Here is a 57,671-nt window from a genome sequence, read left to right on the forward strand (position 1 = left end):
GTGTCATCTTCGCTTTGGCTGCAATGTTTGCAGCAGCTTCAAGAAGAGCTACCAGCTACAGAATTCAGCATGTGGGTTCGTCCGCTACAAGCGGAGCTCAATGACAATACTCTCACTCTATTCGCGCCAAACCGCTTTGTGTTGGACTGGGTGCGTGATAAGTATCTGAACAATATTACTCGCTTACTGCAGGAATACTGTGGTGGCGACATTCCTAACTTACGCTTTGAAGTGGGGAGCCGACCTGTCTCTGCTCCAAAACCAGCGCCGACACGTACGCCTGCAGATGTGGCTGCGGAGTCATCTGCACCTGCGCAATTACAGGCGCGTAAGCCAGTACACAAAACCTGGGATGATGACGCTCAAGCGATTGCGGCGATCAATCACCGCTCAAACATGAATCCAAAACACAAGTTCGACAACTTTGTTGAAGGTAAGTCGAACCAACTGGGTTTGGCTGCGGCGCGTCAGGTATCGGATAACCCAGGTGCAGCTTACAACCCACTATTCTTATACGGCGGCACGGGCTTGGGTAAAACCCACTTATTGCATGCGGTGGGTAACGCGATTGTGGATAACAACCCGAACGCGAAAGTGGTCTACATGCACTCAGAACGTTTTGTGCAAGACATGGTGAAAGCGCTGCAAAACAATGCGATTGAAGAATTCAAACGCTACTACCGCAGCGTGGATGCGCTCCTTATCGATGACATTCAATTCTTTGCTAATAAAGAACGTTCGCAAGAAGAATTCTTCCATACCTTCAACGCACTATTGGAAGGCAACCAGCAGATCATCTTAACGTCTGACCGTTATCCTAAAGAAATTAATGGCGTTGAAGATCGTCTTAAATCTCGCTTTGGTTGGGGTCTTACTGTTGCGATCGAGCCGCCTGAGCTTGAAACGCGTGTGGCGATCTTGATGAAAAAAGCCGAAGATCACCAAATCCACCTTGCTGATGAAGTGGCATTCTTCATTGCCAAGCGTCTGCGTTCGAACGTTCGTGAGCTAGAAGGTGCACTGAACCGTGTTATCGCGAACGCGAACTTTACTGGTCGTCCAATTACGATTGATTTTGTTCGTGAAGCGCTGCGCGATCTGCTTGCTCTACAAGAGAAGCTGGTGACAATCGATAACATTCAAAAGACCGTGGCGGAATATTACAAGATTAAAGTGGCGGACTTGCTGTCTAAGCGTCGTTCTCGTTCTGTAGCGCGTCCTCGTCAGCTGGCCATGGCGTTAGCAAAAGAGCTAACCAACCACAGTTTGCCTGAAATTGGCGATGCGTTTGGGGGCCGTGACCATACGACCGTACTTCATGCGTGTCGCAAGATTGAGCAGCTGCGTGAAGAGAGCCACGATATTAAAGAAGATTACTCTAACTTGATTCGCACCCTGTCCTCGTAATCGGTTAGAATAACGGTATTCTAAGCAAATCATTTATTGAGCTGACAGCGTAAAGAGCCAAGCATGAAATTTACCATTGAACGTAGTCATTTAATCAAACCGCTACAGCAGGTTTCGGGCGCTTTAGGTGGCCGACCAACTCTGCCAATCCTAGGTAACCTACTTCTTAAAGTAGAAGAGAACGTATTGTCGATGACGGCAACCGATCTTGAAGTAGAGTTAGTAAGCAAAGTGACGCTAGAAGGTGATTTTGAAGCGGGCAGCATTACCGTTCCTTCGCGTAAGTTTCTCGATATCTGCCGTGGTTTACCGGACGATGCGATCATCACATTTGTTTTAGAAGGTGATCGCGTACAAGTTCGCTCTGGTCGCAGCCGTTTCTCATTGGCAACGCTTCCTGCGAACGATTTCCCTAATATTGAAGACTGGCAAAGTGAAGTGGAAGTATCACTGAGCCAAGCTGATTTACGTACGCTGATCGACAAAACTCAGTTCTCGATGGCGAATCAAGACGTTCGTTACTACCTCAACGGCATGTTGTTTGAAATTGACGGCACCACGCTACGCAGCGTGGCGACGGACGGCCACCGTATGGCGGTATCGCAAACTCAGCTAGGTGCAGACTTTGCGCAGAAGCAAATCATCGTGCCACGCAAAGGTGTGCAAGAATTAGTAAAGTTGATGGATGCGCCAGAGCAGCCCGTAGTTCTTCAGATCGGTAGCTCCAATGTTCGTGCTGAGGTGAATAACTTTACTTTTACCTCTAAGTTGGTTGATGGTCGTTTCCCTGACTACCGCCGCGTATTGCCTCAGAGCACCAATAAGACCCTAATAGCAAGTTGTGACGAGTTGCGCCAAGCCTTCTCTCGTGCTGCGATTCTTTCCAACGAAAAATTCCGTGGCGTGCGTGTGAATCTGGCTGATACTGAAATGCGCATAACCGCGAATAACCCAGAACAAGAAGAAGCGGAAGAGATGCTTGATGTGACCTTTGAAGGTGACGCCATCGAAATCGGCTTTAACGTAAGCTATGTGCTTGATGTTCTGAACACGTTGCGTTGTGAAAATGTACGTGTGTCGATGTCGGATGCTAACGCTAGCGCATTGATTGAAAATGCCGACGATGACAGTGCCATGTACGTGGTGATGCCAATTCGTCTATAAGCCAACTGAATGCCTCTTTCTCGTCTCATCATTCAGCAGTTTCGAAACATTAAAGCCTGTGATATTGAGTTATCAGCAGGCTTTAACTTTCTTATCGGGCCGAACGGCAGCGGTAAAACCAGTGTCTTAGAAGCGGTTTACCTGCTCGGGCATGGCCGCTCATTCAAGAGTTCTCTCACCGGACGAGTGATACAAAATGAGTGTGACGAACTGTTTGTTCATGGTCGTTTTTTGAACTCGGATCAATTTGAGCTACCTATCGGCATTAATAAGCAGCGTGATGGCTCAACAGAGGTTAAAATAGGCGGTCAATCTGGACAAAAATTAGCGCAGTTGGCACAAGTTCTGCCTCTGCAGTTGATACACCCAGAAGGGTTTGATTTACTGACAGATGGCCCTAAACATCGTCGTGCGTTTATTGATTGGGGCGTGTTTCATACCGAGCCCGCTTTTTATCAAGCATGGGGAAGGTTCAAGCGCCTTAACAAGCAGCGCAACGCGTTGTTGAAAACCGCCAATAGTTATCGTGAACTCAGTTATTGGGATCAGGAAATGGCAGGGTTGGCTGAAAACATCAGCCAATGGCGAGCAAGTTACATCGAGCAGATGAAAACCGTCGCAGAAACTATCTGTCAGACATTTTTGCCAGAATTTGAGATCCAATTGAAGTATTATCGTGGCTGGGATAAAGACACCCCATACCACGAGATACTAGAAAAGAATTTTGAGCGTGATCAGGCATTGGGATACACCTTTAGTGGCCCAAACAAAGCTGATTTGCGCATTAAAGTGAACGGAACGCCCGTTGAAGATGTTCTGTCACGCGGTCAATTAAAACTCATGGTGTGTGCATTGCGTGTCGCGCAAGGGCAACACCTGACAGAGATGACCGGTAAACAATGCATTTACCTAATTGATGACTTCGCGTCGGAATTAGATAGCCAACGTCGCAAGCGTCTTGCTGACTGCTTAAAAGAGACGGGCGCACAAGTATTTGTAAGCTCTATCACTGAAAGCCAAATCGCCGATATGTTGGACGATAACGGTAAATTGTTTCATGTGGAACATGGCAGGATAGAGTCAAACTAGAAGAGAGAAACTCATGTCTGAAAATTACGATTCATCGAGTATTAAGGTACTGAAGGGTCTGGATGCGGTACGTAAGCGTCCAGGAATGTACATCGGCGATACGGACGACGGCACCGGCCTTCACCACATGGTTTTCGAGGTGGTGGATAACTCAATTGATGAAGCGTTGGCAGGTCACTGTAAAGACATCGTTGTGACAATTCATGAGGATAACTCGGTTTCCGTTAGCGATGATGGTCGTGGCATTCCAACAGAAATCCACTCAGAGGAAAATGTCTCTGCAGCAGAAGTAATCATGACGGTTCTTCACGCGGGTGGTAAGTTCGACGATAACTCATACAAAGTATCGGGTGGTCTTCACGGGGTAGGTGTTTCAGTGGTAAACGCGCTATCTGAGAAAGTTGAGCTGACGATTCATCGTGGTGGCCATATCCATACGCAAACCTACCGCCATGGTGAGCCTCAAGCGCCACTAGCTGTTGTGGGTGATACGGATAAAACCGGTACGCAAATTCGTTTCTGGCCAAGTGCCGAGACCTTCTCTAACACTGAGTTCCACTATGACATTCTGGCGAAACGCCTGCGTGAACTGTCATTCCTGAACTCTGGTGTATCGATCAAATTGGTTGATGAGCGTGAAGCGGACAAACATGATCACTTCATGTATGAAGGTGGTATTCAAGCGTTCGTTGATCACCTAAACACCAACAAAACGCCAATCATCGAAAAAATCTTCCACTTTAACTCAGAGCGTGAAGACGGCATTTCAGTTGAAGTGGCGATGCAATGGAACGATGGTTTCCAAGAGAATATCTTCTGCTTTACCAACAATATCCCACAGCGTGATGGTGGTACTCACCTTGCTGGTTTCCGTGCTGCGCTAACACGTACATTGAACAGCTTCATGGATAAAGAAGGTTTCTCGAAGAAAGCGAAAACCGCGACTTCAGGCGACGATGCGCGTGAAGGTCTAACTGCGGTTGTTTCGGTGAAAGTGCCAGATCCTAAGTTCTCAAGCCAAACTAAAGACAAACTGGTTTCTTCTGAAGTGAAATCAGCTGTTGAGTCTGCAATGGGTGAAAAACTGTCTGAGTTCCTGATTGAGAACCCGACAGAAGCGAAGATGGTTTGTTCGAAAATCATCGATGCAGCACGTGCACGTGAAGCAGCGCGTAAAGCTCGTGAAATGACGCGCCGTAAAGGTGCACTAGACCTAGCTGGCCTTCCAGGTAAACTTGCAGACTGTCAGGAAAAAGATCCGGCACTCTCTGAACTATACATAGTGGAGGGTGATTCGGCAGGCGGCTCCGCAAAACAAGGCCGTAACCGTAAGAACCAAGCAATCCTACCGCTAAAAGGTAAGATTCTTAACGTAGAAAAAGCACGTTTCGACAAGATGCTGTCTTCGCAAGAAGTGGCCACTCTGATCACTGCACTTGGTTGTGGTATCGGTCGTGACGAGTACAACCCAGACAAGCTGCGTTACCACAACATCATCATCATGACCGATGCCGATGTCGATGGTTCGCACATCCGTACGCTACTATTGACCTTCTTCTATCGTCAAATGCCAGAGCTTATCGAGCGTGGTTACGTGTACATCGCTCAGCCACCACTTTACAAAGTGAAAAAAGGCAAACAAGAGCAGTACATCAAAGACGAAGAAGCGATGAACCAATACCAAGTATCATTGGCTCTGGATAATGCATCGCTACACGTAAACGCAGAAGCACCAGCATTGGCAGGTGAAGCACTAGAGAAGCTTGTTCAACAGTATAATGCGGGTATTAAACTGGCGGAACGTATGAGCCGTCGTTACCCAAGTGCTTTGGTAAACGAGTTGATCTACACTCCTCGTCTAACGCCTGAGCAATGCCATGACGCATCAGTTGTTGAAGCGTGGACGAAGCAGCTTATTGAGCAGCTGAATGCGAAAGAAGTGGGCGCTAGCCAATACAGCTACGAAGTTGAACAGCACGAAGAACTAGGCTTAAACTTGCCTAAGATCGTGGTTCGTACTCACGGCGTGACGCACGAACATGCAATTAGCATCGATTTCCTAAACTCGAAAGAGTACGGCAAATTGGCTGATCTATCAGAAGCACTGGATGGGCTTCTGGAAGAAGGCGCGTACATCAAACGTGGTGAGCGTACGATGTCAGTAGCAAGCTTTGCAGAAGCGCTTGATTGGTTGGTTAAAGAGTCAATGCGTGGTCTGAGTCGTCAGCGTTACAAAGGTCTAGGTGAGATGAACCCAGATCAGCTTTGGGAAACAACTATGGACCCAGAAACGCGTCGCATGATGCAAGTAACGATTGAGGATGCGGTAGGCGCAGACCAATTGTTCACAACACTGATGGGTGACCAAGTAGAACCTCGTCGTAACTTCATCGAAGAAAACGCGCTGAAAGTAGCGAACTTAGACGTGTAACGACAACTTGTCTTAATAGGAAAAAGCAGCGAGAAATCGCTGCTTTTTTTGTTTTAACCACCAGTGAAAAATCGCCATTTTCTGCCAAGACTTTGGTTTTTCTGGTGCTAACTGCCAATAACCTGATCAAGCTTGCCATTTTATTTCTGTTTTCTTTTTTTCTCGCCATTTTGTTCGCTTGGGCGCTTTTGCTTTCTTTTTTCTGCTCGCTATAGTGCTGAAGAGCTGATGAATAAGGAGGTTGAAAAAATGGTGATGACTTTCCTGAACTAAGCCGGAGGTGATGCACTTCCGGTTCAATGCACTGAATTTATTTGTAAGACAAGGCATTAAGAAGGAAATAATCATGTTTGAACGCTGGTTCTCGGCGTATTGTTTGGCGCTGCGAACTTGGTGGTTAACCAGTCGCTTTTTAACCTATCAATCACCACTAAGATTGTTGTCGCTCTTTGAAACTTACGAGCAACAAGCCCATTGCCGTAACCGAACTCGTATTGCGGTTGGGGACACGGTTCGCTTAGTGGATGTTGAGCGCGCCTATCAATATCGCATGACGTTAGTCAGCTCGCGCAAGGGGCAACCGATGACAGGTATGCTCGCGGTCGATTCTTATTTGGGGTCTCGATTGTTAGGTCGAGCTAAAAATGATGCGCTCGAAGTGGAAATTTTTAATCAGCGACGCTGCTTTGTGATTACTGAAATTGTTCATCAATCGCAGCCACCAGCGCAGAGAATGCTGTGTGGCTGTCTGTTGTGCCAATAAATAGAGGTGAAGTCATGAGTAAGAAAGACAAGAAACAACCACAGTTGAGTCTGAAAGAAAAGCGTAAGTTAAAACAGGAAAAAGCGGCAGAAAAGAGCGTTGTAAAAGCGCGTAAATCCTCCCGCAAGTAGAGTGCAGATTGAGCCCACCAGAAAGGTGGGCTTTTTAATACCGATTGCAAAGCGAGGGTAAACTGACCTTTCTGGGGAGATAGCGAGCGCACTTAAAATTTTTTATTTTTTCCCTTGAAAGTCATTTTTGACGACCTTATATCTAGTTGTGAAGAGGATGACTGGCTTGCTAGAGACTAGAAGACCATCCCTCTGGAATCGCTAAAACGAGATCGCTCAGAAGAGGATCTGGCGTTTTAGCACACAACTTAAACCTTTAGATTCAATATCATGTCTCCGAGCCAAACCAAGGCCAGTGGAATGATAAGAATCTCTTAGTTCGGCGTCGGTTTTTGCATAAACACGCCAGTAGGATGAAGTTCATCCGAACTAAGACTATTGCTTAATTAAGAGGATAGATTTATGCGTAACGTAGATTTCTCACCACTATACCGTAATGCAATTGGCTTTGATCGTCTGCTAAACCTGATGGAAGCGAATACAGCGAAAAATACTTCTGGCGGTTACCCTCCGTACAACATTGAGCAAAAAGACGAGCATAACTACCGTATTACTATGGCAGTTGCTGGCTTCTCTGAAGACCAACTCGATCTGACTCAAAACGAAAACATGTTGATTGTGAAGGGCGAACGCAAAGCAGAAGAAGGCAAAAATTACGTGTACCAAGGCATTGCTGAGCGCGACTTTGAACGTAAATTCCAGCTAGCGGATTATGTAAAAGTGACTGGCGCATCAATGGAAAACGGCTTATTACATATTGATTTGGTTCGTGAAATCCCAGAAGCAATGCAACCACGTAAAATTGCTATCGGTGGCAACAACCTGCTAGAAAGCAACTAATCAGCAAGTTATTTGCCTTATAGAGTGAGAAAGAGCGCCAGTTGGCGCTCTTTTTAATTTGTGTCTTTGATGTGGGAGTTTGCTTTACTGACCTTGTTGGTAAGCTTTTTCGACTTCTTCCGCGATAATCGCGATACCTTTCTGCATCATCTCATCGTCTTGAACGTAGTTCATGCGTAAGCACTGATGAGCGTGGTCCCATTCGTCTTTCTGGCCAATAAAGAAGTACTCACCCGGAACAATCAATACACCACGCGCTTTCAAGCGTTGGTACAACTCCATTGTCGTAATTGGCAACTCATCAAACCATAACCACAAGAAGATCGCCCCTTCAGGTTTGTGGATACGGAAGCGCTCATCGGTAATCGCCTGTTGTAGCAGTTCTACCGCGCGTTGTGATTTCTGCTTGTAGAACGGCTTAATCACCTCTGAACTCAGTTTTAGTAGATCGCCTTTAGCGATGATGTGGTTTGCCAATGCTGGGCCAACACTGCCCGGCGCTAAGCTGATGATACCATTCATATTGGTGAGTGCTTGGGTGATTTCTTCACTCGCAATCACAATCCCACATCGCACACCCGGCAAGCCAAGTTTGGATAGGCTCATGCACAAGATGGTGTTTTCATTCCAGAACGGTTCGACATCTTCAAAAATGATGTTCGGGAATGGCAAGCCGTACGCATTGTCGATGATCAGTGGGATGTTGTTCTCGCGCGCCAATTTGTCCAGTTTACGCACTTCTTCGTCAGTTAGTACGTTTCCTGTTGGGTTGGTTGGGCGAGATGCGCAGATTGCCGCAACAGAATCGTCGACGGTTAGCTGTTCAAAATCGACGTGGTATTTAAACAATCCGTTATCTAACAGCTCGATTTCTGGGTGGTAAGAGACAAAAATATCTTCATCAATGCCAGCATCACCATAGCCGATGTACTCAGGCGCGATAGGCAGTAGCACCTTCTTATGCGAACCGTCTGGCTGTTTACCTGCGAGTAAGTTGAACAAGTAGAAGAAGCCACTTTGGCTACCGTTAGTTAAGCTGATGTTCTTCTCTGAAATGTCCCAACCGTAAGTTTCACGGAATAATTGAGCCAGCGCTTTCACGAACGCGTCTTTACCCTGTGGCCCATCGTAGTTGGCTAGGGCGGCGACGAGCTCTCCATTGGCGAGCATTTCCTCACTGGCTTGGTGAAAGTAATCGAGCATGGCAGGAATGGCGGCTGGGTTGCCTCCACCGAGCATGATGGCACCTGGTGTGCGTAGACCATCATTCAAATCGTCCATTAACTGCGTGATACCTGAATACTGATTAAATTTTTCACCAAACTTTGAGAACTGCATGCTGACTGATACCTAATTCATTGTGATTGCTTATGTGTATTGAATGCTGATGAAACATCAGCTTATAGAGTAATACTTGACCTTACCCTAATGTTATTACGACGCAAAGTGTGAATTTACTCGAAGAAGAAAAAAGTGTGTCATCTGACCAGATGATGGGGATATGAGCAGTGAACAGAAAAGGGAAGCGAAATGCTTCCCTTGCTGGTGGAGTGAATCGGCTATTCGCCAGTGTAGACGATCAGCACTTTGTCGTCGTGGTATTGGCGCTCGAACGCGTAATACCCTTCTTGATTGCGAGTGATGTGTTTGCCTTGCGCAACCGCTGGGTGGCGTTGACGGAACTCGCCGAGTTTTTGCCAATGTTGCAGCAAGTCTTCACGTTCGCCATGAATCTTATCCCATGGCATATCAGAGCGAGTACCTTGAGTAGGATCGGAGCCAGTCATGCCAAAGTCACGAGCAATCTCATCGCCGTAGTAGATTTGGACTGCACCCGGAGCCAGCATTAGTGCATTGGCAGCGCGTGCTTGGTCATCGAAGCTGCGGCTGCGTGCCGACCAAAACAGTTGAGTATCGTGCGAAGACAGGTAACTCAACACGTTGAACTCAGGATCGGAGTTAATACGTTCCGCGTAGCGGCGATAATCGCTATCGAGTTGCGCAAAGCATTTCAGCGCTTTTGGTGCTACATCAGATTGGAACTCGAAGTTGATGATGGAATCGAAGCCGTTATCGAAATACGGGCTTTTCACCACGCTGTGCGCCCATACTTCACCCGTCATCCAGAAAGGTAGGTCATCCAAGGCTTTATCTGGGTTGTTTTGCTTCCACTGGGCAAGCGCTTGGGTGGTGCTGGCTTTCAGATCTGCCCACGCTTCCATTTCAACGTGTTTGGCCGTGTCAACGCGGAAGCCATCAATGCCGTAGTCGCGTACCCAGTCGGATAACCACGTAATCAGATGTTCACGTGGGGTTTGTAGCTCATCTTGCGCATTGGTGTCTTTATTGCGGAAGAAGTTTGGTAGTCCGGTTTTCTGAGTCGATTCGGTTTTGAGATCCGGTAGGTAGTTTAAAGACATGGTGATGTCGTTGTATCCCGGCGCATCGTACTCGCCGATGTCGGTACGAATCCAATCTTTGCCCCACCATTTATCCCACGCTTCGCTATCACCGTATTTGATGTAGTCGTTGAAGCTGTGCCAGCTTTGTCCTGATTTTGGCTGCCAGTCGGTCCATTTTTCACCAAGGAGTTCTTTGGCTTCTTGGTCATCAAGGTAAAGTTGACCAAAGCCGAATTCCTGCATGTCTGCTAATGTTGCGTAGCCAGTGTGGTTCATGACCACATCCCAAATCACGCGGATGCCTTTCTTGTGGGCAGTATCGACGAAGGTTCTGAGTTCATCTTCGGTACCCATGTTGGCATCAAGCTTGGTCCAATCTTGATGGTAGTAGCCGTGGTAGCCGTAGTGTTTAAAGTCACCTTTGTCACCGCCGCCAACCCAGCCATGGATTTGTTCCAGTGGTGAGGTTATCCAGATAGCATTCACACCAAGTGATTCGATGTAATCGAGTTTTTTCGTCAGACCCGCTAAGTCACCACCATGGAAGGTACCAATCTCGTATTTCCCGTCGTGGCTGCGACCGTAGCTATTGTCGTTGTCTGGGTTGCCATTGTAGAAGCGGTCAGTCATGACGAAGTACACCGTCGCGTTGTCCCAACTGAACGGTTTGTCGGCTTGCTGCTCAACCTCTTCTAGTAACAACAGACCTTGGCTCATTGGGCCCGGCTGCATGGTTACGCTGCCATTGGCGACTGTAGCTTGTTGTCCGGTTAAGGCATCACGAACGACAGTGCCATCACTGAAGGTTTGGGCAACGTTGATGGTTTTTGGCGTATCGGTTGCGACAGGGCAAGAGTAGGTAATATCTTGATCCTGTTTGGGTTTGAGCCTAACAGTTAGCTCGTTAGTGGTTGGGTTGAGCGTAAATTGATAGGTGTTGGCTTTGAAGATGCGCAGCGGCATTTGGACATCTGTGGCGCAATTATCCATTTTTAATGGACGATTGAATTTGATGCGGCTTTCTTCTGCCAAAGCAAAGCTACTTCCACAGCTTTGATTACTGTCGGCAATGGTAAAGGTGTAGCTGCCTTTTTCGAGTTTTTGCTCGGCGACAAGTAAGCCTTGTGAGTTTTCCTCAAAAACTGCGGTGTCATCACCAACGCTTAATACGATGGCATTTTCTGGAATCTGGCTGCAGGCGCTCAGTAGACCGATAGAGAGTGCGAGAATTGTTTTTTTCATTGTGTCCTTCCCCCGAATAAACAGTCCAGTTATAGCAAAACTGAGCCTCTACAATCCGAGCTCTGCACCAACAAGTTAAACGTGTCTCACCCTACAAATTTTTGCCTTGTTCACAAAATGAATAATAAGAACCGACGATCTCCATTTAAAGACAACAAAAAAGGGAAGCCGACGCTTCCCTTTACTTATCTCTTAATCACTTCTGAATCAGTAATGAATTACTTTTGAAGGACAGATATATCTGCGACCTGTAAGAACAGGTTACGCAGGTTGTTCAGCAATGTCAGACGGTTCTTCTTAAGTGCTTCGTCGTCTGCCATTACCATTACGTTATCGAAGAATGCATCTACTGGCTCACGTAGATCTGCTAGCTTGCTTAGGGCTTCTTGGTAGTTACCGGTCGCAAATGCAGGCTCTAGTGCTTCAGTCATGACTTCAACGCTTTCTGCTAGTGCTTTCTCTGCGTCTTCTTGTAGCAATGCTAGGTCAATTTCTTCTGCTAGTTCGCCGTCGAATTTCGCTAGGATGTTACCTACACGCTTGTTCGCTGCTGCTAGAGACTCAGCTGCTTCTAGTTCACGGAAGTGAGAAACCGCTTTAACTCGTTGGTCGAAGTCAGCTGGTTTCGTCGGGCGACGAGCTAGAACCGCTTGAATGATGTCTACGCTGAAGCCTTCGTCTTGGTACCAAGCACGGAAACGACCAAGCATGAATTCAATTACGTCTTGCTCAACGTTTTCGTTAGTTAAGCGGTCACCAAACAGTGATTTCGCTTTCGCAACGAGGTCAACAAGATCTAGGTTGTAACCGTATTCAACAATGATACGTAGTACACCTAGAGATGCGCGACGTAGTGCGAATGGGTCACTGCCTTTTGGCGCTTGACCAATACCGAAGATACCGACGATTGTGTCTAGCTTGTCTGCCATTGCAACTGCGGTTGAAACGCCGTTTGATGGCAGTTCATCACCTGCGAAACGAGGCATGTATTGCTCGTTCAGTGCGACTGCAACTTCTTCTGCTTCACCGTCGTGGCGCGCGTAGTGCATGCCCATGACACCTTGAGTATCCGTGAATTCGAATACCATAGAGGTCATTAGGTCACATTTTGCTAGTAGACCAGCACGCTTTGATTTCTCAACGTCAGCCCCGATTTGTTCTGCGATGTAGCCAGCAAGTTCAGTGATGCGGTCTGTTTTGCCTTTGATCGTACCCAGTTGCTTTTGGAAGATCGCTTGCTCTAGTTCAGGCAGACGGTCGATAAGCGGACGCTTACGGTCTGTGTTGAAGAAGAACTCTGCGTCGGCAAGACGAGGACGAACCACTTTCTCGTTACCTTCGATTACGTAACGAGGCTCTTTTGATTCGATGTTCGATACGAAGATGAAGTTCGGTAGTAGCTTCTTGTTTTCGTCGCCATTCTCATGTGAATAGACGGGGAAGTACTTCTGGTCACCTTTCATGGTGTAAACCAACGCTTCAGAAGGCACTTTTAGGAACTCTTCTTCAAACTTCGCGGTTAGTACTACTGGCCATTCAACCAGAGACGTTACTTCTTCTACTAGGTCATCTTCTAGGTCAGCGATACCGCCAACCGCTGCTGCCGCTTTTTGTGCGTCAGCTAGGATGATTGCTTTACGCGCTTCGTAATCTGCCATGACTTTACCGCGCTCTTCTAGGATTGCAGGGTATTGCTCAGCAGAATCGATAGTGAACTCTTGTTCACCCATGAAGCGGTGACCACGGATAGTGCGGTCAGAAGCAACACCAAGGATCTCGCCTTCGATTAGGTCGCTGCCCATTAGCATGGTTAGCGTCTTAACTGGACGGATGAACTGAGTTGTTTTGTTACCCCAGCGCATTGGTTTTGCGATAGGTAGGTTTGCTAGTGCTTTCGCTGCAAGTTCAACTACGATCTCAGACGTTGGCTGACCTTTCACTTCTTGTTTGAACAGTAGCCACTCACCTTTGTCTGTAACCATGCGCTCTGCTTGGTCAACCGTGATGCCACAACCGCGTGCCCAGCCTTGAGCCGCTTTGGTTGGGTTGCCTTCCGCGTCAAACGCTGCAGAAACCGCAGGGCCACGTTTTTCAACGATTTTGTCTGATTGGCTTTCTGCTAGTGCCGCGACTTTAAGTGCAAGACGACGAGGAGCCGCAAACCACTTCACGCCTTCGTGAGCAAGCTCAGCGCTTTTTAGTTCTGCTTCGAAGTTTGCTGCGAATGCTTCAGCTAGCGTACGAAGTTGCGTTGGTGGTAGCTCTTCTGTACCTAGCTCGATTAGAAATTCTTTTGCCATGTTACTCTACCCCTTACGCTTGTTCTTTCTTACACATTGGGAAGCCAAGAGCTTCACGCGATGCGTAGTATGCTTCTGCTACTGACTTAGTCAGATCGCGAATGCGCAGGATGTAACGCTGACGCTCAGTTACTGAGATCGCTTTACGCGCGTCTAGTAGGTTGAATGCGTGACCAGCTTTTAGAATGCGCTCGTAAGCAGGTAATGGCAGTGGCTTTTCAAGCTCAAGCAACTCTTTACACTCTTTCTCACACTGCTCGAAGAAACCAAATAGGAATTCAACGTCTGCGTGCTCGAAGTTGTAAGTCGATTGCTCTACTTCGTTTTGGTGGAAGATATCACCGTAAGTCACCTTGTTGCCGTCTGGCGCGATGTTCCAAACTAGGTCGTAAACCGAGTCTACTTCTTGGATGTACATTGCTAGACGCTCGATACCGTAAGTGATTTCGCCAGTGACTGGTTTACACTCAAGGCCGCCAACTTGTTGGAAGTAAGTAAACTGAGTCACTTCCATGCCGTTTAGCCAAACTTCCCAGCCTAGACCCCATGCGCCTAGTGTTGGGTTTTCCCAGTTGTCTTCTACGAAACGGATGTCGTGTACAAGAGGGTCAATACCAAGAACTTCAAGGGAGCCAAGGTACAACTCTTGAATATTGTCAGGCGATGGTTTTAGCGCTACTTGGAATTGGTAGTAGTGCTGAAGACGGTTAGGGTTTTCACCGTAACGGCCATCAGTAGGACGACGTGAAGGTTGTACGTAAGCTGTCGACATTGGCTCTGGGCCAAGCGCTCGTAGACAGGTCATTGGGTGAGAGGTACCCGCACCCACTTCCATATCTAGCGGTTGAACAATGGTACAACCATTTTGAGCCCAATAATCCTGCAGCGCGAGGATCATTCCCTGGAAGGTTTTGATATCGTATTTTTGCATAAGTCAGGTTCGCGCGATTCTCTTGTTACTCGTTAATTCGTCATCTATGCCGAGTTTTTCAACTCTAACAACGGCGATAAAGAGTAATTACGGTTGAATAAATTAACAATCTAGTATAACCAGATATTGAGCATGGGAGTAGAGCTAATCTTGATTAATTCGTGGGCGATTTTCTCCTTTAATGAATTTTTACCGCGTTATCTGCTGTATTTTTCTTAAAAGGGAGTTTTTGCCTGCTTTGGCTCTTGAGAAGCGCAACAAAGGTGGCTAGAATTGCGCCTGTCTTTGGGGAGTAGCTTACCTGATGAAGTTTCTGTTTCATCTGGTTCGTCCGTCAACATAATTGGTGCAAAATCACCATGGCGTTCGAGACTTGAAGCCTTTCAAGTTTAGCAAGACCTTAGACAAATCATCACGAACCGGGGTAGGGGCGTGAGGTTTGTCTTTGGTTAAATATAATAATCCCTGCCCCAATGAGCATGTCGTGAGCGTTTTAGCTATTTCAATTACTACTGTAGCGTTAGCAGAAATTGGCGATAAGACCCAATTGCTATCTCTATTACTCGCAAGTCGTTACCGCAAACCAATCCCAATTATTGCAGCAATCTTTTTGGCAACTATTGCCAACCACGCTTTGGCTGCATGGTTAGGTGTGGTTGTCGCTGACTATTTATCACCTGATATTTTAAAGTGGGTGCTGGTGGTCAGTTTTGTCGCGATGGCGGCTTGGGTGTTGATTCCTGATAAGTTGGATGATGACGAACAGATTTCAAACCGAGGTCCTTTCATTGCCAGCTTTATTGCTTTCTTTGTGGCTGAGATTGGTGATAAAACTCAGATCGCCACTTCTATCCTAGGCGCGCAATACGCGGATGCGCTGAGTTGGGTCATACTTGGCACGACCATTGGTATGTTGTTGGCTAACGTGCCTGTGGTGTTAATTGGTAAGCTTTCAGCAGACAAGATGCCCCTGGGGTTGATTCGTAAAGTCACCGCTATTTTGTTCGTGTTGTTGGCGATTGGTGCGGCCTTCTTTTAATGTTTTTAGGCGGATAACGCAGCCTGAAAATGGAAAATGTTATCCGCGAACAATCGTTAAAATGATGCAAATAATCAATAACTAGCGAATTAGTGGCGTAGCTCAAACTCTGACTTAAAATCGCTCCGTAGCGTGACGGATGACATATTAGTGTCATACTTGTCATGGTAGTTTAATGGTGTGAATGATAGCGAGAGGGCAAGTTTATGCTTACACGTTACATGGGGATGACCCCAAAGAGTCAGAGTTATTTATTCACCTTTGGTTTGGCGCTGTGCTTGTTAGCGATGGTACTGACTGATATGTGGTTGCCGATTGTGGCAGGATCGTTCGTTCTTACTGGATTAACAGTAGAGGCGTGGATTCGCGTAGCCCACATCATTCCTATGCATGAAGAGATGCGGGCAATGAAAAAACAACTCAACAAGCTCCAATCAGAAGTTCGCACACTCGAATACGATGAATAAACAAACGGCAGCCAATCGGCTGCCGTTTTTAATTCGACCAGATTACTCCAATCCTTTCTTGATCAGGTACTGATACGGAACTTGCTCCGTTTGTGCTGCAATTAATTGGTGATCCATAAAACGGCAGAAACTCGGAATGTCTCGAGTCGTGGATGGGTCATCTGCTTTGACCAGCAAAATCTCACCATCTTGCATGTTGCGAATTGTCTTCCTGACCATCATCACTGGCTCTGGGCAGCGCAGTCCTTCCGCCTCTAATGTCTTTGTTGCCAGTTCAGGATTAAAGCTCATAGTGTGATTCTCGTAACTAACTTAGCGGTGAATTCTACGTTCGTTGAAAAAATATTCAATAACCACTTGGCAAACGGAATTTTTTGTTTTACCTTAAATTAACAATTTGGTAACAACTGGCAAGGGAGAGGCAATGTTAACAGCGTTAGACAGACTTACGATTTACTCCGTACTTTGTTTTATCTCGTTTTGTGCTTTGGTACTCAGAACGCCAGCTGACACCTCTTTGATGCCTCTTGTAGGCATGGTTGCCACTATTATTGGGATTTGGATCGAGATGCGCAAATGGTCAGGTGCATCTGAGCAAGAAAATTAGCGCTTTTTGCTTCGATCAGAATACTTTAATAACGCTCACCTATTTTTACCGACACTTCATTCCGACACTATCCCCATTTTTCTTGGGCTTCCCCGCTGAAAGGCGGGATTTTTTTTGCCTGAAGAGTACAATTTACCCAAACACATACAAAATAAGTGGCTAATTCGTGGAACTGGAAGACATCTATCGCCGAGATTTAAATTTACTGGTTGCGTTGCGAGTACTGATAGAAGAAAACAGTGTCAGTAAGGCGGCAACACGTCTGAATTTGAGTCAATCGGCAATGAGTCGTGTGCTTGGTCGTCTGCGTGACTTATTGGGAGACCCGCTGTTTACTCGTCAGGGGCAGCATTTGATCCCAACTCAGAAAGCGTTAGAGATCGATGGCTCATTAGGCGAGCCATTAGAGTCTTTACGTCAGTTGTTATCTCCGGTTGAGTTTGACCCATTGCAATGCGTACAGACTTTCAACATCGTGACCACCGACTATGCCATGCAAACGATCTTACCGTTCGCTTTGCCGAGAATTTACCAAGAAGCGCCAAATGTGTCTTTTAACTTCTTACCACTGCAACACGACCGTTTATCAGATCAGCTCACTTATGAAGGTGCAGACTTAGCGATTTGTCGCCCGACAGGTCCGGTGGAGCCGCTACGCAGTGAAGTGTTGGGGCGAGTGGGGGTGCTGTGTATGCTTTCAAAACAGCATCCATTAGCGGATAAAGAAATGAGCTTGGATGATTATCTGAGTCATCCACATGCCATGATCGCCATCAGTGATGGTGTTAAGGCACTGATCGAACAAGCTTTGATGGAGAAACCTAAGCGTAAAATGGTTCTGCGGGCTTATCATTTAGAAGCCGCATTGGCGATCATGGATACCTTGCCAATTATCATCACAGTGCCAGCGGACTTGGCGTATCTGGTTGCCGAGCGTTATGACTTGGTGGTGAAACCATTACCATTCCAATTTACTCCATTTGAATACTCGATGATTTGGCATGCGCGTTGCGAGCATTCCCCTGCTCAAGAATGGTTAAGAACGATTGTGCGTGAAGAATGTAGCCGTCTAATAGCTAAGCGTATCGAAGATATGGGACTAAACTGCTAACAAAAAGAGCCAGCAATGCCGGCTCTTCGTCTGTTTACGCTGAGTCAGTGTTTATAGCTTGATAACCACACGACCTGTTACTTGACCGTTGGTGATGTCTTCTGCGTATTTTGGTGCTTCTGCTAGTTCTACTTCAGTACATGCTTGCTCGAAATAGCTGTCTGGTAGTAGTTCAACCAGTTTTTCCCATGCTGCGATGCGTTTCTCTGTTGGACACATTACTGAGTCCACACCTTGTAGACGAACGTTACGTAGGATGAACGGCATCACTGTAGTTGGTAGATCAAAACCACCTGCAAGACCACAAGCGGCGACTGCACTGTTGTAATCCATTTGCGCCAGTACTTTTGCTAGTACTTTGCTGCCGACGGTATCTACCGCACCTGCCCATACTTGCTTTTCAAGTGGACGTGCTGGTTCCTCAAATTCAGTACGGTCGATGATGCGGCTAGCACCTAGTTTTTCAAGTAGCGGGCCGTTTGTCTCTACACGTCCTGTCACTGCAGCAACTTTGTAGCCAAGCTGTGCTAGGAGCGTTACTGCAACCGAGCCTACGCCGCCACTTGCGCCCGTTACTAGGATTTCACCAGCTTCAGGTTTGATGCCTGCATCAAGCAGTGCTTGAACACATAGCATACCAGTGAAGCCAGCAGTACCAACCATCATTGCTTTCTTGCTGTCTAGACCTTTTGGTAGTGGCACGAGCCAATCCGCTTTTAGACGAGCACGTTGAGCCATGCCACCCCAATGGTTTTCACCCACGCCCCAGCCAGTTAAGACCACTTTGTCACCAGCTTGGTAACGCGAATCTTCAGAACTTACAACCGTACCCGCTAGATCAATGCCAGGTACCATCGGGAAGTTACGGATGATTTTACCTTTACCTGTGATCGCCAAACCATCTTTGTAATTCAACGATGAGTAATCGACTTCAACCAGAACGTCACCTTCCGGCAGTTGTGTTTCATCGATTTGCTCGATACTAGCGATAGTGCGTTTGTCTTCTTGGTTTAGAACTAGAGCATTAAACATAAGGTTCTCCGAAATTGCGTTAGCGTGACTCAGTTGCCACATACAGCAAGATATTAACTGTCTATAAGTCTATGTCTTCTCTATCTATGAATAAAATGAAAGTTACTCATTTTATGTATGCTTTGTATGCATATTTACTGTGTTTGGCGTAAAATAAAGGGCGACATCTGATGTCGCCCTTAAGTGTAATACTAAATTATTTTAGTATTTATTCATTTCATGCTGGTTGTTGAGTAGATCACTACGACCATCGTCGTTTTGAGCCTACTTCACTCAAAGCGTTAAGGCCTCTCAAATACGGTCGCTATACCCTGACCCAAACCGATACACATGGTGGCTAGACCGTATTTCGCGTCTTTCGCTTCCATTAGGTTGATCAACGTTGTTGAGATGCGTGAACCAGAACAGCCTAATGGATGACCTAATGCAATCGCACCACCGTTAAGGTTGACCTTCTCATCCATCACATCAAGCAGACCTAAGTCTTTAGCACACGGCAGAGACTGCGCTGCAAATGCTTCATTTAGCTCTACCACATCCATGTCTTCAATTGAAAGGCCAGCACGCTTGAGCGCTTTTTGCGTCGCCGGTACCGGACCGTAACCCATGATGGATGGATCGCAACCTGCGATCGCCATGCCCTTAATACGTGCGCGAATTTTCAAGCCAAGCTCATTGGCTTTCTCTTCGCTCATGATCAGCATCGCTGATGCGCCATCAGACAGCGCTGATGATGTACCGGCTGTTACTGTGCCGTTTGCTGGGTCAAACACAGGACGAAGCTGAGACAGACCTTCAACTGTTGTCTCTGGACGAATCACTTCATCATAGTCGAGAGTAAACAGTGTACCGTCAGCCGCATGGCCTTCAATTGGTAGGATTTCGTTTTTAAAGCGACCCTCTACGGTTGCTGCGTGCGCACGAGCGTGAGAGCGCGCGGCAAACTCGTCTTGTTGCTCACGACTAATGCCATGTAATTTACCAAGCATTTCAGCCGTTAAGCCCATCATGCCCGCAGCTTTTGCTACGTTCTTTGACATACCAGGGTGAAAGTCTACACCGTGGTTCATTGGCACATGCCCCATGTGCTCAACGCCACCAATTAGGCAGATTTCAGCATCGCCAGTCATGATCGCACGTGTACCGTCATGCAGCGCTTGCATGGATGAGCCACACAAACGGTTAACAGTTACAGCGCCAATTTCAATCGGCAGGCCCGCGAGTAGCGCGGCATTACGTGCAACGTTAAAGCCTTGCTCTAGTGTTTGCTGTACACAGCCCCAGTAGATGTCTTCAATCTCGCTTGGGTTCACTTGTGGGTTACGTGCAAGAATACCTTTCATTAGACGCGCAGATAGATCTTCTGCTCGTGTATGACGGAAAGCACCACCTTTAGAGCGACCCATTGGAGTACGTAGACAATCGACTACGACAACATTTCTTGTTTGATTAGTCATTTTAGAATCCCTCCTTAGATAGAACCTTGCTGTTGTGCACCGTAAAAGCTTTCACCTTTCGCCGCCATATCAATCAGCATTTGCGGTACTTGGTACATCGCACCTAGCTCGGCGTGTTGTTTTGCCATTTCAACGTATTCAGCAATACCCACGCTGTCTAGATAGCGGAATACGCCACCGCGGAATGGAGGGAAACCAAGACCATAAACCAATGCCATGTCTGCTTCCTGCGGAGTCGCGATGATGCCTTCTTGAAGGCACAGCACCACTTCGTTGATCATTGGAATCATCATACGTTGAATGATGGTCTCATCGTCAAAGTCATGCTTATCGGCACAAACGTCAGCAAGTACTGGTAAGATCGCTTCTGAGAAGGTTTTCTTCGGCTTACCTTTTTTATCTATGGTGTAGCTGTAGAAGCCATTACCATTTTTCTGACCATATTTGTCTGCTTCGAATAGTGCATCAATCGCATCACGACCTTGTTTACCCATACGCTCAGGGAAACCCTCTGCCATCACAGCTTGTGCGTGGTGCGCGGTATCAATGCCGACTACATCAAGCAAGTACGCCGGTCCCATCGGCCAGCCAAACTTACGCTCCATGACTTTGTCGATTTTCGTAAAGTCAGCACCATCACGAAGTAGCATGCTGAAGCCGCCAAAGTATGGGAACAATACGCGGTTAACGAAGAACCCCGGGCAGTCATTAACGACAATTGGTGATTTGCCCATTTTCGCAGCATACGCCACAACACGATTGATGGTTTCATCAGAGGTGTGCTCACCACGGATGATCTCAACAAGAGGCATACGATGCACTGGGTTGAAGAAGTGCATACCACAGAAGTTTTCTGGGCGTTTTAGTGATTTTGCCAATAGGTTGATAGGAATCGTCGAGGTGTTTGAGGTGATAACGGTGTCGTCACCGACATGGGACTCAACTTCACTCAAAACTGCTGCTTTTACTTTCGGGTTTTCAACGACAGCTTCAACAATCACATCAGAGTTTTCAATACCTGCGTAATGTAGGCTCGGTGTGATTGACGCTAAAATACCTGCCATCTTAAAGCCGTCAATGCGACCGCGAGATAAGCGTTTATTTAGCAGCTTAGATGCTTCAGTCATGCCTAGGTCGAGCGACGCTTGCGCGATGTCTTTCATTAAGACAGGCACACCTTTTAGCGCTGATTGGTAAGCAATGCCGCCACCCATGATTCCTGCACCTAACACGGCTGCACGTTGCGTGTCTTTACTTGCTGACTTCGCTGCTTTTTTCGCAATGCCTTTGATGTATTGATCATTAAGGAATAGGCCAACGAGTGATTTTGCTTCTTCCGATTTAGCCAATTTCACGAAGTGCTTACGTTCAATGTCTAACGCTTCATTACGTGCAAAGCGAGCACCTTCTTCAATCGTGATAACGGCTGTCATTGGGGCAGGGTAATGAGGACCTGCTTTTTGTGCCACCAGACCCTTCGCCATGGTGAAGCTCATCATTGATTCAAGCTTACTCAGCGTTAGCGGAGATGTTTTCTGTGCTCGGCGTGCTTGCCAGTCAAGTTTCTCGTTAATTGCAGAGTTCAGCGTTTGTAGTGCCGATTTGTATAAAGCATCAGTCTCTACAACAGCATCGAGTAAGCCAATTTTCAATGCTTCATCAGCTCGGCATGCTTTACCTTGGGTGATGATTTCCATTGCGCTGTCTGCGCCAATAACGCGAGGTAAGCGTACACAACCACCAAAGCCTGGCATGATTCCCAGTTTCGTTTCTGGTAGGCCGATGCTGGTGGTTTTGTCACCAATACGCATGTCTGTTGCTAGTACACATTCACAACCGCCACCAAGAGCGTGGCCTTTGATCACTGAGATGGTCGGAACGGGTAAGTCTTCTAATTTGTTAAAGATGCTATTAGCAAATTGCAGCCATTGGTCGAGATCGGCATCCGTTTTAGCAAACAGACCTAAAAACTCGGTAATGTCTGCGCCTACAATGAATGCGTCTTTATCTGAAGTGAGCAACAACCCCTTGAGGCCTTGATGGGCAATGAGCGCATCAAGAGCTTTATCTAGCGATTCCAATGTCGCTAGGTCGAGTTTGTTGACGGATTTTGGAGAGCAGAAGCTTAGCTCTGCAATACCATCTTGTATTTCCTTTACCTGTAGGGTTTCGGCTTGGTAAATCATTGTCTATCTCCATGACATACAATCGTGGATTGTCTGTATACCTATTTCAACGACGCCGTGTACCTCGGCAAATAGGTATCGAGGAAGTCGTTTTATTTTTGTTCTGGTTTGACCAGTAAAGTTAGTTTGGATCGTGGATTGTCTAATTTCAATACATTTTTTAAACAAGTGTTTAACATTGTGCGCTGTGGCAGATCTTATGCGACGGGTAAATCACACTCGTGATAGACTTCAGGCAAATAGACCTGAATCCATAATCCTATGAATGACAAGCCTTATCTGATTCCAGCAGAGCTCGCTCAATTTGAAGAAGAAATTAAAAAGAGCGTATTCATTACTTATTTGGCGCACACGCCAAGTATCGAAGCTGCAAAAGCATTTGTTGATCAAATCAAAGCTAAACACGCTGATGCTAGACATAACTGTTGGGGCTTTGTTGCTGGTCGCCCGGAAGATTCAATGAAATGGGGTTTTAGTGATGATGGGGAGCCATCCGGAACTGCAGGCAAACCGATCCTGGCGCAGCTGTCTGGATCTGGTGTGGGGGAGATCACGGCAGTGGTCACGCGATACTCTGGTGGAATCAAGTTAGGTACAGGCGGCTTGGTTAAAGCGTATGGGGGTGGAGTACAACAAGCGCTCAAGCTGCTTCAAACTATTGAGAAAAAAATAACCACAAAGCTCAGACTAACGTTAGACTATGGGTTTATGCCGATCGCACAGTCAATCATGCCGCAATTTGGTGCGATAGAAGTCGAGGCTGAATACAGCGATCAGGTCGTATTAGTGGTGGAAATTGAGCTTCGAGAAGTGAGCGCGTTTACCCAAGCAATCATCAATAAAAGCGGGGCAAAGGCAATTGTCACTCCGCTAGACGGACAATAATGAAAAACAGGAAGCAACAGGGACAGCTTCGCTAGTCAATTTATCCATGCAATTTCGTTCAATTATTCGAATCGTCGGGCTACTGCTCGCACTCTTTAGTGTCACTATGCTTGCGCCAGCACTCGTTGCGCTGATCTATCGAGATGGTGCAGGTGTGCCTTTTGTCACGACATTTTTTGTTCTGCTGTTTTGTGGGGCCGTTTGTTGGTACCCAAACCGCAGGTATAAGCACGAGCTTAAAGCTCGAGATGGCTTTCTTATTGTCGTCTTATTCTGGACAGTACTTGGCAGTGCAGGCTCGATCCCCTTTCTCATTGCTGACAACCCGAACGTCTCAGTCACAGATGCGTTTTTTGAATCGTTTTCTGCTCTCACTACGACCGGGGCGACCGTTATTGTTGGTTTGGATGAGTTACCTAAAGCGATTCTATTCTATCGACAGTTACTGCAGTGGTTCGGAGGTATGGGAATCATCGTATTAGCTGTGGCGATTTTGCCAGTACTTGGCATTGGTGGTATGCAGCTTTACCGCGCCGAGATCCCTGGTCCAGTCAAGGACACTAAAGTGACGCCGCGCATAGCAGAAACTGCTAAGGCGCTTTGGTACATCTATTTGAGCCTGACTATCGCCTGTGCATCGGCTTTTTGGTTAGCTGGTATGACGCCATTTGACGCCATCAGTCACAGCTTTTCCACCATTGCCATTGGTGGCTTTTCTACCCACGATGCCAGCATCGGATACTTTGATAGTTACGCGATTAACCTGATTACGGTGGTTTTTCTGCTTATATCTGCATGTAACTACACGCTGCACTTTGCTGCATTTGCATCAGGTGGCGTACATCCCAAGTATTACTGGAAAGATCCTGAGTTTCGCGCCTTCTTGTTTATTCAAGTGCTGCTATTTGTCATTTGCTTTCTATTATTACTGAAACATCACTCTTACACATCGACATACGATGCTTTCGATCAGGCACTTTTCCAAACCGTGTCAATTTCGACAACTGCGGGCTTTACGACGACAGGTTTTGCGGATTGGCCGCTCTTCTTACCTGTGCTGTTATTGTTCTCTTCCTTTATAGGTGGTTGTGCTGGTTCAACAGGCGGCGGCATGAAAGTGATCCGTATCTTGCTTCTTACCCTACAAGGTGCGCGTGAACTAAAACGTTTAGTCCATCCACGCGCGGTTTACACCATCAAAGTCGGTGGTAGTGCTCTGCCGCAACGTGTTGTCGATGCGGTTTGGGGTTTCTTCTCCGCATACGCATTGGTATTTGTGGTTTGTATGTTGGGCTTGATTGCTACAGGGATGGACGAGCTCAGTGCATTCTCTGCGGTGGCTGCAACTCTGAACAACCTCGGTCCAGGCCTGGGGGAAGTGGCGCTTCACTTTGGTGATGTTAACGACAAAGCAAAATGGGTATTGATAGTTTCTATGCTGTTTGGTCGTTTGGAAATCTTTACCTTACTTATTCTACTTACGCCGACGTTTTGGCGTAGCTAAGGGGAAATCGTGGCAAAAGCATTATTTCTATACTCTTCCCGCGAAGGGCAGACTAAAAAAATTCTCCACTATATAGATGAACAACTTCCAGACTTCGATTGTGAGCTGGTGGATTTACATAATGTCGAGACGATTGACTTCAGTCAATACGACAGAGTGTTGATAGGCGCCTCTATTCGTTATGGTCATCTTAATAAAAAGCTATACCAGTTTATTGAGCGAAATCTCAATAAATTGGAGCGAAATAAAGTGGCATTTTTCTGCGTAAACCTAACCGCTCGTAAAGAGGACCAAGGAAAGGATACACCTGAAGGTAGTGCTTACATTCGCAAGTTTCTAATTAAGTCGCCTTGGAAACCAACGCTAATCGGTGTTTTTGCTGGTGCACTTTATTACCCACGTTACAGCTGGTTCGACAGAACTATGATTAGGTTCATTATGTCGATGACAGGTGGCGAAACCGATACGACCAAAGAAGTGGAATACACCAATTGGGAAAAAGTGGCTCTTTTCGCAGATAAATTCAGAGAACTGTAGAAATAACGTGCTCTTTTGACCGCTTTTGATGCAAATTTATCCGAACGATAAAAAAATCAAAAAAAACGAGAAAAAGGGCTTGCCAATGTGATCGCAATCTCTATAATGCCACCTCGCTGACACGGCAACGCTTCGAAAGAAACGAAAGCCAAGTTAGCAAGCCAAATTAGCCAAGCGGAAACGCTTGAAAAAAGTTTGAAAAAAGTGATTGACACTAAACTTTAACTCGCTAAAATGGCCGTCCTGTTTTGAGCAAAGCTCAACAGGAAAAGCTCTTTAACAATATAGACCTATCAATCTGTGTGGGCACTCGTTGATGATAATCCAATTCGATACTTCGGTATCAAATTAGGTTTCAATGATACGAAGTGACCATTGAATCTTCGGATTCAGCACAGTCAATTCAAACATTACGTTATGTAATGTTCAGTATTCATTGAGCCGAACAAAATCTTAAATTGAAGAGTTTGATCATGGCTCAGATTGAACGCTGGCGGCAGGCCTAACACATGCAAGTCGAGCGGAAACGAGTTGTCTGAACCTTCGGGGAACGATAACGGCGTCGAGCGGCGGACGGGTGAGTAATGCCTAGGAAATTGCCCTGATGTGGGGGATAACCATTGGAAACGATGGCTAATACCGCATGATGCCTACGGGCCAAAGAGGGGGACCTTCGGGCCTCTCGCGTCAGGATATGCCTAGGTGGGATTAGCTAGTTGGTGAGGTAAGGGCTCACCAAGGCGACGATCCCTAGCTGGTCTGAGAGGATGATCAGCCACACTGGAACTGAGACACGGTCCAGACTCCTACGGGAGGCAGCAGTGGGGAATATTGCACAATGGGCGCAAGCCTGATGCAGCCATGCCGCGTGTATGAAGAAGGCCTTCGGGTTGTAAAGTACTTTCAGTCGTGAGGAAGGTGGTAGTGTTAATAGCACTATCATTTGACGTTAGCGACAGAAGAAGCACCGGCTAACTCCGTGCCAGCAGCCGCGGTAATACGGAGGGTGCGAGCGTTAATCGGAATTACTGGGCGTAAAGCGCATGCAGGTGGTTTGTTAAGTCAGATGTGAAAGCCCGGGGCTCAACCTCGGAATAGCATTTGAAACTGGCAGACTAGAGTACTGTAGAGGGGGGTAGAATTTCAGGTGTAGCGGTGAAATGCGTAGAGATCTGAAGGAATACCGGTGGCGAAGGCGGCCCCCTGGACAGATACTGACACTCAGATGCGAAAGCGTGGGGAGCAAACAGGATTAGATACCCTGGTAGTCCACGCCGTAAACGATGTCTACTTGGAGGTTGTGGCCTTGAGCCGTGGCTTTCGGAGCTAACGCGTTAAGTAGACCGCCTGGGGAGTACGGTCGCAAGATTAAAACTCAAATGAATTGACGGGGGCCCGCACAAGCGGTGGAGCATGTGGTTTAATTCGATGCAACGCGAAGAACCTTACCTACTCTTGACATCCAGAGAACTTTCCAGAGATGGATTGGTGCCTTCGGGAACTCTGAGACAGGTGCTGCATGGCTGTCGTCAGCTCGTGTTGTGAAATGTTGGGTTAAGTCCCGCAACGAGCGCAACCCTTATCCTTGTTTGCCAGCGAGTAATGTCGGGAACTCCAGGGAGACTGCCGGTGATAAACCGGAGGAAGGTGGGGACGACGTCAAGTCATCATGGCCCTTACGAGTAGGGCTACACACGTGCTACAATGGCGCATACAGAGGGCGGCCAACTTGCGAAAGTGAGCGAATCCCAAAAAGTGCGTCGTAGTCCGGATTGGAGTCTGCAACTCGACTCCATGAAGTCGGAATCGCTAGTAATCGTGGATCAGAATGCCACGGTGAATACGTTCCCGGGCCTTGTACACACCGCCCGTCACACCATGGGAGTGGGCTGCAAAAGAAGTAGGTAGTTTAACCTTCGGGGGGACGCTTACCACTTTGTGGTTCATGACTGGGGTGAAGTCGTAACAAGGTAGCGCTAGGGGAACCTGGCGCTGGATCACCTCCTTATACGATGATTATTGCGATGAGTGTTCACACAGATTGATACGGTTTATGAAGTTTAAGAGATAGAACATCCCCCAAGATGTTCAACTTAGTGTCCCGTTCGTCTAGAGGCCTAGGACACCGCCCTTTCACGGCGGTAACAGGGGTTCGACTCCCCTACGGGATACCATTGGGTCGTTAGCTCAGTTGGTAGAGCAGTTGACTTTTAATCAATTGGTCGCAGGTTCGAATCCTGCACGACCCACCATTTCCTTCCACGGAAATCAAAATAATGTGGGCGATTAGCTCAGTTGGGAGAGCACCTGCCTTACAAGCAGGGGGTCACTGGTTCGAGCCCGGTATCGCCCACCATTCTCTAAGTATTTTTGGAATAAAACGTCCAAACCAGAACAAGCAATTGATACTGGTTGGCATTTTTGACTCTGAAAGTCTTTAGAAAATGTAACTTCCTTGTGAAGAAACATAGCTCTTTAACAATTTGGAAAGCTGACAAAACAACAATTTATTGTTGTTTGTAAAGTTCTCAATGTTTATCGAAAGATAAACACCAAAAAACACATTCAAGTGTTCTTGGCTTTTTGTTTTCATTTTTTCTAAAAATGAAGGTAAAGAGATGAGTCCGGCAAAATCGAATGTCTCTCGCTCATTCAAATAATGAGAGACAACTTTGGTGATTTGATTATCAACTCGAAACTCCTTCGGGTTGTATGGTTAAGTGACTAAGCGTACACGGTGGATGCCTTGGCAGTCAGAGGCGATGAAGGACGTATTAACTTGCGATAAGCCCAGATTAGGTAGTAAAAACCACTTGAGTCTGGGATTTCCGAATGGGGAAACCCACTTGCATAAGCAAGTATCGTTATGTGAATACATAGCATAACGAGGCGAACCGGGGGAACTGAAACATCTAAGTACCCCGAGGAAAAGAAATCAACCGAGATTCCGAAAGTAGCGGCGAGCGAAATTGGACTAGCCCTTAAGCTTTATAGGCGTCAGGTGAACAAGCTGGAAAGCTTGGCGATACAGGGTGATAGCCCCGTAACTGACGACGCATATTCAGTGAAATCGAGTAGGGCGGGACACGTGATATCCTGTCTGAATATGGGGGGACCATCCTCCAAGGCTAAATACTACTGACTGACCGATAGTGAACCAGTACCGTGAGGGAAAGGCGAAAAGAACCCCTGTGAGGGGAGTGAAATAGAACCTGAAACCGTGTACGTACAAGCAGTAGGAGCAGGCTTTGTCCTGTGACTGCGTACCTTTTGTATAATGGGTCAGCGACTTATATTCAGTGGCAAGGTTAACCATCTAGGGGAGCCGTAGGGAAACCGAGTCTTAACTGGGCGTTCAGTCTCTGGATATAGACCCGAAACCAGGTGATCTAGCCATGGGCAGGTTGAAGGTTGAGTAACATCAACTGGAGGACCGAACCGACTAATGTTGAAAAATTAGCGGATGACTTGTGGCTAGGGGTGAAAGGCCAATCAAACCTGGAGATAGCTGGTTCTCCCCGAAAGCTATTTAGGTAGCGCCTCGGACGAATACTACTGGGGGTAGAGCACTGTTAAGGCTAGGGGGTCATCCCGACTTACCAACCCTTTGCAAACTCCGAATACCAGTAAGTACTATCCGGGAGACACACGGCGGGTGCTAACGTCCGTCGTGGAGAGGGAAACAACCCAGACCGCCAGCTAAGGTCCCAAATTACTACTAAGTGGGAAACGATGTGGGAAGGCTCAGACAGCCAGGATGTTGGCTTAGAAGCAGCCATCATTTAAAGAAAGCGTAATAGCTCACTGGTCGAGTCGGCCTGCGCGGAAGATGTAACGGGGCTAAGTAGTAAACCGAAGCTGCGGCAATACTCTTTGAGTATTGGGTAGGGGAGCGTTCTGTAAGCGGTTGAAGGTGTGTGGTAACGCATGCTGGACGTATCAGAAGTGCGAATGCTGACATGAGTAACGATAAAGGGGGTGAAAAACCTCCTCGCCGGAAGACCAAGGGTTCCTGTCCAACGTTAATCGGGGCAGGGTAAGTCGACCCCTAAGGCGAGGCCGAAAGGCGTAGTCGATGGGAAACGGGTTAATATTCCCGTACTTCTTACAATTGCGATGGGGGGACGGAGAAGGCTAGGTGGGCCTGGCGACGGTTGTCCAGGTTCAAGTGCGTAGGCTTGAGAGTTAGGTAAATCCGGCTCTCTTTAAGGCTGAGACACGACGTCGAGCATCTACGGATGTGAAGTCATTGATGCCATGCTTCCAGGAAAAGCCTCTAAGCTTCAGATTGTAAGGAATCGTACCCCAAACCGACACAGGTGGTCGGGTAGAGAATACCAAGGCGCTTGAGAGAACTCGGGTGAAGGAACTAGGCAAAATGGTACCGTAACTTCGGGAGAAGGTACGCTCTCGACGGTGAAGTCCCTCGCGGATGGAGCTATTGAGAGTCGCAGATACCAGGTGGCTGCAACTGTTTATTAAAAACACAGCACTGTGCAAAATCGCAAGATGACGTATACGGTGTGACGCCTGCCCGGTGCCGGAAGGTTAATTGATGGGGTTAGACTTCGGTCGAAGCTCTTGATCGAAGCCCCGGTAAACGGCGGCCGTAACTATAACGGTCCTAAGGTAGCGAAATTCCTTGTCGGGTAAGTTCCGACCTGCACGAATGGCGTAATGATGGCCACGCTGTCTCCACCCGAGACTCAGTGAAATTGAAATCGCTGTGAAGATGCAGTGTACCCGCGGCTAGACGGAAAGACCCCGTGAACCTTTACTACAGCTTGGCACTGAACATTGACCCTACATGTGTAGGATAGGTGGGAGGCTTTGAAGCGCAGTCGCTAGATTGCGTGGAGCCGTCCTTGAAATACCACCCTTGTAGTGTTGATGTTCTAACGTCGACCCCTCATCGGGGTTGCGGACAGTGCCTGGTGGGTAGTTTGACTGGGGCGGTCTCCTCCCAAAGCGTAACGGAGGAGCACGAAGGTGGGCTAATCACGGTTGGACATCGTGAGGTTAGTGCAATGGCATAAGCCCGCTTGACTGCGAGAATGACAATTCGAGCAGGTGCGAAAGCAGGTCATAGTGATCCGGTGGTTCTGAATGGAAGGGCCATCGCTCAACGGATAAAAGGTACTCCGGGGATAACAGGCTGATACCGCCCAAGAGTTCATATCGACGGCGGTGTTTGGCACCTCGATGTCGGCTCATCACATCCTGGGGCTGAAGTCGGTCCCAAGGGTATGGCTGTTCGCCATTTAAAGTGGTACGCGAGCTGGGTTTAGAACGTCGTGAGACAGTTCGGTCCCTATCTGCCGTGGGCGTTGGAGAATTGAAAGGGGCTGCTCCTAGTACGAGAGGACCGGAGTGGACGAACCTCTGGTGTTCGGGTTGTGTCGCCAGACGCATTGCCCGGTAGCTAAGTTCGGGATCGATAACCGCTGAAAGCATCTAAGCGGGAAGCGAGCCTTGAGATGAGTTCTCCCTGATACTTTAAGTATCCTAAAGGGTTGTCGTAGACTACGACGTTGATAGGCAGGGTGTGTAAGCGTTGTGAGGCGTTGAGCTAACCTGTACTAATTGCCCGTGAGGCTTAACCATACAACACCCAAGGGGTTTTGATGGACTCAATGAAAGAACATTGAATGTGTAAGAACGAGAATTAAGAAACAGCTTTCCGAATTAAAGAATTTGCTTGGCGACCATAGCGTTTTGGACCCACCTGATTTCCATGCCGAACTCAGAAGTGAAACGAAATAGCGCCGATGGTAGTGTGGGGCTTCCCCATGTGAGAGTAGGACATCGCCAGGCTTTAAATTTGAAAAAGCCCACTCGAAAGAGTGGGCTTTTTTACGTTTCTGGGTTCTGAAAATTACCTAAGCACTCAGAACTCAAACATCTATCGTTAAGGTGTAATGTATTTACTCTCTGCTACTTTCCAAAAAGCCTTCACTAATGGATTCTCTAACTGATTTTTGGTGCAGCAGACACCAAGTTCAAACGGCTTAATTGGTAACACTTTTAAGCGATTTATCTTCTCCCTCACCGGGCTATTGTTGATCACGACATCAGGTGCGATACCCACACCGCATCCCAGTGCAACCATACTTACGATGGCTTCATGCCCTGACGTTTGCGCGTAGATATTCGGCTTTATTTTCATTTGTTTGAGCCAAGTATTGGCTCTATCTCTTGCTGTCCCTGCTTCTGGGAGAATGAATGGAATGACTGACCAGTTTGGTCTTTCTTTTTGTAGCTCCTCCGCAAATGAACTCACGCCGACAGGAGCGATGACAGAAAGTGGTATTTCACTGATCGTTTCAAATGCGATTTTGCTTGGCATCTGCTCAGATTTGGCTGAGATGGCAATATCTGCTTCATCTGCTAAAATTTTGTCGATCGCTTGAGCTGGATCGCCGGTTGATAGCTTAAATTCGATAAAAGGATGCTGCAGACGAAAATCAGAGATTAACTCTGGCAGGTGGCTGTAGCTTGCAGTAACCGAACAAAAGAGACGGATTTCTCCTTTCAATTCGTCCTCTGCTCCCTTTAGGTGACTTTGGTACTGCTGCCATTCGCCAAGAATTTTTAAGGCGACAGGAACCAGTTTTTTGCCTTGGCTCGTTAAATCAACGCTGCGATTGTCCCGCAAAAATAATTGTTGGCCAGTTTCTTCCTCTAGCTTTTGTATTTGTCTGCTCAAGGCTGAAGGACTCACATGCATCGCTGCTGCGGTCTTAGCGAAACTTTTACTCTCACACAGATGAATAAAAAGTTGCAGGCTTTTGATATTCATTAAATCTTCATTTCCATGTTGCATAAATTGCAATAACTAATTGTGAATATATCACTTTAAGCAATTTAATGTCTGTTTTAGTATGAAGTTATTCGGTAAGGCAATTACCGACCTCAATGGAAGAATCTCAAAGGAGCACCCAGATGGCTAATTATTTCAATACCTTAAACTTGCGCGAGCAGTTGGACCAATTAGGTCGTTGTCGCTTTATGGATCGTAGTGAATTTGCTTCAGAAGCGGATTACTTAAAAGGCAAGAAAGTGGTCATCGTAGGTTGTGGTGCTCAAGGTCTTAACCAAGGTCTGAATATGCGTGACTCTGGTCTAGACGTTGCTTATGCGCTTCGCCAAGCAGCGATTGATGAGCAACGCCAGTCATTCAAAAACGCAAAAGACAACGGTTTTGAGGTAGGTAGCTACGAAACGCTAATTCCACAAGCTGACTTAGTAGTAAACCTTACTCCTGATAAGCAGCACACAAACGTTGTTGAGACGGTAATGCCGCTAATGAAAGAAGGCGCAGCGCTAGGTTACTCACATGGCTTCAACGTTGTTGAAGAGGGCATGCAAATCCGTAAAGACCTAACAGTAGTAATGGTTGCACCTAAGTGCCCGGGCACGGAAGTTCGTGAAGAGTACAAGCGTGGTTTCGGTGTTCCAACTCTTATCGCTGTTCACCCAGAGAACGACCCAAAAGGTGAAGGTTGGGATATCGCGAAAGCTTGGGCTGCAGCAACAGGTGGTCACCGTGCAGGCTGTCTAGAGTCTTCTTTTGTTGCTGAGGTGAAATCTGACCTAATGGGTGAGCAAACTATCCTTTGTGGCATGCTACAGGCAGGCTCTATCGTATGTTACGAGAAGATGATTGCTGATGGTATCGATCCTGGCTACGCAGGTAAGCTTCTTCAATACGGTTGGGAAACCATCACTGAAGCACTGAAGTTTGGTGGTATCACTCACATGATGGATCGCCTAACGAACCCTGCAAAAGTGAAAGCATTTGAGCTTTCTGAAGAGTTAAAAGAGCTGATGCGTCCGCTATACAACAAGCACATGGACGATATCATTACAGGTCACTTCTCTAGCACTATGATGGCTGACTGGGCAAACGACGATGCGAACCTACTAGGCTGGCGTGCAGAAACGGGTGAAACTGCTTTCGAAAACTACCCAGAAACTGACGTAGAAATCTCTGAGCAAGAGTACTTCGATAACGGTATCCTGATGGTTGCTATGGTTCGTGCGGGTGTTGAGCTAGCATTCGAAGCAATGACGGCATCTGGCATCATCGATGAGTCTGCTTACTACGAGTCTCTACACGAGCTGCCACTTATCGCAAACACTATCGCACGTAAGCGTTTATACGAGATGAACGTGGTTATCTCCGATACGGCTGAATATGGTAACTACCTATTTGCTAATGTAGCAACGCCGCTACTGCGTGAAAAATTCATGCCTTCTGTTAGTACAGACGTCATTGGTAAAGGTCTAGGTGAAACGTCTAACCAAGTCGATAACGCAACTCTTATCGCTGTGAATGAAACAATCCGCAACCACCCTGTAGAATACATCGGTGAAGAACTACGTGGTTATATGACAGATATGAAGCGCATCGCGGTTGGTGGCTAATTTTCTTTGCTTCAAAGTAGAGAAAATATTAAGTGAACTCTGGCCAGACTGGAGTCGATAAATACAAAAACACAACATCTAATCAAAAGGCTTGGTCGCCGTTGACCAAGCCTTTTTGTTTTTAGCCGATTTATCTGCGCGCCGATAAGAAAAACGCTCCTTTGTGAGGAGCGTTTTAACACTTATTTTTCTGCAAGCTTCTCTTCAAGCTCCGCCAATTTCTGTTCCATTTCTGTTAGCTTTTGACGTGTACGTAGTAAAACTTGAGTTTGAACATCAAACTCTTCACGACTTACAACATCTAGCTTGTTTAGTTGGCCTTGGATTACTTGACGAACTTTCTGATCAACATCAGAGCCCAACTCTTTTACAGGTTGAGGCATTGAGTCGTGAATCTGTTTAGCAATTTGCTCTAATTTCTTTGGGTCAAACATAGTGGCTAAAACTCCTTTTGATTTGTCCTCATTTTAAGTAAATGATACGTGAAAGTCGCCATTTAGATGGCAAAAAAGAGAGCGGCAATAAAAAAGGTCACCGAAGTGACCTTTTTGAATGCCTTAAAAGCTTATCTGTTATCCGCTAATTCACGGTGGGCTGCTTTCGCTTCATCAACTCGTGCCAACTTCTCCAAGTCTTTGTCTTCAACAAATACTGGCAGTGGTTTGTGTTTTTTCTGCTAGGTAGCTGTAAATCACAGGTAGTACGAATAGTGTGAACAATGTACCAATTGCTAGACCAGCAACGATTACGATACCGATACTGAAACGTTGCGCGGCACCTGCACCTGTTGCGTACATCAGCGGGATCAGACCTGCGATCATTGCTGCGGTTGTCATTAGGATAGGGCGAAGACGCACTTTCGCAGCCTCCATCACCGCATCAATACGAGACAGTTTATTATGTAACTGCTCTTCTTTGGCTACTTCACAGATCAAGATACCGTGCTTGGTGATTAGGCCGACCAGCGTGATCAAACCAACTTGCGAGTAGATGTTCATTGAGGCCGTACCCCACGCCAACGCGATCAAGGCACCACATATTGCTAGCGGTACAGATACCATGATGACAATAGGGTCGCGGAGTGATTCAAATTGAATCGCCAGAACGAGGAAGATGATCGCAAGTGCAAGACCAAAGGTTGCATACAAGGCACTACCTTCCGTTACAAACTGACGAGATTCGCCCATGTAATCGTGGTTATAGCCTGCAGGCAGTTTGGTTTGTGCGATGTCTTCAAACCAGTTAATTGCATCACCCATAGCAACGTTAGGCGATGGCACCGCACCTACCGTCGCGGAGTTTAACTGGTTGAAGTGTGGCAAAGAGCGAGGCTCTGCTATCACATCAATCGTAATCAAGCTGCTTAGTGGGACGGCTTTACCATCAACAGAACGCACATAGTAGTTCTTCATCGACTCTGGGTTTAGACGCCATTTACGTTCAACTTGAGGAATCACTTCATATGAGCGGCCGTTAAGGTCGATACGGTTAACGTAACCATCAGCCATCATGGTGCTGAGAGTGATACCAATATCTTGCATGGTCACACCGTAGGCACCCGCTTTGTCTTTATCGATCTTAATCTTCATGGTTGCTGAATCGTAGTTCAGGTCTAGATCGGAATAGACAAACATTGGACTACTTGCAACATCGGTCAGGATATCGCTAGCGATAGTAAACAAGCTTTCGAAGCTATTTGGTGTCGTAATTACAAACTGGACAGGTAGGCCTGAGCCCGCACCAGGCAGTTCTGGCATTTGGAACGCAGTGACAGACATACCTGGGACACTTGAAACTAGGCCTCCCACACGTTTTGTGATTTCAGATTGACTTGCTTCTCGTTCACTCCATGGCTTCAATGTTGCTAGACCAAACGCTTGGTTTGAGTTCGGCACACCGTTAAATACCTGAGCGTATTCTACTTCTGGCTGATCAGAGAGAATCTTATTCACGTCATCCATGGTGTTTTGGATGTAGTCCAAGTTCGCGTTTGATGGTGCGGTACCCATCAGAACAACTACACCTTTATCTTCGGATGGCGCCAGCTCACTAGGAATAAACTTAAACAGAATCGGTAAGCTCGCAAATACAATTATCGCAAATGCAATTACAACAGGACGGTGAGCCATGACTGCTGTAAGCATTTTCTCATAGCGATTGGTCATGCCATCAAGGATATGATGAACTTTTTGCTCAAACTTGCTCGGTTTTTCGTTCGCCTTCAGCATCTTTGAACACATCATAGGTGATAGCGTTAAAGCGATGATACCGGACACAAATACCGAACCTGCTAGCGTTAAAGCGAACTCTTTGAACAACGATCCTGTAATACCACCCATCAACGCGATTGGTGCGTATACTGCACCTAGCGTTAATGTCATAGCAATAACTGGCACTGCAATTTCACGAGTACCAATGATTGCTGCACGGAATGGTGATTCGCCCTCTTTGATATGACGATCCACGTTTTCTAGTACCACGATCGCGTCATCCACCACCAGACCGATGGCAAGTACCATCGCCAGTAGTGTCATTAAGTTCCAAGAGAAGCCCATTGCCTGCATAACCATCGCTACACCAATCAAAGAGAGTGGAATAGTGACGATAGGAATGATGACCGCACGGAACGAACCTAGGAACAGTGTGATCACTACAAGTACGATAATTGCCGCTTCAAGAATCGTTTTCACTACTTCGTGAATTGACTCGTTGATCGCAATGGTAGAGTCGTACATCACGTTCATTTTGATGTTACTTGGTAAGTTGCGCTCAAGTTGAGGTAATAATTCAAGCACATCAGCAGCGATGTTGATTGGGTTGGCACTTGGCGCGGCGTTGATTGCAGCAACCACTGCTTCTTGGCCGTTTGCACTTGCACGGTAAACGTCGTGACTCTTCTCAAGTGTTACCTTCGCGATATCACCTAAGCGAATAACGTCCCCTTCACCCGTTTTTACGACCAACGCTTCAAGCTCAGCAACGTTTGATACCTGAGTATCCGCGCTGCCGTTATAAAGCACGAACTCACCCGTCGCTTGACCCGTCGCAGATTGGTAGTTATTGGCGTTAAGAACGCTCATCACATCCGTTGCCGTTAGCTTTAATGCGCCCATTTTGGCTGGATCTAGCCATACGCGCAGCGCATATTTCATACCACCGTAAAGGTCAACTTTTGATACACCATTTACAGTGAATAGCTGTGGGTTGATTACACGCTCAAGGTAGTCGGTGATCTGGCTGGAAGACAACTCGTCACTGGTAAAACCAATATACAATACCGCGGTAGTAGAACCGGTCGACATGGTTACGGTCGGGTCTTCGGCTTCTTTTGGAAGCTGGGAACGTACCGAGTTAGTTTTCGCTAAGATGTCAGCCAATGCCGCGTTTGGGTCGGTATTCAACTTCATGTTGACAGTAATGGTTGATTTACCTAACACCGATTGCGAGGTCATATAATCAATATTATCGGCTTGCGCCACCGCTTGCTCCAAGGGCTGAGTAATAAAGCCCTGGATCAAGTTGGCACTTGCACCGTAGTAACTGGTGGTCACGGTGACCACTGTATTCGTCATTTCAGGGTATTCACGAACTTGCATTTTGAACACGGCTTGCAAACCAAGCAATGCAATCAAAAAACTGATCGATACCGCTAAAACTGGACGTTTTATAAAAACATCTGTAAAGCGCATGATGCCTCCAACTTAAAGCATTGGTGTTTCAGCAGGTGGGGTAGTTGCATCGCTTTCAACAATGCTTACTTTTGCGTGGTTACTTAAACGGACTTGACCCGATGTCACCACTACATCACCTGGCTTCACGCCTTCTAGAATGTGTGCGATATCTTTAGAGCGTTCGCCAACTTTTACCACATGCTGCTTAACGCGTTTCTCGCCATCTTCTTCCGTTACGATGTAAACATTGTCGCCGTATAGCGTAAACGTGATCGCAGTTTGAGGCAGAGTGACCTGATTTTCTAATTTAGGCAGAATGATGTTTGCACGAGCGAACATACCACTACGCAGTTTGCCATCACTGTTAGGGATATCTGCTTGAACCTGAATCAAGCCACTTTGTACGTTAACCGCAGGCTCAATCGCAGAAATTGAACCTTTGAAAGGCTGATCTGGGTAGGCATCCACGAAGATATCCACTTCTTGGTCGATATTGATACGTGAAATATCGGTTTGCGGCACGGTAAAGCGTAAGCGCATCACGCTGGTGTCTTCCAGGCGAACAATATCGGTACCCGCTTGTAGGTACTGACCTAGGTACACGTTACGAATACCTACTACACCATCAAATGGCGCTTTGATCTCGCGTCGGTCGATGGTCGCTTTCAAGCTTTCAATGTCCGCTTTTAAGGAGAAGTAGTTCGCTTCTGCTTCGTCATACGCTTCTTTAGAAATAGAGCCTTTTTTAAATAGCCCTTGGTAGCGTTTGTATTTCGCTTCTGCTGCTGGCAACTTGGCTTGCGAGCTCTTTAAATTCGCTTTCTCAACGTCAGAGTCAAGCAGTACTAATGGTTGACCTGCTTTGACTTGAGTGCCGGAATCAAATGCGATTTTGTCGATAACACCACTGGTTTCGTTTGCGACCGTCACACCTTGGTTTGGTTCGATAAAACCGATAGCCTCGATCACTGGTACCCAATCAACCGCTTGTACTTCCGTCACGGTTACTGGGAACTCAGGTTCAGGACGGTTTGCCATGTATTCAGCAATCTTTTGTTGCTTAAATAAATTGAAACCTATCACGCTGCCGAACAAGAGAACGGCGATAAGTAACATAAAGAAAGTCCACTTTTTCATTCTATTAAGAACTCCAAGTTAGTGTTTAATAATTGCATCCCAACTGGCTTCAATAGCAGCTTCTAATGCCGCCTTATCCAGTTGATAAAATCCCAAAGCGTGTTTCCTAGCAAGTGCAACACTTGCCTCAAAACTCAACCCAGAAAGCACTTCGTTATCGAGAGGCTTGAATACGCCCTCTTCTTTCCCCTGATTAAAAAGAAGATCTACTTGGGCAAACATTTGTCTTTCAAGTTCCCGAGCTTTGCTACTATTTGAACAGGGTAGAGACTCATATTGAACTCGATTGCTGAGCGCATTTAAATTCGAGCTCGCTAGATTCCAAATATTGAGCCACATGGTTCGATATCGCTGTTTTAAAGGCATCTCTTCACTCACGCCCAGTTGCACAGCCGTAGCGACGCGCTTTGCTACGTTAAGGCGTAACTCCTCCAAAAGATGTTCTTTATCTGAGAAATAACGATAAATCGTTCCTGCTGCGACACCTGCTTCATTGGCGAGCTTTTGCATGGAAAGCCCTTGAAAGCCCGATTCAGCAATGAGTTGCTCTGCAGCGACTAAGATTTGTTCTCGCTTATCTACAGCAGGGTTATCCTTCATAATCCTACCACCAGTGAATGAACGTTCATTCATTATAGCTCAAATACCCGCCTTTTATGCAACAGAATGTTGCGCTTGTTGGTGTGAAAATTACAAGAAATCAGCGTAGCTTTCACGAGGCCACCCCTTTATCATAGGCGCCACATTTATCACCCGCAGAGAATTTCTATGAAGCTGAACCCTAGTCAAGATGAAGCCGTGAAATACGTGTCTGGTCCATGCCTAGTGCTAGCTGGTGCTGGCTCGGGCAAAACTCGTGTTATTACCAATAAAATCGCTTATCTGGTTCAGCAATGTGGCTACAAAGCGCGTAATATTGCAGCGGTGACGTTTACCAACAAAGCGGCGCGTGAGATGAAAGAACGTGTCGGCCAAACGTTGGGGAAAGCCGAGTCTAAAGGTTTGATGGTATCAACGTTCCACACCTTGGGATTAAACATCATCAAACGCGAATACAAGCATTTAGGGTTGAAAGCGGGCTTTTCACTGTTTGATGACCAAGACCAACTGGCGCTACTCAAGGAACTTACCGAAAAGCAGCTTGATGGTGATAAAGATCTGCTACGTCAGCTTCTGAGTTGTATTTCCAATTGGAAAAACGACATGTTGACGCCAGAGCAAGCCAAAGCGCGTGCGCAAGGTGAGCAGCAACAATTGTTTGCGTTCTGCTTTGATATGTACCAAAAGCAAATGAAAGCCTATAACGCGCTCGATTTTGATGACCTAATTTTGATGCCCGTCTTACTCTTGCGCAATCATGAAGACGTTCGCCAACGTTGGCAGAATCGTATCCGCTATCTGTTGGTCGATGAGTACCAAGATACCAACACGAGTCAATATGAGTTGGTGAAATTAATCGTCGGTGAACGTGGGCGATTGACGGTCGTAGGAGATGATGACCAGTCCATTTATTCATGGCGTGGTGCGAAGCCTCAGAACCTAGTCTTGCTGGGTGAAGATTACCCGAATTTGCGATTGATTAAGTTGGAGCAAAACTACCGCTCAACGAGTCGAATCCTGCGTGCGGCCAACATTTTGATAGCCAATAACCCTCACGTCTATGAGAAGTCCTTATTTTCAGAAATTCCTGACGGTGAAAAACTCAAAGTGTTGTTGGCTAAAAATGAAGAGCACGAGGCTGAGCGTGTTACGGGGGAGTTGATTGCACACAAATTCTTGAATCGAACCGACTATCGTGATTACGCAATTTTGTACCGTGGTAACCACCAATCGCGCTTAATTGAAAAGTCTCTGATGCAACCGTGTGCCTTATAAAATTTCTGGCGGCACCTCGTTTTTTGCACGCGCAGAAATTAAAGACATCATGGCGTATTTGCGTGTTTTGGTTAATCCAGATGACGACAATGCATTCTTACGTATTGTGAATACACCACGACGTGAAATTGGCCCTGTAACTTTAGAAAAGCTAGGCAGTTATGCCAATATGCGTGGGAAGAGCCTGTTTGAGTCGAGTTTTGAAATGGGGCTCGAACAGCACTTAACGGGACGCGGCCTGGAAAATTTACGTCGTTTCACCCAATGGTTAGTGGCGATTGCTGACCAAGCTGAGCGTGGTGATACCGTCGAAGCGGTTCGCTCGCTAGTTCGCGATATCCATTATGAAGATTGGCTATATGAAACTTCAGCAAGCCCGAAAGCCGCTGAAATGCGAATGAAGAACGTTTCTGATCTTTACTCGTGGATAGTGGCGGACCTAGAAGGTGACAACTACGATCAAGAAGAGAAAACGTTAAAAAGAAGTCGTTCAACGTTTGACCTTGCGTGACATGATGGAACGTGGCGAAGAAGATGAAGACAGCGATGCAGTACAACTGATGACGCTGCACGCATCAAAAGGCCTTGAGTTCCCATATGTATACTTAATTGGGTCTGAAGAAGGTATTTTACCGCACCAAACCAGTATTGATGAAGACAACGTCGAAGAAGAGCGTCGTCTGATGTATGTTGGCATTACCCGTGCGCAGCGTGAACTGACTTTCACTATGTGCAAAGAGCGTCGACAGTTCGGCGAGTTGATCAAACCGACTCAAAGCCGCTTTTTGGATGAGCTGCCATTTGATGACGTTGAATGGGAAGTGAATAAAAAGCCAGTATCAGCAGAAGAGCGTATGGCGAAAGGTCAGGCACACATTGCCAATATTCGAGCAATGTTTAAGAAGTAGAGTATCCTTGTGTTCACTGACTAAAAACAAAAAGGCTTGCCAGTTGGCAAGCCTTTTTCGTTGATGTCTTTACTTATAGACCTTCAATCATGTGGTCGATTGCTGCGATGATTTCATCGTCAGAACAGTCCATACAGGTTCCTTTGGCAGGCATCGCATTGAAGCCTTCTAACGCGTGCTTCACTAACGTCTCTTTGCCTTGTGCAATACGCGGTGCCCAGTCATCGGCATTACCTGTTTTAGGTGCGCCGTTTACACCAGATGCGTGACAAGCAATACAAAAAGTACCATAAACTGTGGCGCCATCACGTGGACCGGTTGGTTCTTCTTTCACTGGCTCAGAACCCGCTAGATAAACATCACCGACAGGTTGGATGCGTTCTGCGATCGCATCGTATTCAGTTTGGCTGATGTCAGAAGCTAAAGCTGCCGTAGAAAACGTTAAGGCAGCGAACAAAACGCTAATCATTTGTCGAGACATATCCATTAAACCCACTTCACATTCCCGAGGTAAGTGACTTACCTATTTATATAGTTAGAGTATTAATGCCGAGCAGAGAAATCACTAAATTCCACTGAATGGCATAGAATGATTAGACAACTTGGTTGCAGCTGTTAAATCAATGTAAATAATGGGTGATTATATCCCGATAACTTGTTGCAATAAACAACAAGTTATCCATGACAGGGCGTGAATCACATCAAAAATTCAGTTTAAAGGAAGATAACTGTCGAAAAAGAGACCAAACGATAAAAAAAGTAAAAAAAGTACTAGACGGCATAGTGTGATATCCGTATTATTCCACTCCGCCGATAGGGCATGCGCCCGTAGCTCAGTTGGATAGAGCGTTGGCCTCCGGAGCCAAAGGTCGAAGGTTCGAATCCTTTCGGGCGTACCATTGCCTCGGAGGATACATCGGTAAAAATCAGTGGTGGCTATAGCTCAGTTGGTAGAGCCCCGGATTGTGATTCCGGTTGTCGCGAGTTCAAGTCTCGTTAGCCACCCCATTCTTTCTTTTTTAGATTGAATGCGGTAGCATTGCTCCCAATCTTGATTAAATCAAGATAAAACATCGTCGGTGAATAGCGCAGTTTGGTAGCGCATCTGGTTTGGGACCAGAGGGTCGGGGGTTCGAATCCCTCTTCACCGACCACTATTTAGTTTATGGCTGAGATAGCGGTAAACATGACAATTTGATGGTGGCTATAGCTCAGTTGGTAGAGCCCCGGATTGTGATTCCGGTTGTCGCGAGTTCAAGTCTCGTTAGCCACCCCATTCTTTATTTAAAGAATACATGCTCGGTGAATAGCGCAGTTTGGTAGCGCATCTGGTTTGGGACCAGAGGGTCGGGGGTTCGAATCCCTCTTCACCGACCACTATTAGAAAGCCTGCTTTTTAGCAGGCTTTCGTCGTTTTAGAGTTTATTACATCGCTTGGGCGACTATTAGTCGACAGTATTTCAAAGGATTTGAACCCAAGTGGGGTTCGCCTGAAGTTAGAATTCGGCTCTTCACCGACCGCTATTTAGAGCCCCAGTCGAAAGGCTGGGGCTTTTTTGCATCTACCCTCTTAAAAGCATCTGCATTCGATTTCAATTTCACCAAAAGTGTACAGCTCTAGGGGCTTTTGACCACCTATGATCCAAATGCTTTTCGAGCGGACAAAATAAACCCCAGAATGACGTCTGGGGTTTTGTGTTTTTCTAATCCACTACTTTTATTGGGCGAGTGTTTTAAGGATTTCTCTCAGCTCTACCGTTTCTTGGATTTCAAAATTTGGCGTTATATCTGTTGAGTTACTTGCGCCTGTCGCATTTACCCACACGCTCAAAATGCCCATATTGTTAGCGCCTGCTATATCTGCTGGTAAAGAGTCGCCAATGTGCAGGGCTTCTTCTGGTTTTACTTCGACCAAGTCGAGCGCTTTTTGGAAAATGCTCGCAGCGGGCTTCTCTTCAGGCTCTTCTCCCCCCACAATAATATGGTCCACCCAGTCGCTCATCTGTGTCGCGCTGAGTTTAGGGTGTTGAGAAAAAATCGGGCCGTTAGTGATCACGACGAGTTTATAATGCTGACGAAGATCGCTGAGCATTTCTTTTACACCAGGGAAGAAAGTGAACGCGCCCATACGTGCAGAGTCAAAGTAGTCTTGAGCTTGTTGAGCCTCTTCGGCATTAATGCTGACTCCGTGCTCCGCCAATATGTTTTGGATCAGGCCACAACGGAACGCGTTTTCATCAGGTAGCAGAGCCACAAGGTGAGGGAATTCCGCATTCAGCTTCTTGTACACACCCTGTAAGTAGCGCTGTAAAAAAGCTTGTGGTTCGGTAACTTGCGGGTAGGTCTTATGAATCCAAGTCGTAAACTTTTGTCCTGCAACTTTATCGGCTTGTGACGTCGCACATAAAGTCTCGTCCATATCAAAAAAAATCGCTTTAAGCACAGGGGCTCCTTTCATTTACAGCTTGGCTCTAACATTGATTATCTATTATCCCACTCTCAATTGTGTCGTAAAGGGTTAAAATCGACGTGCTTCACCTACACTGGGAGAGTGATGGTAACCGCATTTTCTTTTGTTTAGTCAACAAACCGCTTAAGCGGCGCATAATCGTCGTCGACAGAGGATTTGTGTGGTTTTGCTGTTGTGTTCACGTTTTAGCCTATCCTTTCTCTTTCTAAGTTTGGCTTTTTATATTTGCCGACTATTTTATTAATAGTTTTTTATGTTGAAAAATTGCTTTTCGCATACGATATTGTTTGTTAAATGTTAATAATTGCACATGAATAGTATGGTTAATGGTCCCGGTTGGCTCGTGCTTATTTTTAGAGCATTTTTCTAGTTTTATTGGTGCATGGCGCACAAAAATAGTGTGATATGAAAATGGTTAAATACTTGTTAATGCATTTTTATTCGCTCATTGTGCGTTTATTTAATGTTTTCTCGGCGGAATATACTTTAATTGTTGCTTTTTTGTGTGATTTTTGCCAAATTGTTTCCGCATTAAGATTTCAGAGTATTATTCTGAATTTGAACGGATTCATTCAGGTGATGAATGGTGCCTTTGGCGCGATTCGATACCACAGACAAGGCAGTAGAGGTCTGAAATGTCACTATTAGAAGTGAAAAACCTTCGTATTGAATACCCATCCCGACACGGCGTTCACGCTGCCGTGAAGTCACTTTCTTTTCATATTGAACGTGGTGAAATCGTGGGTGTTGTTGGCGAATCAGGTGCGGGTAAATCCACCGTTGGTAACGCCGTTATTGATTTGCTTAGCCCTCCAGGTCGCGTTGCTAGCGGCGATGTTTTCTTGGATGGAGAAAAAATTTCTGGTTTATCACCAGAAGCGATGCGTAAGGTTCGCGGATCGAAGATTGGTTTTATTTTCCAAGATCCAATGACCTCACTTAACCCACTTTTTACGGTTGAGCAGCAGCTGAAAGAGACGATCCACGCCAACATGAAAGTCTCTGATGAAGAGGCGTATCAGCGTGCACTTTCTCTGATGCAGCAAGTTGGCATCCCGCAGCCAGAAAACCGCTTGAAACAATACCCACACCAATTCTCTGGTGGTATGCGTCAGCGTGTCGTCATTGCGATTGCTTTGGCTGGTGAGCCAGATCTGATCATCGCCGATGAGCCAACAACGGCACTGGACGTATCAATCCAAGACCAAATCCTCAACTTGATCCGAGAATTGTGTATCAAGAATAATGTCGGCTGTATGCTGGTTACTCACGATATGGGTGTGGTCTCCAACGTCACTGACCGCGTCGCGGTAATGTATCGTGGTGACTTGGTGGAGTTTGGACCAACAGCCAAAGTGTTGGGCGATCCTGATCACTCCTATACTCGCAGCCTAATTTCAGCCGTTCCACGTTCAGACAGAAAGCTCGATCGCTTCCCTTTGGTCAGCTACATCGAAGAAGCGGCAGAAATGGAGCCACTCGACATCAAGAATCACTGGCTAGGACAAAGCCAGGATGAGCGCGAGTACACAGGCCCGCTTTTGGACGTGAAGAACGTTAATCTGCGCTTTGTCACCAAAGACTCTTTATTTGAAAGCCGTCGCGAATACGTGCAGGCATCCAATAATGTGAGCTTTGAAGTGCATGAAGGCGAAACCTTTGGTTTGGTGGGTGAGTCTGGCTCTGGTAAATCAACCATTGCGCGAGTTATTGCTGGTTTATACCAACCTAACTCTGGTCAGGTGAAGTTTGAGGGTATTGACCTGACAGCTTTAACCTCTGAGAAAGAACGCCGCCCAATGCGTCGTCAAATGCAGATGGTGTTCCAAAACCCGTATACCTCAATGAACCCTCGTATGAAGGTATTCGATATTATTGCTGAGCCAATCCGTTTTCATAAACTGACGAAAAACGAGTCGGAAACTCGCCAAATCGTGAATGACCTTCTCGATCATGTTGGTTTGGGTCGCATGGCTGGGCTTAAGTACCCTCATGAATTCTCCGGTGGTCAGCGTCAGCGTATTTCTATTGCGCGTGCGTTGGCGACTCGTCCTCGACTTTTGATTTGTGATGAACCGACATCGGCACTGGACGTATCGGTACAGGCACAAATTCTAAACTTGCTGAAAGATCTGCAAAGTGAGCTGAACTTGACTATGTTGTTTATCAGCCACGATTTACCTGTTATTCGCCAGATGTGTGACCGAGTAGGTGTGATGCAAATGGGTACACTTTTAGAAGTGGCACCAACAGAACAGTTATTTACGGCACCCCAACACGAATACAGCAAAAAATTGATTTCTCTGATGCCTGAATTTACAGGCTTGCGAGAAGAGATCGAGACGGCATAAACCAAGCACCTCGCTTGGCTAACCTTTAGTCATAACAAAGACGCAAACACAACAACAAGGGATCCGTATCCCCGCATGAAGGAGTTATGCAAATGAAAACCATGAAAAGCAAATTAGCAGTGGCGCTAATGGCGGCGGGCCTAAGCTTTAATGCACTGGCAGCAGATATCAAAGTTGGCTACGCAGCTGACCCAGTATCGCTTGACCCACATGAGCAGCTATCAGGTGGCACACTGCAAATGTCACACATGGTATTTGATCCGTTAGTTCGCTTTACTCAAAAAATGGATTTCGAACCTCGTCTAGCAGAGAGCTGGGAGCGCATTAACGACACTACCGTTCGTTTTAAATTGCGTGAAGGTGTGAAATTCCACTCTGGTAATACCCTAACGGCTGACGACGTTGTATGGACGTTTGAGCGTCTACAAAGTTCTCCTGATTTTAAAAACATTTTCGACCCGTACGAGAAAATCGTCAAAGTGGACGACAACACGTTCGATCTTGTAACCAAAGGTCCTTACCCACTAGTGCTGCAAACTGCAACGTACATTTTCCCTATGGACAGCAAGTTCTACACGGGTAAAACAGCAGACGGCAAAGACAAGTCTGAGCTAGTGAAGCACGGTAACTCATTTGCATCGACTAACGTATCTGGCACGGGTCCATTCATTGTGACTTCACGTGAACAGGGCGTAAAAGTGGAATTTGAACGCTTTAAAGATTACTGGGACAAAGAGTCGAAAGGTAACGTTGATAAGCTAACGCTTGTTCCAATCAAAGAAGACGCGACTCGTGTAGCTGCGCTACTTTCTGGCGGCGTTGACATGATTCACCCGGTAGCACCAAACGATCACAAACGTGTGAAAGACGCAGACGGCATCGATCTAGTAACGCTACCAGGTACTCGTATCATCACGTTCCAACTAAACCAAAACAGCAACGAAGCACTGAAAGATGTTCGCGTTCGTCAAGCGATTGTTCACGCAATCAACAACGAAGGCATCGTTAAGAAAATCATGAAAGGCTTCGCTACTGCAGCTGGTCAGCAGAGTCCAACTGGCTACGTTGGTCACGATGACAAGCTAGTACCTCGCTACGATCTGAAGAAAGCAAAACAACTGATGAAAGAAGCGGGTTATGAGAACGGCCTGACGCTAACTATGATTGCGCCAAACAACCGCTACGTAAACGATGCGAAAGTAGCGCAAGCGGCGGCGGCAATGTTGTCTAAGATTGGCATCAAGGTTGATCTGAAAAACTATGCCAAAAGCGCAATACTGGCCTGAGTTTGATAAGTGTGCGGCAGACATGCTGATGATTGGTTGGCACTCGGATACAGAGGACTCGGCAAACTTCAACGAGTTCCTAACCATGACTCGTAACGAAGAAACCGGTCGTGGTCAGTACAACTGTGGTCACTACTCAAACCCAGAAATGGACAAAGTGGTTGAAGCTGCAAACGTAGAGACGGACCCTGCGAAACGTGCAGCAATGCTGAAAGGTGTCGAAGCGACGCTATACAACGATGCTGCATTCGTACCGCTACACTGGCAAAGTGAAGCGTGGGGTGCGAAGTCTAACGTGAAAGCCGCAGACATCGTGAACCCAATGGTAATGCCTTACTTTGGCGACCTAGTTGTCGAGTAATCATACTTAGTCATGACAGAGAGGGGCGCCAGTCCTTCTCTGTTTTCGACACTTGGCTCGGTTTATTTCAGTCGGATTGAGCCAGTTTTACAGACTGAATTTTCTCTCTAAGTTTAGAGATCTATGGATAGTTAAGGGGCAAGGAATGTTTTCGTTTCTGGTCAAGCGCCTGTTTCAGGCACTGATAGTGATGTTTGTGATCAGTTTGGTGGCGTTTGCCATTCAGGACAACCTGGGTGATCCGCTGCGTGAGCTTGTAGGTCAGTCGGTTTCGGAGTCGGAGCGCCAAGCGCTACGTGACGAATTGGGCCTGAACGATCCCTTTATCACAAAGTACACGCGCTTTGTGGGTAATGCACTGCAAGGTGATTTGGGTACATCATACTTTTTCAAGCGACCTGCGGTTGAGGTGATCCTCGATAAGCTGGTGGCAACATTAGAGCTCGTGTTTGGCGCGACGCTCATCATTATCGTTTTCTCTATACCACTCGGGGTGTATTCCGCGATTCACCCGAAGAGTGTCTTTACCAAATTTGTTATGGCGATGAGTAGTGTCGGCATCTCGATTCCGGTGTTCCTAACCGCAATCATGCTTATGTACGTTTTCTCCATCGAACTTGGCTGGCTGCCTTCCTACGGGCGAGGTGAAACCGCTAACGTGCTCGGTTGGGAATCTGGCTTCTTTACCATCGATGGTATTAAGCACCTTATCCTGCCGTGTATTGCGCTAGCGTCTATCATGCTGCCGTTGTTCATCCGTCTGGTACGTTCAGAAATGCTGGAAGTACTGAGCTCGGAATACATTAAGTTCGCCAAAGCAAAAGGTTTGAACTTACAAAAAATTTACTACCAACATGCACTTAAGAACACCATGCTGCCAGTACTGACGGTAGGTGGCGTGCAGATTGGTACCATGGTGGCTTACACCATCCTAACCGAAACCGTATTCCAGTGGCCGGGTACAGGCTTTCTTTTCCTAGAAGCAATCAACCGTGTCGATACACCGTTGATCACAGCTTACGTTATCTTTGTTGGTCTGATTTTCGTGGTAACCAATACCATCGTTGATTTGCTGTACGGCATCATCAACCCAACTGTGAACTTAACTGGAAAAGGAGCTTAATCATGAGCCAATCAAATGTAACACCAGCTCCTGAAGCCGCTCCATCTGCATGGCAGCGTTTTAAAGAGTCGGACTTCTTGTATTACTTCAAGCGCGACAAAGTGGCGATGGCAAGTTTTACGGTCTTTATGATGTTCTTAGTGTTGGCATTAGCTGCGCCAATTCTAGCTCCGACTGACCCGTATGATCTGACGTCTATCGACATCATGGATTCAGAGCTACCACCGTCTTGGATGGAAGAGGGCGATGAGCGTTTTGTTCTTGGTACTGATGAGCAAGGCCGTGATATTTTATCGACCATTCTTTACGGTTCTCGTCTGTCTTTGACGATCGGCTTTTTAGCCGTCGGTCTTCAGTTGATTTTGGGTATCATCATTGGTTTGTCGGCGGGTTACTTCGGTGGTCGTATCGATAGCTTCTTGATGCGTTTTGCAGACGTACAGTTGTCATTTTCGACCATGATGGTCGCGATCATCGTGTCAGCTATCTTCAAAGCCAGCTTTGGCAGTGATTTTTACAGCCAATACGCGGTGGTGATGCTGGTGGTGATCATCGGTGTGGCTGAATGGCCGCAATACGCACGTACCATTCGTGCTTCAGTACTGGCTGAGAAGAAGAAAGAATACGTAGAAGCGGCGCGTGTGATGGGCTTTAAAGCTCCGCGAATCATGTTCCGTCACATCCTGCCGAACTGTCTATCACCAATCTTGGTTATCTCGACGGTACAGGTAGCGAATGCGATCATGTCGGAAGCGGCACTGTCATTCCTAGGTTTGGGTCTTCCTGTTGATCAGCCGTCACTAGGTGCGCTGATCAGCATCGGCTTTAACTACATCTTCTCAGGTGCGTGGTGGATTACTGCCTTCCCAGGCATCGTGTTGGTTACACTGGTTCTGGTTATCAACTTATTGGGTGACTGGTTACGAGATGTATTCAACCCGAAACTGTACAAAGGTTAAGAATTTTCCCGCCAAGCGTTGTAAATTCGCTTAATTCCTTCCTAAACTGAGAGCCGGATGCAAATTCCGGCTCTTTTTTTGCTAGTTATTCTTTGTTCACATTTTTTTTTGGCGCTTTGCCGCCATAATGACCTTACCCACTAATTTAGAGTGAAGTGTATGGAAATGAAGAAGGCACAACACCCATCTCGTATCTTCCGAGCAAGCCTAGCTTTCGGCTTGCTGCTGGTATGCGCCCAGTTTTCTAGCCCAGTATCGGCAGAGGAGTTCCTTTGCCAAGCTACTCAAGCCAGCGAGAAAGAAAACTGCCGATGCTTGAGAAAACGTGCCCAATTGGTAACGGAGTATGGGGAAAGAAAGTGCCGCAAGGAGGCAACTACCTCTACTGGATTCAATGCGGATTACTACCAAAGCCAATGTCACTCGCGAAAGCAAAGCCGCTTTACAGCAAGATTACGACCGACGTGTGGATGAAGCCGGAGTCCCAAGGTTATCGCTGTTTGATTGGGCCTTACAAAGATCTGTCTGATGCGAGGGGGGATTTGCGAGGAGTCAAAACCTTGTCGAATTACAAAGAGGCGTTCATCCGCGTGGTTGGAAAAGAGAATAAACAGTCTACGACACCATCTAAACCCGCTGTGCCGTCGAAATCAGCCGCATCTTCGGTTAAGCCAACACCGACGGTGACCCCGAAACCCGCGCCAGTTCCTGCCGTGCGAGCTGATACCGACGCCTTTACAGCGCCGGTAGAGAAGTCAAAGACCAAGGCAAAAAATAAGCGTGATAATTCTTCGTCCAAGCCTATTGCTAAGACCAAAGCGAAGCCGGTTGTGAGCGGGAATGATGACATTGAAGTTCGGTTGAGAACCTCCTTACAAGGCAAAACGTACGTGGTGCCGTACTTACTCGACCACCACAATCAGTTTTACATGGAATACGGCAAGCCGTGGAATCGTCTCAACTACGAAAACTCGCAAAAAGTATGTCAGCAACTGGGTATGAGCTTAGCCAGCCCTGCAGAATTCAAAGTGTTGAGGGCGTCTGGTGTGATGGAAAAAAATCAATGGCCACTGCAACTGCCGTATTGGGGCAAAGATAAGAAAGGTTTGTTCGCAGATCGTGAGCCAAACCAGCTCACCGGAACCTCATTATTGAACGTAGTGTGCGTGAAATAACGACTCAAATATTGCGGTCAAAAAGATAGAAGAAAGCCCCGAGTTCGGGGCTTTTTTGCGGTCTCAAATATTATCGCTATTTGAGTGGCGTTTCTTTGTGACAGTTAGAGCAGATATACACTTCTTTGATGCCGACCAAGCGTTCCCAAAGCGTTCTGCGTCTTCTACGCAAATGCACGCTATCACAGCAAGGGTTAACGATGGTTGCTTTAGTCATCATCGCCAGGCTCCAAAATCGGGAGCGAACTCGCGATGCTCGTCATGGCTTCTTTGTTGTGAGAGTACAGACCATATTCCGGCGCGGATTCATGACCGTTTTGCTCTTTACTCCAACGAATACCGATGTAGAAGTTACCAAAATCACGGTTGATGTAACGATGACGAGTTTTGTAATCTGACTCTGAGCCTGTTTCTTTTAGAATCAGCAGCTCACGGCCTTCATCACTCTGGATTTCCCAATTACCTGGAGTTTGGAATCCTGTTGGCATGAACGACGTGTAGTTGTAAGTATCAGCGTCGTACTCGTACGTACCTGACGAGTATTTCAGGACTTTGTCGTCGCCCGAGCCTTTACTTTCTACCATCAAGTCATGCTCTACCGTGCCGTGTTTGATGTGTTCTGCAACCGAAAGTGATTCTGCAAATGGTGTATTGCTTGAATCCATCCAGAACAGCTCATCATCTGAGATTTTAACGATCATCTGAGTGCCGTTATGCTCGGTTGTGTGCTGGTACAGCATTTCATACTCTTCGCCGTAGCTGTTGTATAGCTTGCCGTCTTTCAGCTCGACGTCTTCACAGTCTTTATTTTGGTATTCCGCGTAACCAGTTTTGTTGGTCCAGATCGGCAAGAATAGCGTAGGCATCGTGTTCCCATGTGTTTTCTAGGAAGTCGCTGATGCTCGCTTTGTACTCTTGATTCATCTCATCATGGTTTTGAGCCCCAGCAGAATAGTAGGCCTTCAGAGTCTTGCATCAACATGGCATAGCCGATTTCACCGTCTTTTTGAGCGAAGCTACCATTTTCCATTCTTGACCGTTGAAGTGCTCGTGAGTGAAGCCCAAAGTCGGTACTACTGGTGGTGGCGTTACGCCTTCGATAACCGTTGGCATGCTAAGCGCAATCTGTACCGCGGTATGGCCATCTGTTTGCGCTAATCGCAAGTGCTGCACCAGCTTCGCTCGCTTTTGTCGGTGTGCCTTTAATGGTGACAATCGCATTACCATCCTCAGATACTGTTAGACCTTCAATGTCCACATAGTCCGCTGAGTAGTCGGTGATATGACCGTCTTTATCTTGGAACAAGCTAGAAATATCGAGCGTTTGTTCAAATTCTTCACCTTGTTGTAGGTACCAACCATCAACGATGGACTGTAGATGCGCTTGTTCTGTTTCTACAACCATTGGTGGTAAGTTTGCCGATTCGATTTCGAACTTAAATACGGTGCTTACCGTACCTAAAACTTTACCTGAATAATCAATGTCTTGCGCCGTTAGGACGATCTCAAAATCACCAGCTTTTTCTACGATAGCAGTCGGATATAGAACAATCAGGTTGCCAGTTTGCGCAACTTCAATGCCTGTGCCTGCTAAGTTGTGCGTCAGTTTGGTTGTCACAAGGTTTTGGTCTTTGTCTGTGAAAAGACCTTCGATGTTTAGTTCAACGCCATCAAAGCCTGCGCCTTGTACGATTTTTGGTAATTTGCCAAGCTTATCTTTAGCAGCCTCTTCGACGGTTTCGTTTACGGTTAGCTTGTTATTGATTGCCGTTTCAGGTGCTAAGTTGTCGCTATTTGGGGTCGCGTCAGTGATGATTGGGCGTAGGCTTGCATCATTGATGTTTTCGCCGGATGCGATAAGACGATCGACTTCTTGGTTTGCCGCTTGAGCAAATTCAGTGGCCTTTTTCTCGTAGTTAGCTGGGTTTTGCGCTTTTGAGTCGGTCAGAATCTGAGCGGTTTTATGTAGTTCGGCGTTTTTTGTCGCACCTTCAACAAAATCACTGTACAGATCAATTGGTGCTTCTTCTGAGCCTCCTAGCGCTTGGTTTACCTTGGCTTTTGCGTCTTCTTCACTAATGGATGGATCTTTTGCCATTTCAATCGCAACAAGGTCTGTGATAGGTGAAATCACGTTTGACGATGTTGGTGCACGGAACACGATTTCGTGGGCCATGGCTTGGCCTGGATGATCCATATCAACCGTGTATTTGCCAGCGTACTCTTTAGCATCCAAAGCGATAAGCTGTTTCTGTTTTGCACCGTTTGGTGTAATGGTCTGCAGTGCTAGAGTGTTTTCTGGTTTTGCATCCAATTTAAGCTGACCTTTCTCATCGGTCAGACCAAGGAATGTTTCTTGAGTGTCCCATTGGCCGTTGTTGTTCGTATCTTCAAAAACAACTGCATGTTTGAAGTAGCCGTCAAAGCCAGTGATCACAACACCGTTGTTAGCACTGTTTGAACCACCATCTGAACCGCCACAGCCAGTAAGAGCGATAGCCACTGACGCTGCTAATAAACTCACCTTATTCATTATTCATTTGTCCTTGTTTCGTTTCCGAATGAGAAAGTCGCTTTTTTATTGTTTTTATCTTTCAATCTCACTAGTGAGATTGAAGAGAGTGGTGTCTTTTTAATGACTATTGAGCCTAGGTTCAAGACACGAAAAACCGCACAAAACCCGTAAAATTTATTTCTATTTTTTGTCTATGATGGAAAATTGATAATTTGATCACGGTTCCAGTTTTGTTTTTGGGATGATTGTTTTGTCAAAATAACCATCTGTAAAGAAAGGTTTATTGGGTGTTGCTAAGGACTGGGGCGTGATAAATCATGTTGATCTTAAATTCCTCAACGCGATCAGCAAATTGAGGGTGAGGTTTAAGCACATAACTGTAGACTTCGCCTGGAATGAATATGTCGTAATCTGTGTATTCAAGGTTGTAAAACATAAATGTCCGTTGCCAGTAATCATCTGGCCATTCAGCACAATGTATTGGACTTACGCCGTCAAAATCCATTGAGCTAGAGATAATATCGGCAAACTCGCCTCGCCCCGCTACGATAGAGCTGTGCCAGTAAAATAAATAATCATGACAAAATAGGTCATGTTGGTTTGATTTCATATTGAGATCAGAGTCCAGTTTGTGCACTGGTTCGTTACCCTGAACACTTCTATCAAATATGTAGTTGCTAGCAGTCCCGTTTATGTAACCTCCTCCTGAAATGGGAAAGAGGTAGTCAAACAACGTTCCTTGATATTCGTACTCACCAGTGTGGACATTGATGCGTTTTTCCATCGATTGCTTGTTTTTTTGCATGGTGTAGCTTTCGAATTGTTTGCCATCAAACACGGTGGTGAAATAGTTCTGAGTCTCTTTATGAACCTGGGATGCGTATACCTTTTTGGTGGTCCAAATTTGGCGTACGCCGTGGACATAAACAATCAACGAGTCATCACTGATTTTGTACTCACCCACCTTTTTTAAGTCTCCCTTTTCAGGACACTGGTGTTTGTTGTTTGAGGCGGCATAACGTACCTCGTCATCCTCAAACTGAAACGCTTCGCAATACACCACTTCATACGCGTACGCGGTACCGCCAAGGTTTTGCGTCGTCTCCAAGCGATAGACAATGCCGCCAATTAACGGGTGTTCCGTGTCATTGTGACCTGGAGTGACAACAGGCAACTCAAAACGTGTTGTGACCCACGCATGGTCGCTGTCGCCGTGGTAATCATCACGCGCCGCTACCGCCAGGTATGTGGTGGTTTTAATGTTCTCTGGTGCACCTAGCACCATCATTTGTCCTTGGTTTAGCACCCTTAATCCATTGGCGTTTTCGAGCCAAATCCGAGTGGTGAGGAGATCACCATCCGGGTCTTCAAACAGTTGGGTAAGATTGAGCGAATAGCTAATCGGAGAGTTTTGGTTGAGCTCCCAAGCATAAATAATGGTTTGTAGCTGTTGTTCCACCGTGAGGTTGATGATGGGTTTATTGTTCTCTGATGAGTCCTCTTTTGAGCGGCTGTCTTCATAACCCACAGACGAGTCGTAAAAAGAGCCGTCTTCTGTAGTATGAAATGGGTTCGTAACTGGCCCTGGTTGTCCTAAAATGGCAGAATTGAAGGCGTCATCACCGTCTTTTGTGTGGGCGTTCTCCAACGCAGAACCTGTCAACGCTTGCTTTACTTCAACTAAAGATGTGCGTTCATATTGCCGATGTGTTCGCTCGGTTGATTGGCTCGTGCTGTCTGATGAGTTCGCCGCAGATGCTAAGCTGGTTTCGTCTGACATGCAGTATACGCCGAGCAAACCAACGCAGATGGCGCCGATTATCCAAAACTTTTTGCTTATCATTACGCGTGCGCCATTCGTGATTGCAACCAACTGCGAGAGAATTTTAGGTCTTTCTCTATTAAGCTCGCGCTGCACTCGAGTAGTTCACTGATTTCTTGGTTTTTCATTCCCATTAAATACTTGAGTTTGAGTGCACTTGATTGGCGTGGGTAACGGCTACTGAAGTTATCCAGAGCTTTATCCATGATGATCAATTGTTCGAAGCGATCTTCTTCATCTCTCATCAACGTAATGTGTTGGCGCTTTTGCGCTTGGTGTGAGCGTGCGTTATCGATCAAGATTTGACGCATCACTTTGGCGGCCATCAAAAAGAAATCACGTTTTGTTTCAATTTCACTCATGTCGCAGTTGGACATCTTCAGGTAAGCATCATGAATTAATGCCGTGGTGCTGTTGACGCTATCGGCCAATACCTTGTTGTCGGTGCCGTACTTTTCCGCGTTTCGTTCACGCTCGTGTTGGGCGATCTTACGTAACTGCAAATACGCAAATTGGTAAAGCTCACTCTCAGCTTGTTTATCACCAGATTGCCATTGTTGAATGATTTGTGTCAGTGCTACTGCTGTTGCCATGGTTATACATCCTCGCTCACTTTGACAAATTCAGAAATGGTGTGGGTTTCAATGCGATCAGAGCCGTCTCGGTTGCGGAGAACATCTTGTTGATAACGATATAAAATGCCTTGTTCCCAAGTTGCGCCAGCGGGCAAATATTCCCAAGTGGTGTAATTGATTTCGGCAGGGGTCGTTGACCAACGTACCATGACATTCATTTGCGCAAGCTCGGCTTTGGGTTCGTCATTGTTGACCCACCACATGTCCGCATACTCTTGGGTGACATCTTGGGTGTATAGGCTTGCGTCGGTTGGACAGGTGTCTGCATTATGCGGCAGTCGCATGACTTGTTGGTGGCGCATCAATAGGCACGATTGTGTCATGGACTGCTGGTGGTATTGGGTCTGCTGCCATACCCCGAGGTAGTCGATGTCGTGTTCGTTCGTGTTGGGGTAGGTAAACCACAGCATTTCTGTACGATTGTGGTGGTGGATGTTTTTTTTACGCCCAAGGCCTTGTACTTTTTCCATCAGTAGCTCAGTACTTGGATCAAAGTTGAGTGCAACGGAGCGGTATTTCCAGTCGCCTTCATCATCAAAGTCTTCAAGAGAGAAGCCATTCAAATCATTGCGGGTGCATCCAGTGATTGAGCAACCGACGATATTAAACCAATCCGCAAATTTGCTTATCGGCTCGACAATGTCTTCCGTGATAGGGCGCTTCATCGAGAGGAAACAGCCTTGAAAATGGTCGCCAACGCTTGGGTGCTCAATCAATGAATCTTTGGTGATGGTGAATCGAGTTTCACCAAACGGAGGGCGATATTTAGGATGATGTTGATAACGTAAATCGTAAGCACAAGCGCGGCCTTGCCAATCTTTCTTTTTGATCACGATGTTTTTGAACGTCATGCCGCGAGGTTCGAAGATGATCTCATCAGAGGCAAAGTTTTTCTCAATGTACTGCTGGCTTTCGTTTAAGTGCTCAATTGCCTCATCGACAGACACCCAGTCGAGATTGAGGTGGCGTTTGGCGTCATCCAGATAATTGAGGTCAAGGCCCTTGAGCTGGTTTTGAAAGCGAGCATCAGACAACACGCGGTTGGCTAAGACAATTTCCTTACGATTCTCAGGCGTGCTGTCGAGAGAGAGCAGCAGGCGCGTCATATTGATGCTACGACTGGGTTTGGTTGTTGCCATCGTCGGTGTAAGCACTTCTTGGCTCGATAAGGTTGTCAGCAGATAACCCTTATCATCGTTGCCAAGGAAGAAGCTAATCACATCACCAGGTTGGTAGTGAAATGCCCCTTGTTGGGTAACGCCAGTGATATTGGAACTGGTTTTGTAATACAAGCCAGTCACCGGCGCATCGATAAAGTAGCCTTGCTTCAAGGATGAAGTGGGCGGGTGTGAAGTGGCAGCAGAAGAGTCTGCTGCTAACGTGGAGGTAGCCGTCAATGCAGACAGCCAAAATACCACTGAACGTGTATAC

Annotated in this window: 36 protein-coding genes, 8 tRNA genes, 3 rRNA genes and 5 pseudogenes (1 of these 52 running past the window's edge); 31 read left to right on the forward strand and 21 right to left on the reverse strand. The window is 46.6% G+C overall.

Going from position 1 to position 57,671, the window contains the following annotated elements; all coding sequences use genetic code 11:
• The 6 genes from dnaA to ACHFJ9_RS08075 all read left to right on the forward strand — a co-directional run bounded on the left by dnaA (position 1) and on the right by ACHFJ9_RS08075 (position 7,825).
• Positions 1 to 1,407 carry a chromosomal replication initiator protein DnaA gene (gene dnaA / locus ACHFJ9_RS08050; RefSeq protein WP_005378835.1) on the forward strand — a complete coding sequence of 469 codons (1,407 nt, stop codon included), beginning with the start codon at positions 1 to 3 and terminating at the stop codon, positions 1,405 to 1,407.
• A gap of 63 nt (positions 1,408 to 1,470) precedes the next feature.
• Positions 1,471 to 2,571, forward strand: a complete 1,101-nt coding sequence (gene dnaN / locus ACHFJ9_RS08055; protein WP_005394106.1) for a DNA polymerase III subunit beta — start codon at positions 1,471 to 1,473, stop codon at positions 2,569 to 2,571.
• A gap of 9 nt (positions 2,572 to 2,580) precedes the next feature.
• Complete coding sequence (gene recF, locus ACHFJ9_RS08060; RefSeq protein ID WP_005394107.1) at positions 2,581 to 3,660, forward strand: DNA replication/repair protein RecF; 1,080 nt, start codon at positions 2,581 to 2,583, stop codon at positions 3,658 to 3,660.
• 13 nt (positions 3,661 to 3,673) lie between these two features.
• On the forward strand, positions 3,674 to 6,091 hold the full coding sequence (gene gyrB / locus ACHFJ9_RS08065; RefSeq protein ID WP_074190063.1) for a DNA topoisomerase (ATP-hydrolyzing) subunit B: 2,418 nt from the start codon (positions 3,674 to 3,676) through the stop codon (positions 6,089 to 6,091).
• A gap of 346 nt (positions 6,092 to 6,437) precedes the next feature.
• Positions 6,438 to 6,854: a GreA/GreB family elongation factor gene (locus tag ACHFJ9_RS08070; protein ID WP_395356433.1), complete on the forward strand. Its 417-nt coding sequence runs from the start codon at positions 6,438 to 6,440 to the stop codon at positions 6,852 to 6,854.
• Between the two features lie 533 nt (positions 6,855 to 7,387).
• A complete protein-coding gene (locus ACHFJ9_RS08075) occupies positions 7,388 to 7,825 on the forward strand; it encodes an Hsp20 family protein (RefSeq protein WP_005458680.1) in 438 nt (145 codons plus the stop codon).
• A gap of 84 nt (positions 7,826 to 7,909) precedes the next feature.
• On the opposite strand, the gene ACHFJ9_RS08080 is transcribed toward ACHFJ9_RS08075, so the two are convergent.
• The 5 genes from ACHFJ9_RS08080 to ACHFJ9_RS08100 all read right to left on the reverse strand — a co-directional run bounded on the left by ACHFJ9_RS08080 (position 7,910) and on the right by ACHFJ9_RS08100 (position 15,022).
• Complete coding sequence (locus ACHFJ9_RS08080; protein WP_395356436.1) at positions 7,910 to 9,163, reverse strand: valine--pyruvate transaminase; 1,254 nt, start codon at positions 9,161 to 9,163, stop codon at positions 7,910 to 7,912.
• Positions 9,164 to 9,384: 221 nt separating this feature from the next.
• Positions 9,385 to 11,469: an alpha-amylase gene (locus ACHFJ9_RS08085; protein ID WP_395356438.1), complete on the reverse strand. Its 2,085-nt coding sequence runs from the start codon at positions 11,467 to 11,469 to the stop codon at positions 9,385 to 9,387.
• Positions 11,470 to 11,687: 218 nt separating this feature from the next.
• The gene (gene glyS, locus ACHFJ9_RS08090) at positions 11,688 to 13,769 is read right to left on the reverse strand and encodes a glycine--tRNA ligase subunit beta (protein WP_269042908.1); all 2,082 of its coding nucleotides are present in this window, start codon (positions 13,767 to 13,769) and stop codon (positions 11,688 to 11,690) included.
• A gap of 13 nt (positions 13,770 to 13,782) precedes the next feature.
• A complete protein-coding gene (gene glyQ, locus ACHFJ9_RS08095; protein ID WP_047010271.1) occupies positions 13,783 to 14,700 on the reverse strand; it encodes a glycine--tRNA ligase subunit alpha in 918 nt (305 codons plus the stop codon).
• Positions 14,701 to 14,878: 178 nt separating this feature from the next.
• Entirely contained in the window at positions 14,879 to 15,022 is a 144-nt protein-coding gene (locus ACHFJ9_RS08100; RefSeq protein ID WP_012841258.1) for a hypothetical protein, read from the reverse strand.
• 162 nt (positions 15,023 to 15,184) lie between these two features.
• Here ACHFJ9_RS08100 and ACHFJ9_RS08105 point away from each other — a divergent pair, with 162 nt between their 5' ends.
• Both ACHFJ9_RS08105 and ACHFJ9_RS08110 read left to right on the forward strand, forming a co-directional pair.
• Positions 15,185 to 15,739 (forward strand): TMEM165/GDT1 family protein, encoded by a 555-nt coding sequence (locus tag ACHFJ9_RS08105; protein ID WP_012841256.1) that lies wholly within the window; start codon positions 15,185 to 15,187, stop codon positions 15,737 to 15,739.
• Positions 15,740 to 15,945: 206 nt separating this feature from the next.
• The gene (locus tag ACHFJ9_RS08110; protein ID WP_031780377.1) at positions 15,946 to 16,206 is read left to right on the forward strand and encodes a hypothetical protein; all 261 of its coding nucleotides are present in this window, start codon (positions 15,946 to 15,948) and stop codon (positions 16,204 to 16,206) included.
• Positions 16,207 to 16,248: 42 nt separating this feature from the next.
• On the opposite strand, the gene tusA is transcribed toward ACHFJ9_RS08110, so the two are convergent.
• Positions 16,249 to 16,497 carry a sulfurtransferase TusA gene (gene tusA / locus ACHFJ9_RS08115; RefSeq protein WP_005394130.1) on the reverse strand — a complete coding sequence of 83 codons (249 nt, stop codon included), beginning with the start codon at positions 16,495 to 16,497 and terminating at the stop codon, positions 16,249 to 16,251.
• 133 nt (positions 16,498 to 16,630) lie between these two features.
• Between tusA and ACHFJ9_RS08120 the strand changes: the two genes are divergently transcribed.
• Together ACHFJ9_RS08120 and ACHFJ9_RS08125 are read left to right on the forward strand one after the other, a co-directional pair.
• Complete coding sequence (locus ACHFJ9_RS08120; protein WP_005394131.1) at positions 16,631 to 16,813, forward strand: hypothetical protein; 183 nt, start codon at positions 16,631 to 16,633, stop codon at positions 16,811 to 16,813.
• Positions 16,814 to 16,979: 166 nt separating this feature from the next.
• The gene (locus tag ACHFJ9_RS08125) at positions 16,980 to 17,924 is read left to right on the forward strand and encodes a LysR family transcriptional regulator (RefSeq protein ID WP_124008251.1); all 945 of its coding nucleotides are present in this window, start codon (positions 16,980 to 16,982) and stop codon (positions 17,922 to 17,924) included.
• 51 nt (positions 17,925 to 17,975) lie between these two features.
• Here the strand turns inward: ACHFJ9_RS08125 and ACHFJ9_RS08130 are convergent, their stop codons facing one another.
• From ACHFJ9_RS08130 to fadB, 3 genes are all read right to left on the reverse strand, one after another.
• Positions 17,976 to 18,956, reverse strand: coding sequence for an MDR family oxidoreductase (locus ACHFJ9_RS08130; RefSeq protein ID WP_085344399.1), 981 nt, complete (start codon positions 18,954 to 18,956; stop codon positions 17,976 to 17,978).
• A gap of 281 nt (positions 18,957 to 19,237) precedes the next feature.
• Positions 19,238 to 20,413, reverse strand: coding sequence for an acetyl-CoA C-acyltransferase FadA (gene fadA / locus ACHFJ9_RS08135; RefSeq protein WP_124008250.1), 1,176 nt, complete (start codon positions 20,411 to 20,413; stop codon positions 19,238 to 19,240).
• 14 nt (positions 20,414 to 20,427) lie between these two features.
• Positions 20,428 to 22,599 carry a fatty acid oxidation complex subunit alpha FadB gene (gene fadB / locus ACHFJ9_RS08140; RefSeq protein ID WP_395356444.1) on the reverse strand — a complete coding sequence of 724 codons (2,172 nt, stop codon included), beginning with the start codon at positions 22,597 to 22,599 and terminating at the stop codon, positions 20,428 to 20,430.
• A 261-nt stretch (positions 22,600 to 22,860) separates the two neighbouring features.
• Between fadB and ACHFJ9_RS08145 the strand changes: the two genes are divergently transcribed.
• The 9 genes from ACHFJ9_RS08145 to rrf all read left to right on the forward strand — a co-directional run bounded on the left by ACHFJ9_RS08145 (position 22,861) and on the right by rrf (position 31,339).
• Positions 22,861 to 23,484 (forward strand): YigZ family protein, encoded by a 624-nt coding sequence (locus tag ACHFJ9_RS08145; protein ID WP_074190073.1) that lies wholly within the window; start codon positions 22,861 to 22,863, stop codon positions 23,482 to 23,484.
• Positions 23,485 to 23,530: 46 nt separating this feature from the next.
• Positions 23,531 to 24,988 (forward strand): TrkH family potassium uptake protein, encoded by a 1,458-nt coding sequence (locus tag ACHFJ9_RS08150; protein WP_006743175.1) that lies wholly within the window; start codon positions 23,531 to 23,533, stop codon positions 24,986 to 24,988.
• A gap of 9 nt (positions 24,989 to 24,997) precedes the next feature.
• The gene (gene hemG, locus ACHFJ9_RS08155) at positions 24,998 to 25,525 is read left to right on the forward strand and encodes a menaquinone-dependent protoporphyrinogen IX dehydrogenase (protein WP_395356447.1); all 528 of its coding nucleotides are present in this window, start codon (positions 24,998 to 25,000) and stop codon (positions 25,523 to 25,525) included.
• Between the two features lie 455 nt (positions 25,526 to 25,980).
• Positions 25,981 to 27,533: ribosomal RNA gene (locus tag ACHFJ9_RS08160) — 16S ribosomal RNA — on the forward strand.
• Between the two features lie 90 nt (positions 27,534 to 27,623).
• Positions 27,624 to 27,699: transfer RNA gene (locus tag ACHFJ9_RS08165), tRNA-Glu, on the forward strand.
• 2 nt (positions 27,700 to 27,701) lie between these two features.
• Positions 27,702 to 27,777 (forward strand) — tRNA-Lys (locus ACHFJ9_RS08170).
• A gap of 28 nt (positions 27,778 to 27,805) precedes the next feature.
• A tRNA-Val gene (locus ACHFJ9_RS08175) sits at positions 27,806 to 27,881 on the forward strand.
• A 358-nt stretch (positions 27,882 to 28,239) separates the two neighbouring features.
• A 23S ribosomal RNA gene (locus ACHFJ9_RS08180) occupies positions 28,240 to 31,129 on the forward strand.
• A 93-nt stretch (positions 31,130 to 31,222) separates the two neighbouring features.
• A 5S ribosomal RNA gene (gene rrf, locus ACHFJ9_RS08185) occupies positions 31,223 to 31,339 on the forward strand.
• The 16S, 23S and 5S rRNA genes sit together here with 3 tRNA genes alongside, the layout of an rRNA operon.
• Positions 31,340 to 31,433: 94 nt before the next feature.
• Here the strand turns inward: rrf and ilvY are convergent.
• Positions 31,434 to 32,324: an HTH-type transcriptional activator IlvY gene (ilvY, locus tag ACHFJ9_RS08190; protein ID WP_395356449.1), complete on the reverse strand. Its 891-nt coding sequence runs from the start codon at positions 32,322 to 32,324 to the stop codon at positions 31,434 to 31,436.
• A 143-nt stretch (positions 32,325 to 32,467) separates the two neighbouring features.
• Here ilvY and ilvC point away from each other — a divergent pair, with 143 nt between their 5' ends.
• Positions 32,468 to 33,952, forward strand: coding sequence for a ketol-acid reductoisomerase (gene ilvC / locus ACHFJ9_RS08195; RefSeq protein ID WP_012841252.1), 1,485 nt, complete (start codon positions 32,468 to 32,470; stop codon positions 33,950 to 33,952).
• A gap of 182 nt (positions 33,953 to 34,134) precedes the next feature.
• On the opposite strand, the gene ubiK is transcribed toward ilvC, so the two are convergent.
• From ubiK to ACHFJ9_RS08215, 4 genes and pseudogenes are all read right to left on the reverse strand, one after another.
• Positions 34,135 to 34,386 carry a ubiquinone biosynthesis accessory factor UbiK gene (gene ubiK / locus ACHFJ9_RS08200; protein ID WP_005398178.1) on the reverse strand — a complete coding sequence of 84 codons (252 nt, stop codon included), beginning with the start codon at positions 34,384 to 34,386 and terminating at the stop codon, positions 34,135 to 34,137.
• A gap of 131 nt (positions 34,387 to 34,517) precedes the next feature.
• Positions 34,518 to 37,641: pseudogene (gene vmeD, locus ACHFJ9_RS08205) on the reverse strand (multidrug efflux RND transporter permease subunit VmeD).
• A 12-nt stretch (positions 37,642 to 37,653) separates the two neighbouring features.
• Positions 37,654 to 38,760, reverse strand: coding sequence for a multidrug efflux RND transporter periplasmic adaptor subunit VmeC (gene vmeC / locus ACHFJ9_RS08210; RefSeq protein ID WP_005398173.1), 1,107 nt, complete (start codon positions 38,758 to 38,760; stop codon positions 37,654 to 37,656).
• 18 nt (positions 38,761 to 38,778) lie between these two features.
• Entirely contained in the window at positions 38,779 to 39,360 is a 582-nt protein-coding gene (locus ACHFJ9_RS08215) for a TetR/AcrR family transcriptional regulator (protein WP_005398171.1), read from the reverse strand.
• Between the two features lie 168 nt (positions 39,361 to 39,528).
• On the opposite strand from ACHFJ9_RS08215, the pseudogene rep reads away from it, so the two are divergent.
• Positions 39,529 to 41,543 (forward strand): annotated as a pseudogene (gene rep / locus ACHFJ9_RS08220) (DNA helicase Rep).
• Positions 41,544 to 41,616: 73 nt separating this feature from the next.
• Here the strand turns inward: rep and ACHFJ9_RS08225 are convergent.
• A complete protein-coding gene (locus ACHFJ9_RS08225) occupies positions 41,617 to 42,030 on the reverse strand; it encodes a c-type cytochrome (RefSeq protein ID WP_012841248.1) in 414 nt (137 codons plus the stop codon).
• A gap of 335 nt (positions 42,031 to 42,365) precedes the next feature.
• Between ACHFJ9_RS08225 and ACHFJ9_RS08230 the strand changes: the two genes are divergently transcribed.
• The 5 genes from ACHFJ9_RS08230 to ACHFJ9_RS08250 all read left to right on the forward strand — a co-directional run bounded on the left by ACHFJ9_RS08230 (position 42,366) and on the right by ACHFJ9_RS08250 (position 42,920).
• Positions 42,366 to 42,442, forward strand: a tRNA-Arg gene (locus tag ACHFJ9_RS08230).
• Positions 42,443 to 42,475: 33 nt separating this feature from the next.
• Positions 42,476 to 42,551: transfer RNA gene (locus tag ACHFJ9_RS08235), tRNA-His, on the forward strand.
• A 69-nt stretch (positions 42,552 to 42,620) separates the two neighbouring features.
• Positions 42,621 to 42,697: transfer RNA gene (locus tag ACHFJ9_RS08240), tRNA-Pro, on the forward strand.
• 46 nt (positions 42,698 to 42,743) lie between these two features.
• Positions 42,744 to 42,819 (forward strand) — tRNA-His (locus ACHFJ9_RS08245).
• A gap of 24 nt (positions 42,820 to 42,843) precedes the next feature.
• A tRNA-Pro gene (locus ACHFJ9_RS08250) sits at positions 42,844 to 42,920 on the forward strand.
• 340 nt (positions 42,921 to 43,260) lie between these two features.
• On the opposite strand, the gene ACHFJ9_RS08255 is transcribed toward ACHFJ9_RS08250, so the two are convergent.
• Positions 43,261 to 43,986 carry an HAD family hydrolase gene (locus ACHFJ9_RS08255; protein ID WP_005394354.1) on the reverse strand — a complete coding sequence of 242 codons (726 nt, stop codon included), beginning with the start codon at positions 43,984 to 43,986 and terminating at the stop codon, positions 43,261 to 43,263.
• Positions 43,987 to 44,648: 662 nt separating this feature from the next.
• Here ACHFJ9_RS08255 and ACHFJ9_RS08260 point away from each other — a divergent pair.
• The 5 genes and pseudogenes from ACHFJ9_RS08260 (at position 44,649) to ACHFJ9_RS08280 (ending at position 51,268) form a co-directional block, all read left to right on the forward strand.
• Positions 44,649 to 46,364 (forward strand): dipeptide ABC transporter ATP-binding protein, encoded by a 1,716-nt coding sequence (locus tag ACHFJ9_RS08260; protein WP_005379108.1) that lies wholly within the window; start codon positions 44,649 to 44,651, stop codon positions 46,362 to 46,364.
• Positions 46,365 to 46,456: 92 nt separating this feature from the next.
• Positions 46,457 to 48,011: pseudogene (locus ACHFJ9_RS08265) on the forward strand (ABC transporter substrate-binding protein).
• A gap of 145 nt (positions 48,012 to 48,156) precedes the next feature.
• Complete coding sequence (locus tag ACHFJ9_RS08270) at positions 48,157 to 49,134, forward strand: ABC transporter permease (protein ID WP_031780394.1); 978 nt, start codon at positions 48,157 to 48,159, stop codon at positions 49,132 to 49,134.
• 2 nt (positions 49,135 to 49,136) lie between these two features.
• Positions 49,137 to 50,093, forward strand: coding sequence for an ABC transporter permease (locus tag ACHFJ9_RS08275; protein ID WP_005394358.1), 957 nt, complete (start codon positions 49,137 to 49,139; stop codon positions 50,091 to 50,093).
• A 159-nt stretch (positions 50,094 to 50,252) separates the two neighbouring features.
• A pseudogene (locus tag ACHFJ9_RS08280) lies at positions 50,253 to 51,268 on the forward strand (SPOR domain-containing protein).
• Between the two features lie 76 nt (positions 51,269 to 51,344).
• Here ACHFJ9_RS08280 and ACHFJ9_RS08285 read toward each other — a convergent pair.
• The 5 genes and pseudogenes from ACHFJ9_RS08285 to ACHFJ9_RS08305 all read right to left on the reverse strand — a co-directional run.
• Entirely contained in the window at positions 51,345 to 51,488 is a 144-nt protein-coding gene (locus ACHFJ9_RS08285) for a hypothetical protein (protein WP_012841245.1), read from the reverse strand.
• A pseudogene (locus ACHFJ9_RS08290) lies at positions 51,478 to 53,801 on the reverse strand (acid phosphatase). The gene ACHFJ9_RS08285 and the pseudogene ACHFJ9_RS08290 overlap by 11 nt, the downstream one beginning before the upstream one ends.
• A 262-nt stretch (positions 53,802 to 54,063) precedes the next feature.
• Entirely contained in the window at positions 54,064 to 55,623 is a 1,560-nt protein-coding gene (locus ACHFJ9_RS08295; protein WP_395357412.1) for a hypothetical protein, read from the reverse strand.
• A 2-nt stretch (positions 55,624 to 55,625) separates the two neighbouring features.
• Positions 55,626 to 56,198: a sigma-70 family RNA polymerase sigma factor gene (locus ACHFJ9_RS08300; RefSeq protein WP_005394366.1), complete on the reverse strand. Its 573-nt coding sequence runs from the start codon at positions 56,196 to 56,198 to the stop codon at positions 55,626 to 55,628.
• A gap of 2 nt (positions 56,199 to 56,200) precedes the next feature.
• Positions 56,201 to 57,671, reverse strand: partial view of a chromosome partitioning protein ParA gene (locus ACHFJ9_RS08305; protein ID WP_395193065.1) — the 3' portion only. It continues 2 nt past the right edge of the window; only the last 1,471 of its 1,473 coding nucleotides appear in the window; its start codon straddles the right edge of the window (only 1 of its three bases is visible, at position 57,671); it ends in the stop codon at positions 56,201 to 56,203.

The sequence above is a fragment of the Vibrio sp. D3 genome (genome assembly GCF_043995865.1).
GTDB classification, from domain to species: Bacteria; Pseudomonadota; Gammaproteobacteria; order Enterobacterales; family Vibrionaceae; genus Vibrio; species Vibrio diabolicus.

What these genes read in the sequence shown, in the direction of transcription:
- dnaN (WP_005394106.1), top strand. Translation starts at nt 1,471, where the DNA reads ATGAAATTTACCATTGAACGTAGTCATTTAATCAAACCGCTACAGCAG.
- recF (WP_005394107.1), top strand. Translation starts at nt 2,581, where the DNA reads ATGCCTCTTTCTCGTCTCATCATTCAGCAGTTTCGAAACATTAAAGCC.
- gyrB (WP_074190063.1), top strand. Translation starts at nt 3,674, where the DNA reads ATGTCTGAAAATTACGATTCATCGAGTATTAAGGTACTGAAGGGTCTG.
- ACHFJ9_RS08070 (WP_395356433.1), top strand. Translation starts at nt 6,438, where the DNA reads ATGTTTGAACGCTGGTTCTCGGCGTATTGTTTGGCGCTGCGAACTTGG.
- ACHFJ9_RS08075 (WP_005458680.1), top strand. Translation starts at nt 7,388, where the DNA reads ATGCGTAACGTAGATTTCTCACCACTATACCGTAATGCAATTGGCTTT.
- ACHFJ9_RS08080 (WP_395356436.1), bottom strand. Translation starts at nt 9,163, where the DNA reads ATGCAGTTCTCAAAGTTTGGTGAAAAATTTAATCAGTATTCAGGTATC.
- ACHFJ9_RS08085 (WP_395356438.1), bottom strand. Translation starts at nt 11,469, where the DNA reads ATGAAAAAAACAATTCTCGCACTCTCTATCGGTCTACTGAGCGCCTGC.
- glyS (WP_269042908.1), bottom strand. Translation starts at nt 13,769, where the DNA reads ATGGCAAAAGAATTTCTAATCGAGCTAGGTACAGAAGAGCTACCACCA.
- glyQ (WP_047010271.1), bottom strand. Translation starts at nt 14,700, where the DNA reads ATGCAAAAATACGATATCAAAACCTTCCAGGGAATGATCCTCGCGCTG.
- ACHFJ9_RS08100 (WP_012841258.1), bottom strand. Translation starts at nt 15,022, where the DNA reads ATGAAACAGAAACTTCATCAGGTAAGCTACTCCCCAAAGACAGGCGCA.
- ACHFJ9_RS08110 (WP_031780377.1), top strand. Translation starts at nt 15,946, where the DNA reads ATGCTTACACGTTACATGGGGATGACCCCAAAGAGTCAGAGTTATTTA.
- tusA (WP_005394130.1), bottom strand. Translation starts at nt 16,497, where the DNA reads ATGAGCTTTAATCCTGAACTGGCAACAAAGACATTAGAGGCGGAAGGA.
- ACHFJ9_RS08120 (WP_005394131.1), top strand. Translation starts at nt 16,631, where the DNA reads ATGTTAACAGCGTTAGACAGACTTACGATTTACTCCGTACTTTGTTTT.
- ACHFJ9_RS08130 (WP_085344399.1), bottom strand. Translation starts at nt 18,956, where the DNA reads ATGTTTAATGCTCTAGTTCTAAACCAAGAAGACAAACGCACTATCGCT.
- fadA (WP_124008250.1), bottom strand. Translation starts at nt 20,413, where the DNA reads ATGACTAATCAAACAAGAAATGTTGTCGTAGTCGATTGTCTACGTACT.
- fadB (WP_395356444.1), bottom strand. Translation starts at nt 22,599, where the DNA reads ATGATTTACCAAGCCGAAACCCTACAGGTAAAGGAAATACAAGATGGT.
- ACHFJ9_RS08145 (WP_074190073.1), top strand. Translation starts at nt 22,861, where the DNA reads ATGAATGACAAGCCTTATCTGATTCCAGCAGAGCTCGCTCAATTTGAA.
- ACHFJ9_RS08150 (WP_006743175.1), top strand. Translation starts at nt 23,531, where the DNA reads ATGCAATTTCGTTCAATTATTCGAATCGTCGGGCTACTGCTCGCACTC.
- ilvY (WP_395356449.1), bottom strand. Translation starts at nt 32,324, where the DNA reads ATGAATATCAAAAGCCTGCAACTTTTTATTCATCTGTGTGAGAGTAAA.
- ilvC (WP_012841252.1), top strand. Translation starts at nt 32,468, where the DNA reads ATGGCTAATTATTTCAATACCTTAAACTTGCGCGAGCAGTTGGACCAA.
- ubiK (WP_005398178.1), bottom strand. Translation starts at nt 34,386, where the DNA reads ATGTTTGACCCAAAGAAATTAGAGCAAATTGCTAAACAGATTCACGAC.
- vmeC (WP_005398173.1), bottom strand. Translation starts at nt 38,760, where the DNA reads ATGAAAAAGTGGACTTTCTTTATGTTACTTATCGCCGTTCTCTTGTTC.
- ACHFJ9_RS08215 (WP_005398171.1), bottom strand. Translation starts at nt 39,360, where the DNA reads ATGAAGGATAACCCTGCTGTAGATAAGCGAGAACAAATCTTAGTCGCT.
- ACHFJ9_RS08225 (WP_012841248.1), bottom strand. Translation starts at nt 42,030, where the DNA reads ATGGATATGTCTCGACAAATGATTAGCGTTTTGTTCGCTGCCTTAACG.
- ACHFJ9_RS08260 (WP_005379108.1), top strand. Translation starts at nt 44,649, where the DNA reads ATGTCACTATTAGAAGTGAAAAACCTTCGTATTGAATACCCATCCCGA.
- ACHFJ9_RS08270 (WP_031780394.1), top strand. Translation starts at nt 48,157, where the DNA reads ATGTTTTCGTTTCTGGTCAAGCGCCTGTTTCAGGCACTGATAGTGATG.
- ACHFJ9_RS08275 (WP_005394358.1), top strand. Translation starts at nt 49,137, where the DNA reads ATGAGCCAATCAAATGTAACACCAGCTCCTGAAGCCGCTCCATCTGCA.
- ACHFJ9_RS08285 (WP_012841245.1), bottom strand. Translation starts at nt 51,488, where the DNA reads ATGATGACTAAAGCAACCATCGTTAACCCTTGCTGTGATAGCGTGCAT.
- ACHFJ9_RS08300 (WP_005394366.1), bottom strand. Translation starts at nt 56,198, where the DNA reads ATGGCAACAGCAGTAGCACTGACACAAATCATTCAACAATGGCAATCT.